Origin of the sequence: Desulfovibrio sp. SGI.102, from assembly GCF_050314315.1 — a bacterium.
GTDB lineage: Bacteria > Desulfobacterota > Desulfovibrionia > Desulfovibrionales > Desulfovibrionaceae > Desulfovibrio.
In genome coordinates this window covers 1-44,066 of record NZ_JBNPNC010000020.1, presented here as the reverse complement: position 1 = coordinate 44,066, position 44,066 = coordinate 1, and the positions used below count along the sequence as shown (strand labels likewise).

The 44,066-nt window shown below is 65.5% G+C and carries 31 protein-coding genes, 2 tRNA genes and 1 riboswitch; of the genes, 14 read left to right on the top strand and 19 right to left on the bottom strand.

Annotation, left to right across the window (positions count from 1 at the left end):
- The 11 genes from ACQRCJ_RS06240 to hypF form a co-directional block, all read right to left on the bottom strand.
- On the bottom strand, positions 1-414 hold a 414-nt coding region (locus tag ACQRCJ_RS06240), incomplete at its 3' end, for a very short patch repair endonuclease (protein ID WP_427799492.1).
- Between the two features lie 13 nt (positions 415-427).
- The gene (locus tag ACQRCJ_RS06235; RefSeq protein ID WP_427799491.1) at positions 428-868 is read right to left on the bottom strand and encodes a YqaA family protein; all 441 of its coding nucleotides are present in this window, start codon (positions 866-868) and stop codon (positions 428-430) included.
- A gap of 239 nt (positions 869-1,107) precedes the next feature.
- Entirely contained in the window at positions 1,108-3,060 is a 1,953-nt protein-coding gene (locus ACQRCJ_RS06230) for a molybdopterin biosynthesis protein (protein ID WP_304049281.1), read from the bottom strand.
- 250 nt (positions 3,061-3,310) lie between these two features.
- A complete protein-coding gene (locus tag ACQRCJ_RS06225) occupies positions 3,311-4,591 on the bottom strand; it encodes a molybdopterin molybdotransferase MoeA (RefSeq protein ID WP_427799490.1) in 1,281 nt (426 codons plus the stop codon).
- A 310-nt stretch (positions 4,592-4,901) separates the two neighbouring features.
- The gene (locus ACQRCJ_RS06220; RefSeq protein WP_427799489.1) at positions 4,902-6,326 is read right to left on the bottom strand and encodes an ATP-binding protein; all 1,425 of its coding nucleotides are present in this window, start codon (positions 6,324-6,326) and stop codon (positions 4,902-4,904) included.
- Between the two features lies 1 nt (position 6,327).
- Positions 6,328-7,092, bottom strand: coding sequence for a response regulator transcription factor (locus ACQRCJ_RS06215; protein WP_427799488.1), 765 nt, complete (start codon positions 7,090-7,092; stop codon positions 6,328-6,330).
- 163 nt (positions 7,093-7,255) lie between these two features.
- Positions 7,256-7,759 carry a methylated-DNA--[protein]-cysteine S-methyltransferase gene (locus tag ACQRCJ_RS06210; RefSeq protein ID WP_427799487.1) on the bottom strand — a complete coding sequence of 168 codons (504 nt, stop codon included), beginning with the start codon at positions 7,757-7,759 and terminating at the stop codon, positions 7,256-7,258.
- Positions 7,759-8,916, bottom strand: coding sequence for an MFS transporter (locus tag ACQRCJ_RS06205; RefSeq protein WP_168936051.1), 1,158 nt, complete (start codon positions 8,914-8,916; stop codon positions 7,759-7,761). Before ACQRCJ_RS06205 ends, ACQRCJ_RS06210 begins: the two co-directional genes overlap by 1 nt.
- A 122-nt stretch (positions 8,917-9,038) precedes the next feature.
- The gene (locus tag ACQRCJ_RS06200; protein WP_204675256.1) at positions 9,039-9,935 is read right to left on the bottom strand and encodes a hypothetical protein; all 897 of its coding nucleotides are present in this window, start codon (positions 9,933-9,935) and stop codon (positions 9,039-9,041) included.
- A gap of 207 nt (positions 9,936-10,142) precedes the next feature.
- A tRNA-Ala gene (locus tag ACQRCJ_RS06195) sits at positions 10,143-10,218 on the bottom strand.
- A 163-nt stretch (positions 10,219-10,381) separates the two neighbouring features.
- Positions 10,382-12,919: a carbamoyltransferase HypF gene (gene hypF / locus ACQRCJ_RS06190; RefSeq protein WP_427799486.1), complete on the bottom strand. Its 2,538-nt coding sequence runs from the start codon at positions 12,917-12,919 to the stop codon at positions 10,382-10,384.
- A 135-nt stretch (positions 12,920-13,054) separates the two neighbouring features.
- Between hypF and ACQRCJ_RS06185 the strand changes: the two genes are divergently transcribed.
- Together ACQRCJ_RS06185 and ACQRCJ_RS06180 are read left to right on the top strand one after the other, a co-directional pair.
- Positions 13,055-13,627, top strand: coding sequence for a cupin domain-containing protein (locus tag ACQRCJ_RS06185; protein WP_320861411.1), 573 nt, complete (start codon positions 13,055-13,057; stop codon positions 13,625-13,627).
- A gap of 68 nt (positions 13,628-13,695) precedes the next feature.
- Positions 13,696-15,396 carry an AMP-binding protein gene (locus ACQRCJ_RS06180; protein WP_427799485.1) on the top strand — a complete coding sequence of 567 codons (1,701 nt, stop codon included), beginning with the start codon at positions 13,696-13,698 and terminating at the stop codon, positions 15,394-15,396.
- 78 nt (positions 15,397-15,474) lie between these two features.
- On the opposite strand, the gene thrC is transcribed toward ACQRCJ_RS06180, so the two are convergent.
- Positions 15,475-16,884: a threonine synthase gene (gene thrC / locus ACQRCJ_RS06175; protein ID WP_204626585.1), complete on the bottom strand. Its 1,410-nt coding sequence runs from the start codon at positions 16,882-16,884 to the stop codon at positions 15,475-15,477.
- A 575-nt stretch (positions 16,885-17,459) separates the two neighbouring features.
- The gene (locus ACQRCJ_RS06170) at positions 17,460-18,638 is read right to left on the bottom strand and encodes a pyridoxal phosphate-dependent aminotransferase (RefSeq protein WP_168935023.1); all 1,179 of its coding nucleotides are present in this window, start codon (positions 18,636-18,638) and stop codon (positions 17,460-17,462) included.
- Between the two features lie 140 nt (positions 18,639-18,778).
- Here ACQRCJ_RS06170 and sfsA point away from each other — a divergent pair, with 140 nt between their 5' ends.
- A complete protein-coding gene (gene sfsA / locus ACQRCJ_RS06165) occupies positions 18,779-19,567 on the top strand; it encodes a DNA/RNA nuclease SfsA (protein WP_427799484.1) in 789 nt (262 codons plus the stop codon).
- A gap of 293 nt (positions 19,568-19,860) precedes the next feature.
- A complete protein-coding gene (locus tag ACQRCJ_RS06160) occupies positions 19,861-21,141 on the top strand; it encodes a phenylacetate--CoA ligase (protein ID WP_006006795.1) in 1,281 nt (426 codons plus the stop codon).
- 522 nt (positions 21,142-21,663) lie between these two features.
- Here the strand turns inward: ACQRCJ_RS06160 and ACQRCJ_RS06155 are convergent.
- A complete protein-coding gene (locus ACQRCJ_RS06155; protein ID WP_204674919.1) occupies positions 21,664-22,551 on the bottom strand; it encodes a sirohydrochlorin cobaltochelatase in 888 nt (295 codons plus the stop codon).
- Positions 22,552-22,572: 21 nt separating this feature from the next.
- Positions 22,573-22,770, bottom strand: a riboswitch (cobalamin riboswitch).
- 642 nt (positions 22,771-23,412) lie between these two features.
- On the opposite strand from ACQRCJ_RS06155, the gene ACQRCJ_RS06150 reads away from it, so the two are divergent.
- The 3 genes from ACQRCJ_RS06150 (at position 23,413) to ACQRCJ_RS06140 (ending at position 28,566) form a co-directional block, all read left to right on the top strand.
- Positions 23,413-24,285, top strand: a complete 873-nt coding sequence (locus tag ACQRCJ_RS06150; protein ID WP_303930503.1) for an SAM-dependent methyltransferase — start codon at positions 23,413-23,415, stop codon at positions 24,283-24,285.
- A gap of 355 nt (positions 24,286-24,640) precedes the next feature.
- Positions 24,641-26,344, top strand: a complete 1,704-nt coding sequence (locus ACQRCJ_RS06145; protein ID WP_303933512.1) for a 30S ribosomal protein S1 — start codon at positions 24,641-24,643, stop codon at positions 26,342-26,344.
- 221 nt (positions 26,345-26,565) lie between these two features.
- On the top strand, positions 26,566-28,566 hold the full coding sequence (locus tag ACQRCJ_RS06140) for an AsmA family protein (RefSeq protein WP_427799483.1): 2,001 nt from the start codon (positions 26,566-26,568) through the stop codon (positions 28,564-28,566).
- A gap of 395 nt (positions 28,567-28,961) precedes the next feature.
- Here the strand turns inward: ACQRCJ_RS06140 and plsY are convergent, their stop codons facing one another.
- Together plsY and ACQRCJ_RS06130 are read right to left on the bottom strand one after the other, a co-directional pair.
- Positions 28,962-29,555, bottom strand: coding sequence for a glycerol-3-phosphate 1-O-acyltransferase PlsY (gene plsY, locus ACQRCJ_RS06135; protein WP_006006779.1), 594 nt, complete (start codon positions 29,553-29,555; stop codon positions 28,962-28,964).
- Positions 29,556-29,766: 211 nt separating this feature from the next.
- Positions 29,767-31,896 carry a ribonuclease catalytic domain-containing protein gene (locus tag ACQRCJ_RS06130; protein ID WP_427799482.1) on the bottom strand — a complete coding sequence of 710 codons (2,130 nt, stop codon included), beginning with the start codon at positions 31,894-31,896 and terminating at the stop codon, positions 29,767-29,769.
- 196 nt (positions 31,897-32,092) lie between these two features.
- Between ACQRCJ_RS06130 and ACQRCJ_RS06125 the strand changes: the two genes are divergently transcribed.
- The 6 genes from ACQRCJ_RS06125 to ACQRCJ_RS06100 all read left to right on the top strand — a co-directional run bounded on the left by ACQRCJ_RS06125 (position 32,093) and on the right by ACQRCJ_RS06100 (position 39,322).
- On the top strand, positions 32,093-33,919 hold the full coding sequence (locus ACQRCJ_RS06125) for a triose-phosphate isomerase (protein ID WP_168935031.1): 1,827 nt from the start codon (positions 32,093-32,095) through the stop codon (positions 33,917-33,919).
- Positions 33,920-34,015: 96 nt separating this feature from the next.
- Complete coding sequence (gene icd, locus ACQRCJ_RS06120) at positions 34,016-35,158, top strand: NADP-dependent isocitrate dehydrogenase (protein WP_304015178.1); 1,143 nt, start codon at positions 34,016-34,018, stop codon at positions 35,156-35,158.
- Between the two features lie 119 nt (positions 35,159-35,277).
- Positions 35,278-35,928 (top strand): LysE family translocator, encoded by a 651-nt coding sequence (locus ACQRCJ_RS06115; protein ID WP_204626282.1) that lies wholly within the window; start codon positions 35,278-35,280, stop codon positions 35,926-35,928.
- Positions 35,929-36,336: 408 nt separating this feature from the next.
- Entirely contained in the window at positions 36,337-37,209 is an 873-nt protein-coding gene (locus ACQRCJ_RS06110; RefSeq protein ID WP_204626283.1) for a pyridoxamine kinase, read from the top strand.
- Between the two features lie 265 nt (positions 37,210-37,474).
- Entirely contained in the window at positions 37,475-37,891 is a 417-nt protein-coding gene (locus ACQRCJ_RS06105; RefSeq protein WP_303931665.1) for a DUF6981 domain-containing protein, read from the top strand.
- 477 nt (positions 37,892-38,368) lie between these two features.
- Positions 38,369-39,322, top strand: a complete 954-nt coding sequence (locus ACQRCJ_RS06100) for a DUF6630 family protein (protein ID WP_427799481.1) — start codon at positions 38,369-38,371, stop codon at positions 39,320-39,322.
- 355 nt (positions 39,323-39,677) lie between these two features.
- On the opposite strand, the gene ACQRCJ_RS06095 is transcribed toward ACQRCJ_RS06100, so the two are convergent.
- The 3 genes from ACQRCJ_RS06095 to ACQRCJ_RS06085 form a co-directional block, all read right to left on the bottom strand.
- A tRNA-Met gene (locus ACQRCJ_RS06095) sits at positions 39,678-39,754 on the bottom strand.
- A 162-nt stretch (positions 39,755-39,916) separates the two neighbouring features.
- Positions 39,917-41,158: an MFS transporter gene (locus ACQRCJ_RS06090; protein ID WP_427799480.1), complete on the bottom strand. Its 1,242-nt coding sequence runs from the start codon at positions 41,156-41,158 to the stop codon at positions 39,917-39,919.
- A gap of 22 nt (positions 41,159-41,180) precedes the next feature.
- The gene (locus ACQRCJ_RS06085) at positions 41,181-42,539 is read right to left on the bottom strand and encodes an amidohydrolase (protein WP_427799479.1); all 1,359 of its coding nucleotides are present in this window, start codon (positions 42,537-42,539) and stop codon (positions 41,181-41,183) included.
- A gap of 121 nt (positions 42,540-42,660) precedes the next feature.
- Between ACQRCJ_RS06085 and ACQRCJ_RS06080 the strand changes: the two genes are divergently transcribed.
- Positions 42,661-43,740 (top strand): CNNM domain-containing protein, encoded by a 1,080-nt coding sequence (locus tag ACQRCJ_RS06080; RefSeq protein WP_006006750.1) that lies wholly within the window; start codon positions 42,661-42,663, stop codon positions 43,738-43,740.
- Positions 43,741-44,066 lie beyond the last annotated feature (326 nt).

Sequence of the window (44,066 nt, the reverse complement as noted above, 5' to 3'; positions counted from 1 at the left end):
CTCTAAGATTAAAAATATTTTATCGACACACTGTTGTATATTTTTTTTGACTTCATTTTCCCAAAAGTGGATGGGTATCCACCCCTTATCTACGAGTAAAATATCATTTTTTATATCACGATCCATATTTCGTTCAATTTTTCTAATCCAATATTCTTTATGTCGTCCTAAATTTTTTTTCTTTTGTTCCCAGTTATAACCATGCCAAAATTCCCCATCAATAAATATTGCAATTTTATATCTTGTTATAGCAATATCTGGAGATCCTGGAAGCTTCTTATAATTATATTTATAGCGCAATCCACTGTGCCATAGTGCTTTGGCAAGGATAACTTCATATTTGCCACGGCGACGTTTAACTTTTGACATCCGTTTAGAGACTTCTGGTAATGTATCAGAAAAGTCATATTTCATAACAGACTCTACCTCATAAAAGAGCCAGGGCCACACCGGCTACCACCAGATAGCGGCCCAGTTTGGCCAGCACCACCAGAAGCAGGAAGGAGGGCAGGGGCTCGCGCAAGGTACCGGCCACCAGGGTCAGGGGATCGCCGATGACGGGCATCCAGCTGCACAGCAGGGTCCAGCGGCCGTAACGGTGGTACCAGCCTTCGGCCTTGCGCAGGGACTCCGGCGAGAAGGGGAACCAGCGGCGATTCTGAAAGCGGGTGAGATAACGGCCCAGCCACCAGTTGACGGCCGAACCCGCGCTGTTGCCCAGGGCGGCCACGGTGATGAGGGCCCAGGCCGGTTCCCCGCTCTGCACCAGCAGGGTGCCCAGCAGCAGCTCCGACTGCGCGGGCAGCAGGGTGGCCGCCACCAGCGCGGTGAGGAACAGCCCGCCGTACAGGGCCAGCAAGGTCAGCATCCACGGGCCTCCTGCGGGACATATCTTTACGGTGAGCCCCTCAGGAGCCTACCGCTTGCCGTAAGGCCTCTGCGTCACCAAGGGGACGGACTGCGGCGCCATCGGCCAGTGTCGTACGGACTTTTCCTCGCGCTTCTTTTTCCAATGAGCGTCATGAGGAAGGAAGCAACGGGGAAAGGCGCTTGTTCCGGCTGTGGCCATAGCCCCCTCCCCCGAAGAGCTCCCAACACTATCCCGGCCTAGCGGCCGTCGTATTCCCAGATGACCTGACCGGTCTTTTCCACACCGTAGCCGCCCAGGGCGGCCACTTCCTTGCGGAAGGCCTCGGAGCGGATGACATCCAGCAGGGCGAGGATGCGTTCGTCCTCGGCATAGCGCTGCGGGATGACCAGATCGTATTCCTCCACGCCCACGGGCACGAAGTCCAGGCCCAGAGCGCAGGCGGCGGCGCGCACGGCCAGACCGGTATGGGCGCGGCCGGAAAGCACGGCGGCGGCCACGTTCATGTGCGTATATTCCTCGTCCTCATACCCGGCCAGCTGCTGCGGGCGGATGCCCAGCTGCTTCAGGCGGTAGTCCAGCAGCACGCGGGTGCCGCTGCCGCGCTGGCGGTTGATGAAGCGCACGTCCTCGCGGGCAAGGTCGGCGATGTCATGGATGCCCAGCGGGTTGCCGGGGGCCACGATAAGGCCCTGTTCGCGGTCCACCAGACGCACCAGCAGCATGGGCTCGCCCTTGAGGTTGTCGCGCAGGGCCTGACGGTTGTAGACGCCGTCGGCATCATTGAGCAGATGGCTGCCCGCCAGATGGCACTGGTGACGCTTGAGGGCCATGAGGCCGCCCAGCGAGCCCACATGGGCCGAGGCCAGACGGAAGCGCGGATGCTCGCGGCGCAGGAAGCTGTCGATGAGGTCCAGGGTGTTGTCGTGGCTGCCGATGGCCAGCAGGGTGCCTTCCACCTGCTGGCGGGGGCGCAGCAGCTGCACCTGCACGGGCTCGTCACGGCTGATGCCTTCACAGTCGCGGGCCACGCTGATGATGCCGTCGGCCCGGCTCAGGCTGGTGACGGTGCCCGCGCCGCGTGGCAGGGGCACGGCAAAGAAGGTGTCGTCCACCCGGCCCAGCTTGACGCGGATGCGTTCTTCCATGCCGGGGCGGGAGGGCAGCGGATTGACGGGCAGGGCCGTGACCGTTTCGCGGTGGGCCAGGCAGCGCTTCTGGAGCAGGGCCAGCAGGGGCTGGACGAACTCTTCCAGGGCCACGATGGCCGAGACGGGATAGCCCGGCGAGCCGATGATGGGCACGCCGCGCACCATGCCGAGGGCCGTGGGCTTGCCGGGCATGACGGCCACACCGTGGGTCAGCAGCTCGCCCTTGTGGGCGATGACGTCGGCGGAATAGTCATGGCTGCCCGCCGAGGAGCCGGCGTTGAGCAGCACCAGATCCGCGCCCTGGTCGATGGCCGCGTCGATGGCCGCGCTGATGGCTTCGGGATCGTCAGGCACGATGGGCAGAGTGAAGGCCTCGCCTCCGGCCTCCTGCACGATGGCCGAAAAGATGTAGGAGTTGAACTCCGGCAGGCAGCGGCCCGCGCACAGGTCTTCTTCGCGGGCCTCGGTGAGGGGCACGATCTCGGTGCCGCTGGGGATGATGCCCACGCGGGGCTTTTTGAACACCAGCGGTTCCAGCACGCCGCCCGCGGCCAGCGCGCCCAGCTCGTAGGGGCCGATGCAGACGCCGGGCGGCAGGATGATCTCGGACGCCACCATGTCCTCGCCCAGCTTGCGCACATGCTGCCAGGGGAAGGCGGCCTTTTCGATGACCACATGCTGCCCGTCGGGCTCGGTGTTGACGTTCTCCACCATGACCACGGCATTGGTGCCTGCGGGCAGGGGATGGCCGGTATTGATCCAGAACGCGTCGGTGCCGATGGTCAGGCGCAGGGGCCGCCGGGTGGAGGCGGTGAAGGTGGATTCGGCGTTGACGGCGATGCCGTCCATGGCCGCGCCGTGGAAGGCCGGGGAAGAGCGGCGCGCGGCCACGGGCTCGGCCAGCACGCGGTGCAGGGCCGCCGACAGGGGCACGCGCTCCGTGGCCAGCTCGCGGCCCTCGGCGCTGATGCGGTCCAGCCAGCCCTGGCGGGCGGCCTCCACGGTCTGCAAAGTCAGATAGGTATGACGTTCGCGTTTCATAAATATCTCCCAATATCTCGAATGGAGGCCGGAAGGGCTTCCCGCCGCATGACCGGAAGGTATTACATCCTCTCCGGTGTCGGCATGACATCTTTTCCCGTTCCTGCCTTGGAACGGGGCCGTCATTTCAAAAACGACAGGCGGTCAGTCCCTTTTATAAAGCGCATTGGGGGGAAGATGGGGGCACGGGGGAAGGAACCCCCTTTTTGCGCTAGTAAAAGGGGGTTCCTTCCCCCGAAAAGATCTGGATCTACGCCAGCAGCTCCACGCGTACGCGTTCCCCGGCGGTGAGGCCTTCGCGGTTCTCGGCGCAGATGACGAGGCCGTCGGCCTCCACCAGGCCGGAGACCACGCCGGAAGGCTTCATGAGCGGCTGGGCCAGCCAGTCCACATCGGAGCAGTCCAGTCCCTGGGGCAGCCAGGCAGCCTCGAGGGCCGCGGCGCTGGCGGGCACCAGTTTGACGCGGATGTAGTCGCGACGGCCCTGGGCCGAAGCCACGGCGCGGGTCAGGCGGGCGGTGAGGGAGGGGACGAGCCCGTCCCCGGCGCTGCCTTGCAGGTGTTCCAGCAGGGGCACGAGGAAGGCGCGGGCGCAGACCAGGGCGCTGCTCACATGGCCGGGCAGGCCCATGAGGCATTTGCCGCCGCTGCGGGCCAGGATGAAGGGCTTGCCGGGGCTGATGGCCACGCCGTGGGTCAGCAGCTCGCTGCCGGGCACGGAGGTGAAGACGTCCACGGTATGGTCGCGCATACCGGCGGAGGAACCGCCGGAGACCACCACCACGTCGGCCTCGTCCAGCGCGGCCAGCACCGTGCGGCGCAGGGCCTCGGCGTCGTCGCGCACCAGACCGGCCAGCGTCGGCTCGGCACCGGCACTGCGGCAAAGGGCGGCAAGGCTGTAGGAGTTGACGTCCCGCACCTGGCCGGGGCGGGGCTCGCTCCCGATGGGCACCACCTCGTCACCGGTGGAGATGATGGCCACCCGGGGCGCACGGCGTACGGCCACGTCCTTTTGTCCGAAGGAGGCCAGCAGACCGATCTCCTGCGGGCGCAGTTTGCGGCCCGCGGGGATGATGCAGTCACCGGCGGCGGCGTCCTCGTCACGCATGACCACGTGGTCACCGGGGGCCTGGGTGCGGGTGAGCTCCACCATGTTGCCGCCGGCCGGGCGGGAATATTCCACCATGACCACGCAATCCGCGCCCTCGGGCAGCATGCCGCCCGTGAGGATGCGCGCGCACTGGCCGGGCTGGAGGCTGATGTCCGGCACGGCGCCCATGGGGCAGTCGCCCACGCATTCCAGCAGGGCGGGGGAACCTTCCTGCGCGCCGAAGACATCACGGGCGCGCACGGCGAATCCGTCCACGGTGGAACGGTCGAAACCGGGCAGGTCGGCAGGGGCGTGCAGGGCTTCCGCCAGGCGGCGGCCCAGGGCATCCGTCAGGGGGACGGTCTCCGCGGGCAGGACGGGCAGGGCGCGCAGATGCCCCAGCACGGTCTCCACGGATTGCAGGGTCAAAAAGTTCTTCATGGCTTCTCCTTGTGCACCGGCGTGACGGGCCGGACGGCAGAAAAGCATACCGCAATGCCTGCCGGGTGCAAAGCCTTTGCTTCCTGCGGCACAGTGGAGAGAAAAGGGCGGCTGCGGGCCGTGCGGCCATCCCTGTGGGGAGAAGGAACGATGCAGGGGCATCGCCACGGCGGCAGGAGGCGGCATCCCGGGAGCGGCGGGGGAAAGCGGCCTGACGCAAGACACCGGGAACGCGGAGGCGAAGACTCCCTGAAGGGAGACCCGGCTGTGGCCGCATGGCGCTCTCCCCGTCATCCCTGCGGGGCGCTGGCTACAGTGTTTCCGTCTCCATGGCCGACCGGTACAGGCACAAGCGGGCGCACAGGCCGCCTTCCGGCCGGTTGTGCAGGCTCAGTTCCCCGCCGTTGCGGCAGGCCATGCTGCGGGCGATGCTCAGACCCAGGCCGCTGCCGCCGGTGTGGGGGCTGCGTGCCTCGTCCAGGCGGAAGAAGGGCTCGAAGACCTGTTCCAGCATGTCGGGGGGGATGCCCGGGCCGTCGTCCAGCACGTCGATCTGCAGGATATCGTCTTTTTCCCGGAGCTGGATGCGGACACTGCCGGAATAGCGCAGGGCGTTGTCCAGCAGGTTGGAGAGGCAGCGGCGGAAGCTGTTGGGGCGCACCGTCCAGGGGCGGGCGCAGCTGCCTTCGAGGCTGACGTCCTGTCCCATGTCCTGCCGGTCAGAGACCAGGCTGTCCAGCAGGGCGTTCATGTCCATGCGCGCGGCGACCTCGTCGCGGGCGCTGCCGCGGGTGAGCTCGGCACTATTGGCCATGATACCGGCCAGGATGTCGATGTCTCCCAGCAGCTTGGCCCGCAGGGGGGAGGCGGGGTCCATGCTCTCCACGCGCAGGCGGATGCGGGTCAGGGGGGTACGCAGGTCGTGGGCCACGGCGGCCAGGATGCGTTCGTGCTGGCCCACACCGGCGCGGATGCGCTCCTGCATCTTGTTGAAGGCCCGGGCGGCCTCGCGCACTTCGGTGGGCCCGTCTTCGGGCAAGGGGGCGGTGTAGAGGTTGCGGCCGAAACTCTCGGCCTTGCCGGAGAGCACCCGCAAGGGCCGCACCACGCGATGCACCACCACCAGGATGAGCAGGATCAGCAGGCCCGCTTCCAGCAGGAGCATGGTCAGGGAGGCCTGGCTGGGGGAGAAATCATAGGCATCGCTGCTGATGACCACGCACAGCCACTTGCCGTCGTCCAGGCGCACGCTCACCCGGCTTTCGTACACATGCGTCCAGGGCACATGGCGGCGCAGGGTGGGGTTCATGCTGTCGGCCACATGCACGCGCTGGACCTCGGTCAGCATCTCGCGGGTGTCCAGATCGGTCTCGATGCTGTTCAGGTTCTTGCGCAGGCGGTCGCGCAGGTACAGGGCGCGTTCGTCCTGGGCCTGGCGGACCGGATTGGGGGCATCGCTCAGGCTCAGGTGGACCACGTCCAGCCGCTCCAGCCGTTCCAGCAGGGAGCGCTTGTATTCGAACGGCTCGGAATGCAGGAGCTGGAGGGAGAGGGCCAGGCTGTTGGCCTGTTCCAGCAGGGCGGAGCGGGCCGTCTGCCGTTCTTCCACCAGCTGGACCGTGAACGTGGCCACGCCATGCAGGCAGAGGATGCCGCCGATGAGCATGCCCGCCAGCTGTGCGGAAAGCGTGGTGGATGTCAGGCTGCGCAGCAGACGGGCAAGGAGGGCGCGCATGCTACTTCCCGGGCATGATGGGGGCATCCACGGGCAGGGCCGGACGCACGAACTGCGGGCGCACGTCCGTGGCCAGCACATAGCCGTCGCCGCGGACGGTCTTGATGAGCTGGGGCTCGCGGCCGTTGTCGTGCAGGCGGGTGCGCAAGCGGCTGATCTGCACGTCGATGCTGCGGTCATAGGGCACGGCGTTGCGGCCCTGGGTGCGTTCCAGCAGCTCGTCGCGGCTGAGCACACGCTGGGGGTTTTGCAAAAAGATCTCCAGCAGGCGGTATTCCGTGCCGCTCAGGGAGACCACCACCCCGTCGGGCGCCACCAGATGGCGGGCGCTGCGGTCCAGCAGCCAGCCTGCGAACTGCAGGGGCGTGGTCTCGGGCTGGTCGCGGCGGGCGCTGCCTTCGGTGCGGCGCAGCACGGTACGGATGCGGGCCAGCAGCTCGCGGGGCTCGAAAGGCTTGCTCAGGTAGTCATCGGCGCCCAGCTCTAGGCCCACGATGCGGTCGGTGATGTCGCCCAGCGCGGTGAGGAAGATGACGGGCACCGTGGATTCGGCGCGCAGGGTACGGAACAGCTCCAGCCCGTTCATGCCGGGAAGCATGATGTCCATGACGATCAGGCTGCAGGGCACGCGGCGCTGGATCTCGAGGAACTCCGCCGCGTTCCCCGCCGTGCAGGTGGAAAAGCCGTTGCGACGCAGATAGTCGGAAAGCAAGGAGCGGATTTCCTCGTCGTCATCGACGATACAGATGGTATGGATCGTGTTCATGGTCCGCACTCTGGGGCTGAAGGGCAGGGTATTATGACAAAGTATGTCATACTTTTACTGTCATTTTGCAGTTCTGTATCAAAAACGACAGTAAAGATACGAACTTATCCATAATACCTGTACTCGCGCCAGGAGGCAACCGCCGGGGAGGGAGCAGGGGGCGTCAGCGGTCTGCCGGCAGGGGCAGCCCCGCCTCCAGACGCAGCAGGAAACGCTTGATGTCCAGACCGCCGCTGTAGCCGCCCAGGCCGCCACCGGCGGCGATGACCCTGTGGCAGGGGATGACGATCATCAGCGGGTTGCGGCCGTTGGCCTGGCCCACGGCACGGCAGGCACGCGGGCTGCCCACGGCCGCGGCCAGTTCGGCGTAGGAGCAGGTCCGTCCGTAGGGGATGTCCTGCAGGGCCCGCCAGACGCGCTGCTGGAAGGGCGTCCCCTGCGGGGCCAGCGGCAGGTCGAAGCGGCGCAGGCGGCCCGCAAAGTAGGCCGCCAGCTGTTCCCGGGCCTCGTGCAGCAGGGGGCTCGCCATGGGCTGTCCCGGCAGGGAGATGGCCTCGGGCGGGCAGTGGGCCGGGGAGGGGCATGTCCTGTCCAGGGCCACCAGATGCCCGTCCTTTTCCGTGAGCCAGAGCGGCCCCACGGGGCTTGCAAGACCGGCGACCGGCATCAGGCACGCTCCCCGGCGGCGTCGTCCCGCAGGCGCAGGGAGGCCAGCGCCCCCAGGGCCGCCACGGGCACCAGGCAGGCCATGGCCGTGCCCAGCCCGCCGAAATTGTCCGCGATCCAGCCCAGCAGGGGCATGGCCATGCCGCCCAGGGTCATGGGCAGGCCCAGGGTCACGCCCGAGGCGAAGCCCATGTTGCGGGCCAGCAGCTTCTGGCCCAGCACCACCATGGAGCTGAAGGGCGCGAACAGGCCCACGGCCAGCGGGGCCAGCAGCAGGGCCGCCAGCCACATGCTGTCCACCCAGGCGAAGGCCAGGGCCGCGGGCAGGGCCAGCCACCACGAAAGGCGGATGATGCGGGCATAGCCGATCCTGTCGGCCAGAAAGCCGCCCAGCACGTTGCTGCTGACGCCGCAGACGCAGAAGAAGGCCAGCATCATGGCGCCGAATTCCTTGCTCTGGCCGAAGACGTCATGCCAGTACATGGGGATGTAGGTATTGAAGCCCAGGAAAAGGATGGAGCGCGAGGCGATGACCAGGGTCAGCACGCCGAAGGCATGCCAGTCGTTGCGCGGTTCGGCCTGTCCTGCGGCGGCATTGCTCTGGGGGATCTGGCGCTGCCAGCCGCGCATCTGGAAAAAGAGGAACGAGGCCGTGCACAGGGCCAGCAGCAGGAACACGGCCGTGCCGTGCAGGCCCGCCACGAAGGTGGCCCCGGCCACCAGCAGCGGCCCCACCACGAAGCCGCTGTTGCCGCCCACGGAAAAGATGCTCATGCCCGCGCCCTTGCGGTTGCCGGAGACGAGGTTGGCATAGCGGGCCCCTTCGGGATGGAACAGGGCGCCGCCCACGCCGCAGAGCATGAGGGTGAGGAAGATGGCCCAGTAACTGTCCAGAAAACCCACCAGGCCCAGGCTGCCGCCCGCCAGCAGCACGGCCAGCGGTACGAACCAGGAACGGGCGTGTTTGTCGGCCAGATAGCCGAATACGGGCTGCACCAGGGAAGAGGTGGCCGAATAGGCGAACATCAGGGCGCCCGCAGCCTGATAGTTGAAGCCGTGGGCCGCGGCCAGATAGGGCATCAGCGAGGGCAGCGCGCCGCCGTTGAGGTCGCAGCTGAGGTGCCCCAGGGAAATGAGCAGTATTTTGCGAAGGTCCATGCCTGTCTCCTGCGGAAAGCTTGAGGCATGGGCATAGCGGGCAGGGCAGGCGGCGTCAAGGGAGGCGGACACGAAAAAGGGCCGCCCGAAGGCGGCCCGGAAAGACAGGTAGGACACGATGCCTAGCGGCGCGGGGGCTGCTTGGCTTCCATGCTGTAGCGGTAGATCTCGTGGACTTCCTCGGTGTAGCCGGGGTAGAAGCCCTTGCCCATGCCCAGCACGATGCGGGCGCCACGGTTCATGTGCACCAGCAGGTCGCCGGTGGAGGGATCCACGCACAGACCTTCGATCTCGCCCTGCTTGATGGCTTCGTCGAAGACCTTTTCCATGTACACATGGGCGTTGCTGTCCGAGGTGATGTCGATGCGGTACAGGTGGTCGGGCTCGTTGTCGTCGGCGGTGCCGTCGTCAGCGGTCATGAACAGGGAGCCGTTGTAGTAGAACACGCCCTGCACCCACTGCGGCACGGGCTGCAGATGCACCTTGCGCAGGTAGTTGCCCTTGAGGTCGTATTCATACAGATGACGGCCGCTTTCTTCGCCCACCCAGGAGCACATCCACACGGTCTTCTTGACCGGGTCCACGGTGATGCCGGACACTTCTTCCTGGCCGGACTTGGGCTCGAACTTGAACGTGCGCTTGAATTTCAGGGTGTTGGCGTCATGGATGGCGATCTGGATGTCCTTGCCCACGCCGTCCATGAAATTTTCGGCGCCCACATAGATCTCGCCGTTGTAGACGTCGATGTCACCGATGTGGTTGGAGGGGATGGAGTAGCCTTCGAAGGGATTTTTGTTCTCGGCCACCAGTTTGCCGTTCATGTCGTACTTGTACAGGGCCTTGCTGCAGCTCACATAGATGAATTTGCCGTCGCAGGCCACGCCCTGGCGACCGGCCACGGGCATGACGCTTTTCAGGGTGTAGGTGTACTTGGCACCGGGAAGGGGCTTGGCCTGGGCGGCGGGCAGGGCCACGCACAGAGCGCAAAGCATTGCCAGGGAAGCGAACAAACCTTTCATCTCATCTTCCTCCTTCTTTGGACCGGGTCATTGACGGTCCTTTTTCCCCTAGTAGCGCGCTAAGAGAAAAAGGGCAACGGGGGAAGACGGGCTCCGTGAAAATGTCACAGAATGACACAATGGCGTCATGTGGCGGGGGGGGAGAAAAACGGCGGGAGCCGAAAACGAAAAAAGGGTCTGCGTTTCCGCAAACCCTGATTTCCTTTTTGGTGGAGCTGAGGAGAATTGAACTCCTGACCTCTTGAATGCCATTCAAGCGCTCTCCCAACTGAGCTACAGCCCCTCGGCAGAAATGCATACTGCCCAAAAAGCCCTTGGCTGTCAACGAAAAAATCAAAAAAAGTGATTTTTCTTTTTTATCCTTTTATCTCAATAAATTACATAAGAAGCGCACAGCGTTTGCCCCGGCAACAGGGGTGTCCGGGCCACCATGGGCCGTCAGCGGACTATACCAGTTCCGTGGGCAGACCGGCCCGCAAACAGGCCTGTGCCCAGGCTGCCTGCCCCAGAGAGATGCCGCCGTCACCGGGCGGCACTTCCTGCTGGCACAAGGGGGTGAGGCCGTGCGCCGCGAGCAGCAGCGGCAGCAGGCGGGCCAGCAGGGCGTTCTGCATGACGCCGCCGGAAAGGCCCACCACGCGCACGCCCGTGGCCCCGGCGGCCCTGGCGGCCAGGGCCGTGAAGCCCTGCGCCAGCTGCCAGTGGAAACGGGCGGCCAGGTCTTCCACGGGCAGGCGGTCGCGCCGGGCCAGCACGGCGGCGAACAGGGCCGTGCCGTCCAGTTGTAAAAGGCCGTCCTCTTCCGTCAGGGGCAGGGCGGGCAGCAGCTCGTGCTCCGGCTGCGGGGCCCGCAGCTCTTCCGCCCGCATGCGCCACCATTGTCCCGGCAGGGCGCTGCGGGCGGCGGCGTCTTCCAGACGGATGGCGGCCTGTCCTTCATAGGTGATGTGCGTACACAGGCCCAGCGCGGCGGATACGGCGTCGAACAGGCGTCCGGCGCTGGACGTGGGCGGGCAGTTGAGGCCCCGGCGCCACATCTCGCTGACCGCCGTGACGGCCATGGCCTGCGGCGCACGGCGGACATCGTCCCCGTCGTCAGCGCAGTCCGCCCAGATCCCGGTCAGGGCTTCGGGGGCCAGACCGCTCTGCAGGGCCAGGCCCAGGGCGATGCGCCAAGGCTCGCGGATGGCGGCCTCCCCGCCGGGCAGACGGAAGGGCGCCAGACGGCCCAGACGCTGCCAGCGGGGCGCATCCAGTTCCATGAACAGCAGCTCTCCGCCCCAGATGCTCTTGTCCGTGCCCAGGCCGGTGCCGTCCAGCGTCAGGGCCAGGGCCGGGCCGGTGTGGCCGTGCTCGGTGAGCACGGAGGCCGCGTGCGCGGCATGGTGCTGCAGATGCCAGAGGGGCAGGCCCTCGCGCCGGGCCAGTTCCGTGGCATGGCGGGTGGAGAGGAAATCCGGGTGCAGGTCGCAGACCACGGCGGCGGGCCGCACCTCCAGCAGATCCTGCAGGTGGCGGGCCACTTCCTCATAAAAACCGAAGGTGGGGGCGTTCTCCAGATCGCCCACATGCTGGCTGACGAAGGCCTCGTTGCCGCGCGTCAGGCAGAGCGTGGCCTTGAGCTCGCCGCCCGTGCCCAGCACGCAGGGCAGATCCGTGCCCCAGGCTTCGGGCAGCATCACCGGGCGGGGCACATAGCCGCGTGCCCGGCGGTAGAAAAAGGGCGCCGCGGCGGGTTTTTCCCCGTCGGCGGGCAGGGGACGCACACCGGCCACGCTGTCGTCCACGCGCACCAGGATGTCACGGTCGTGCAGCAGCCAGGCATCGGCCAGATGCGCCAGACGGCGCAGGGCCTCGCGGTTGCCCAGGCAGATGGGCTCGCCGCTGGCATTGGCCGAGGTCATGACCAGCACGGGCGCGGGCTCTCCGGCCGTAGCGGTCAGGCGGACAAGCTCGTCGAAAAGGACGGCATGCAGGGGCGTGTAAGGCAGCATGAGGCCGATACCGGCGGTATCCGGCGCGATGGCGGGGGGCAGGCAGCCCTTGCGGGCCGGGCAGAGCACGATGGGCTTTTCCGGGCAAAGCAGCAGGGCCTCGTGTTCCGGGGCAAGGTCGCACAGCTCCCGTGCCGTGGCCAGATCCGGCACCATCAGGGCCAGCGGCTTGTGCGGGCGCCGCTTGCGCAGGCGCAGCAGGGCCACGCTGCGGGCGGAGCGGGCGTCACAGGCCAGCTGGAAGCCGCCCAGGCCCTTGAGGGCCAGCAGGTGGCCCTCCCGCAGCAGGGCGGCCGCCCGTGCCACGGCATCCCGCATGGATGCTTCCGACGGCAGGGTCTCCGGGCCGGGCCAGTTTGCCGGGGCGCTGTCCGGGGGCAGGGTGCCGCCGGGCGGGAGCAGCGGGTTGTCCACCAGCCACAGGCGCGGCCCGCATTGCGGGCAGGCCACGGGCTGGGCATGGAAACGGCGGTCCAGAGGGTCGCGGTATTCGGCCTCGCAGCGGGGGCAGAAGGGGAAGCAGGCCATGCTGGTGGTGGCGCGGTCGTAGGGGATGGACCGGGTGATGGTGTAGCGCGGCCCGCAGTTGGTGCAATTGGTGAAGGCATAGCCGAAGCGCGGATTGCCGGGCGTGTGCATGTCGCGCAGGCAGTCCTCGCAGATGCCCACATCGGGGCTGACCAGCACGCTGTGGCCGGCATGGCCGTGGCTGGCCACGATGACGAATTCCGTCTCGCCGTCCACGGGGGGCAGCTCCGTGATCTCCAGCCGGGTGAGCCGGGCCAGGGGCGGCAGCTCCCGGCGCAGACGCACGGCAAAGGTATCCACCTGTTCCGGGGGCCCCTGCACCTCGATGCGCACCCCGTCCGAAGTGTTGCCCACGCTGCCGGAAAGGCCGCCTTCCACGGCCAGCCTGTAGATGAAGGGGCGGAAGCCCACGCCCTGGACCTGTCCTGCGGCCAGCAAGGCCGTACGTTTGTGCTGTATCATGGGACGAGCCTAGCGTTTTTTCGACGTTTGCGCTACGCACGGACTGCCGCCTTGCGGGGCCATAAGACTTTATGATATTTTTCAGAACACTTTTTACCCTTGGTTTTTCTGCACAGACTGCAACAGGAGACAGACATGGCCGGAAAAAGCAGTGTCGGAAAGCGCATCCGCACGTTCCGCGAGGAAAGGAACGTGGATCTTGAGACCCTCTCACAGAATACGGGACTGACCGTCAATTTTCTGGAACGCATGGAAAATGACGAGATATATCCCACCATCGGCCCCCTGCAGAAGGTGGCCCGCTCGCTGGGCGTCCGTCTGGGCACCTTCCTGGATGACCAGTTCACCCGCGATCCCATCATTTCCCGCATAGCCCAGCTGGGCAGCGTGGACCCCGCCATGCACACCGGCCGCACCCCCCGTTCCAGCTACATCTATCAGGCGCTGGGCAAGGGCAAGAGCGACCGCAACATGGAGCCTTTTTTCATCGAGATCTATCCCGACAAGGACGAAGAGCGGAAGACCATCTCGCACCAGGGCGAGGAATTCATCCTGGTACTCAAGGGCGAGCTGATGGTGGTCTACGGCCGCGAGACCTATTACCTGAAGGCCGGCGAGACCATCTATTACAACTCCATCGTGCCCCATTACGTGGGCGCGCACGGCGACGACCCGGCCCAGCTGCTGGCTGTGACCTACACGCCGTAGTCTCCCGTCGTTCCCCGGCCCTTTTGCGTACACAGCCCGCGCTCCCGCGCGGTATATGAGGATGATCCATGGACGAGAAAGTGCGCCAGCGCCAGGCGCTGTTCGAACTGCGTGAAAAGACCCTTGGCCAGATCCTGGACGAGACGGTGGCCCGCATCCCCGACAAGGAAGCCATCGTCTATGCCGACCGCAACTACCGCCAGACCTGGCGCGAGTTTGCCGATACCGTCGATCTGTTCGCCAAAGGACTCATGGCGCTAGGCGTGCAGAAAGGGGAAAAGGTGGCCGTCTGGGCCAGCAACGTGCCCTACTGGGTGACCTTGCAGTTCGCCACGGCCAAGATCGGGGCCATCCTGATCACGGTCAACACCAACTATCGCGAACACGAGCTCGAATACCTGCTCAACCAGTCGGAGTGCGAGAACATCTTCATCATGGACAGCCTGCGCGACCATGATTACATCGACACGCTCTACACTCTGGCCCCCGAGCTGCGCTACCAGAGCCGCGACCGGCTCAGCTTCGCGCGCCTGCCGCATCTGCGGCGCGTCTGTTTCCTGGGCGCGGAGAAGCATCGCGGCATGTATTCCGTGCCCGAGATCCTGTCCATGTCCATCATGACCGATGATGCCGAGTACCAGGCCCGGCAGGACAGCCTGGACCCCTGGGACGCCATCAACATGCAGTATACCTCCGGCACCACGGGCTTCCCCAAGGGCGTCATGCTGACCCATGTGGGCGTGGGCCTCAACGGCTACTGGATCGGCCGCAACCAGCGCTTCACCGACGAGGACCGCGTCTGCCTGCCCGTGCCGCTTTTCCACTGCTTCGGCTGCGTGCTGGGGGTCTCGGCCTGCGTCAACCACGGGGCCTGCATGGTCATCCTCGAAGCCTACAACCCCCTGCATGTGCTGGCCGCCGTGGACAGCGAGCGCTGCACGGCCCTGTACGGCGTGCCCACCATGTTCCTGGCCGAACTGGAACACAAGATGTTCAAGCGCTTCGACGTCTCCAGCCTGCGCACGGGCATCATGGCCGGTTCCGTCTGCCCCGAGCCGCTCATGCGGCGCGTGGTGGAAGACATGTACATGAAGGACATCACCATCTGTTACGGCCTGACCGAGGGCTCGCCGGTGATGACCCAGTCCGACCCCGACGACCCCCTGCACCTGCGCTGCGAGACCGTGGGCTGCGCCATGCCCGGCATCGAGGTGCGCATCGGCGACCCCGAGACCTGCGAGGAACTGCCGCGCGGCGAAGTGGGCGAGATCCTGTGCCGCGGCTACAACGTCATGAAGGGCTACTACAATATGCCCGAAGAGACGGCCCGCACCATCAGCCCTGACGGCTGGCTGCATTCCGGCGACCTGGGCACCATGGACGAGGACGGCTACGTGCGCGTCACCGGCCGCATCAAGGACATGATCATCCGCGGCGGCGAGAACGTCTACCCGCGCGAGATCGAGGAATTCCTCATGGGCATGCCCGGCGTGCTGGACATCCAGGTGGTGGCCGTGCCCAGCCGCAAATATGGCGAGGAAGTGGGCGCCTTCATCATCGCCCGGCCCGACGTGCCCGTGGCACCCGAAGACGTGCGCGCCTTCTGCCGCGGCAAGATCGCCTGGTACAAGATCCCGCGCTACATCGCCGTGGTGGACGGCTTCCCCCTGACCGCCAGCGGCAAGATCCAGAAATTCAAGCTGCGCGAGATGGCCGCCGAGCGCTGGCCCGAAGCCATGGCCGAGCCGGACTCCAAGACCGCCAAATAGCGCACATCTGTCTGCCATGAAAAAAGCCCCTTTCCCGTCGGGAAAGGGGCTTTTGACGTTTTGCGGAGGAGCCGGAGGCTACTTGCGGCTCAGGCCCAGGCGGGCCACCACGGCATCGGCGCCCATGCGGGCGAAGGTGGCCACGTCCTTGCCTTCGCGGGCGCTTTCGGGCAGCAGCAGTTCGGGCTTGTTGGAAAGCTCGGCCTGGGGCTTGACGCCGTAGGCTTCGGGGAAGCTGTCGTTGAAGTACATGTCCTGGAAGCCGGAGAACTTGAGGGCGTGGGCCGTGGCGTCCAGCACGGCGTGCTCGTCATCGCCCACCAGGCCCAGCGCACGGGCGTTGACCAGACCGGCCAGGCATTCGCCGCCCTGGGTGCAGGCGATGTGGCCGTGACGGTTGGCCACGATCATGGCGTCCATGATCTGCTGTTCGGTCACCTGCACCACCTGGAAGGCCTTTTCGCCGCCCTTTTCGATGAACTTCTCGGCCAGGCGCTGCACGCGCGGGAAGGAGACCGGGTTGCCGATCATGGCGGCCTGGGCCACGCTGGGGGTGACGGTCACGGGCTGCCACACGCGGGCGTCCTTGGGCGCGGCATAGTAGCGGTACACGGGGTCGGCGTGTTCGCTCTGCACGCCGAAGACGCGCGGCAGGCTGGTGATGATGCCCAGTTCCAGCATCTTGAGGAAGCCGGACATGACGGCCGTGATGTTGCCCGCGTTGCCGATGGGCACGAAGATGCACAGGCCGGACACGTCCCAGCCGTACCACTGGGCCACTTCATAGGCGTAGGATTCCTGGCCCAGGATGCGCCAGCTGTTCTTGGAGTTGAGCAGGGCCACGCGGTAATTCTCGGCCAGATGCTCCACCACCTTCATGCAGTCGTCGAACACGCCGGGCAGTTCCAGCACCGTGGCGCCGCTGCCCAGGGGCTGGGAGAGCTGCTGCGGGGTCACCTTGCCGTGGGGCAGCAGCACCACGCTCTTGAGGGGCGCGCCCACATAGGAGGCGTACAGGGCCGCGGCGGCGGAGGTATCACCGGTGGAGGCGCAGACGGTCAGCACCTCGTCCCACTGGTGGCGGCGGCAGAGCCATTTCAGATAGCTGAACGCACAGGCCATGCCGCGGTCCTTGAAGGAGGCGCTGGGGTTCTGGCCGTCGTTCTTGTAGGCAAAGGGCACGCCCACACGGTCGCGCAGGGCCGGAGCGGCTTCCACGATGGGGGTCAGGCCTTCGCCCAGGTAGACGATGTCTTCCTCGTCCAGCAGGGGCGCCAGCAGTTCATAATAACGGAAGATGCCGCGCAGGGCCGTGCTGCGGGTGGAGGCACGGCGGTCGAAGATCTCGCGCCATTCCGCGCCGCTGCGCTGTTTCAGTTCGTCGAACTTGGTGTTTTCCAGCAGGAACACGCCGCCGCAGGACGGGCAGGTGTAGAGCAGGCTGTCACCGGGGTAACGCTGGCCGCAGTGCAGGCACACATATTCCATCTGACCGCGATAGGCGGGAAAATCACTCTGGCACACGGGATAATCTCCTTGCAGGGACAGGATGAGGAAAGGAGTTTTTTACCATCCTCTCCCGTGACTTGTCGAGAGGGCAGGCAGGGAAGGGGGAGGCGCGGGCGGCGTTTTTCCGGGGGAGGGGAGGCCCTTTTGCCCATGCGAAAAGGGCCTCCCCTCCCCCGGGCCCCCACCCCTCCCCAAACGCATTTTATCCGGGTGGATGGCGTCCGGCGTGGCATGATGGCCGTGCCCCGCTGCCGGTCCCCCGGCAGGAAGGGCAAAAGAGTCTGGCCGGTATGAAAAATGAAAACGGAGGAGCTCCTGCTGGAGCCCCTCCGTTGAGGGATGGCTGCTCCCGCTTGGCGGGTCAGCTGGGCATTCATCGGAGCGCTTTTTGCCGGGAGGGCAGACCTCCTTCAAATAAAGCGCGCTGGGGAAAGGGGCCTCTCGCGCTAGGCGTGACCGTATGGCGGCCTGAAGGGCCGTGCCCGTTGCGACGAAGGAAGCTACGGGCATCGACAGCAACGCGAGGGGTTCCCCCTCCCCTCAAGAAACATCCTCTACCGCAGCTGGGACAGGGCGTCGCCGATGCGCTGCAGGGCGTCGCGCAGGGTGTCGTCGCTGACGGCGTAGGAGAAGCGGATGCAGTTGTCGTCACCGAAGGCGGCGCCGGGCACCACGGCCACGCGGGCCTTGTCCAGCAGCCAGGTGCAGAGCTCGGTGGAGTTCTTGACCGTGCCGCCGAAGCACTTGCGCACATCCACGAACAGGTAGAAGGCACCGTCCGGGCAGGGGCAGGAGGCGAAATCCCAGCCGTTGATGATGTCCATGGCCAGGTCGCGGCGACGCTGGAAGGCGTTGCGCATCTCGCCCAGGAAATCCAGGGGACCGGTAAGGCCGGCCAGGGCGGCCTTTTGCGAGATGGAGCAGATGTTGGACGTGCAGTGGCCCTGCATGCTGGACATCTTTTTGATGATCTCGGGGTGGGCCACCACATAGCCCACGCGCCAGCCGGTCATGGCAAAGCTCTTGGAAACGCCGTTGAGGATGGCCACTTTTTCGGGATTCTTGGCAAAGTGGTGCACGGCGCTGGCCATCTTGGCCGGAGCGAAGACCAGCTGGTCATAGATCTCGTCGGTCAGCACGTAGACGTCGCGGCTGTCGGCCCAGTCCAGGATGGCGGCCAGTTCTTCGGCATTGTAGACGGCACCAGTGGGGTTGCTGGGCGTGTTGAGCACCAGCAGCTTGGTCTTGTCGGTGCACTTGGCATCCAGCATCTCGGGCGTGACCTTGAAGCCCTGTTCCAGCGAGGCCTGCACAATGACGGGCACGCCGCCGGCCAGCTGGATGGTGTAGGGATAGCTGACCCAGTAGGGGGCGGGCAGCAGCACTTCGTCACCGGGGTTGATGGAGGCCTGCATGAAGTTGTACAGGGCATGCTTGCCGCCGGCGGAAACGATGGTGCATTCGGGGGCGATGTCCTCGCCGTAGAATTTTTTGAAGTAACCGCCCACCGCGGCCCGCAGCTCGGGGATGCCGGGCACGGCCGTGTAGCGGCAGAAATTGGCGTCGATGGCGGCCTTGGCGGCCTCACAGATATGCTTGGGGGTGGGGAAGTCCGGCTCGCCCACGGCCAGGCTGGTGACTTGTATGCCCTGGGCCCGCAACTCCATGGCGCGGGTGTTGACGCTGAGGGTCAGCGAGGGCTTCATGGTGCGCACACGTTCGGAAATCTGCATAGGGTGCTCCTTGCCTGGAATAGGAGTGGCCGGACTGCGGCGCGCCCGCTCCGGTCACGGCGCAATAGCGTATCAGGTTCATATCTGACTGTAAACGAGGGCCCCTCCCCGCGGCCCTGTGTCCCTTTTAAGGATGATCCATGGAAAAAACACCGTTGCTGCCCCTTCCCCAAGGCTGTGTGGTGGGGCGTTTCATCAGGCGTTACAAGCGCTTCAGTGTGGAGATGCTGCTGGACGGGCAGAACGTCTGGGTCCACAGCAACAATTCCGGCAGCATGCTGGGCCTGACCCTGGCCGGGGCCCCGCTGCTGGCCTCGCCCGCGGCCAATCCGGCGCGCAAGCTGCCCTACACGCAGGAGGCCGTCTGGCTGGCCGAGCGGGCCGTACCGCCCCTGCCCGGCGGGGAGGAAGGCGCGGATGGCTCCGCCCTGGGCCGTGGCTTTTGGGTGGGCGTCAACACCAGCGTGCCCAACCGTATGATAGAGGTTGCCTTCCATGCCGGGCGGCTGGCCTTTGCCGCCGGATACACGCAATGCCGCCGGGAGGCCAAACGCGGCGAGAGCCGCCTGGATGCCTGCCTCACCGGGCCGGATCTGCCGCCGCTGTGGGTGGAATGCAAGAACGTGACCATGGTGGAAGACGGCGTGGCCTGCTTCCCCGATGCGGCCACGGAGCGCGGTCAGAAGCATCTGCGCGAGCTCATGGACATCGTGCGCTGCGGCGAACGCGCGGCCATGTTCTATCTGGTGCAGCGCCCGGACGGCCATTGCTTCGGCCCGGCGGACGTGGTGGACCCCGCCTATGCGGCCCTGTTCTATGAGGCGATGGATGCCGGGGTGGAGATCTATCCCTACCGCGCCTCGGTGAGCCCTGCCGGTATCGAGCTGGAAGGCCTGCTGCCCGTGGCGCCCCGTCCCGCCGGACTGTGATGTCCTCCTGTTGGAGAATGTGATGCGGAGGGGCGCGGGGCCATTTTCATAGGGGCACCCCACAGCGCGTGAGCGCCCCTTCCCCACGCCTGTTCTCTCCCTGTTGCCCATTGGGACAAAAACGCGCACAATGACGGGCGGCAAACTGTGGCGGGCGCATCGGCCGTTCCCGGCCGGAAAGGGATTCGCCGTTTGCCGCTCCGGCACAGGCGGATACCGCCTTGCGGCGATGTGTCCCGGCGGCCCCCTGTGGCCCCTGTTGCCACGGTCCATGATCTCAAGGAGACAGTTCCATGACTCACCGTTTCATCCCCCGGCTTTCTCCCGAAGAGATCGCCCGCCAGCAGCTGGAAGGCCTGCGCTTCACCGTGCGCCAGGCTTTCAAGTCCCCCCAGTACCGCAAACGTCTGGAAGCCTGTGGCGTCACGCCTGACGACATCACCTCGCTGGACGATCTGCGCCGTCTGCCCACCGTGGACGTGGAAGACCTGCGCGAAGGCTATCCCCTGCCCCTGCTCTGCGTGCCCGAAGAGGAAGTGGTGCGCATCCATGCCTCCAGCGGCACCACGGGCAAGCGCAAGATCCTGGCCTACACGGCCAATGACGTGAATAATTTTACCTTGCAGATGGCCCGTTGCTACGAGATGGCTGGCCTGACCCCCATGGACCGCATGCAGGTGGCCGTGGGCTATGGCCTGTGGACGGCCGGTGCGGGCTTCCAGCTGGGCAGCGAGCGCTTCGGCATGCTCACCATCCCCGTGGGCCCCGGCAACCTGGAGATGCATCTGCAGCTCCTGCGCGACATGGGCTCCACCTGTTTCGGCGCCACGGCCTCCATGGCCCTGCTGCTGGCCGAAGAAGTGGAGCGCGCCGGTATCCGCGACAAGCTCAAGCTGCGCAAGGTCATCTGCGGCTCGGAGATCCGCAGCGAAAAGATGCGTCTGGCCATCGAGAGCAAGCTTGGTCTGGAAAGCAGCTATGACATCGCGGGCATGACCGAGATGTACGGCCCCGGTACGGCCATCGACTGCGACGAGCACAACGGCCTGCACTACTGGGCCGACATGTTCATCATCGAGATCCTCGATCCCGAGACTCTGCAGCCCGTGCCCGAAGGCGAAGTGGGCGAGATGGTGGTTACCAGCCTGCGCAAGGAGGCCGTGCCCCTGCTGCGCTACCGCACCCACGACCTGTCCCGCCTGCTGCCCGGCGACTGCCCCTGCGGCCTCAGCATGCCCCGCCATGACCGCATCCTCGGCCGCTCCGACGACATGATCATCTACCGCGGCGTCAACATCTACCCCGGCCAGATCATGGACGTCATCGGCGCCTTCCCCGAACTGGGCGGCGAATATCATGTGGAACTGACCCGCGACGACCGCTCGCTGGACCACATGACCCTGACCGTGGAACGCGCCCAGGGCGCCACCTCCGGCGGCGATGCCCAGCTGGTGGCCGCGCTGGAACAGCGTCTGCACAAGTCCCTGCTGGCCCGCGTGGCCGTGAAGCTCGCCGACCACGCCAGCCTGCCCCGTACCTTCAGCAAGTCCAAGCGCGTCACCGACCTGCGCTAGGGCGGTGGTTGTTTTTTGAGGGGGGAAGGGGGCCCTTTTTGAAAAAAGGTCGCCCCTTCCCCCCTCAAGCTCCCCCCATCCCTCCCAAAAACTTTTGTCCTGATCAGTGACGGTCCGCCTGACCACGGCGGGCTTTCTTCGTGCGTCCGTCCCCAGGGCGCGCGGAAGAAGGGGACAGTAAGCGGGCCGGGGAGATATGATTGTTTTTTCATGGGAAGGGAACGGCCAGGAACTTCGATAAACGGTCGCCCAGTGTGGGGCACCTAAAAAAGCCAATAGAAAAGGACGCCATGCGTGGCGTCCTTTTCTATTGGCTGAATCTATGATCCTCGCGTCTGCGACCGTCTGGCTGGCGGGGCTGCGGGCTGCCTGTCCTGTGCCGGATGCCTTGCCCTCTCAGACAGCGACGGGGACCATCCGACCGGACCGGAGAAAAAGTTTTAGGGGGGAAGAGGGGTTCCAAGGGGAGAAGGGGGACCCTTTTCCAAAAGAGGCCCCGTCTCCCCTTGGCAGCATCTTGTCTTACTGCTTCAGCAGATCGTCCTGGCTGTCGCGGGCATGGCGCACGAAGACGGCGCGCACGCCGGGCAGCTCGCCCAGACCGGTGAGTACGGGGCGGGGGGTGAGGCCCAGGGCGCGGATCTGCGAGGCCCAGGAATCGGACTCGTCACCGGCCAGGTCGTTGCGGGCATGGTCCCCGGCTACCACCATGAAGGGCTGGAGCCAGATGACGGACGCGCGGCTGGTCTTGATGGCGGCAAGCACCTGGTCGAAACCGCGCGAGCCTTCCACCGTGGCCAGCACGGCCAGGTTGTCGGCATCGGCCAGGGTGGCGCGCATGCCTTCGATGATCATGTCGCCCCGGCCGTGGCTCTGGCCATGGCCCATGAGGGCCAGCAACTCGCCGGACTTGCGCTTGCCTTCGGTGGCGCCGAGGACGGCGCGGCAGACATCTTCGGCATCCTGCCGGGATTCCAGCAGCGGGCGGCCCAGATAGACGGCCTTGAAACTGTCGGGATGGCGGACCAGCCAGCTGACGAGCAGGCGCTCCATCTCGCTGAATTCCTCCCCGGCCACCACATGCAGGGACTGGACGCGCACCACGTCCACCTTTTGCCGGGCCAGCTCTTCCAGACCGGCGGCCACGTCACCGATGTGCACGCCCTTCTTTTCCAGCTTGGCCCGGATGATGCTGGAGGTATAGGCCCAGATCACGGGGCTGTGGGGGAAGGCGGCCTTGAATTCCTTGTCGATGGCGGTCAGGGCGGGCTGGGCCTCGGGCACGCTGGTGCCGAAGGCCACCAGCAGCAGCCCTTCCTTCTGGGCCGCCAGGGCAGGCAGGGCCAGGCAGAGGGTGAGCAGCAGGGCCAGCAGCGTGGAGCGCAGGGATGTTGTGGGGATGCGACGCATGGAACCTCCTCAATGACGCGTTGAAAGGTTAGGGATGGAGCGGGTATTCGGACTTGAGGGAATGGGGAGGCATGCCTCCGGGCCTTTGCTTCGCCTTCACCGTGACGGCTGGCTGTCGTGGCGTGTCGCCAAAGAAGCTCCGTACCCTCTTACCGCAGCGCGACTGTTTCCGATTTGCACGGAATTCCCCGCATGGATGCGCCATCAGAAACGGTTTGGAGCACAAAAGTCAAGCCGGGCGGAAAAGTAAAAGCCTGCGCTGTCCGGGAGATGCGGGGGGAAGGCTCCTTTTGTCCGGCCGTTGCGTCACGGGCGGCGCTGGTCCGCGAGGGGAGGACGGCCCTGCTTTTTTTCGCCGCTCGGGCCATCCCCGTCGCCGAAGGAGGCTGGCGGACGCTTGGCCTTGTCCGGGCTTTGGGCTATGCTGATCACATGAGTACGCACAGTCGATCATTTCCCGCGCCCCGTCGTGGCGCCCTCCATGAGGAGCAGGCCCCGCAGGAAGCCGACAGGGAAGAGAAAAAACGTTCAGCGCCCCGCCGTCGCAGCGGGGGCAAGGCCAGCCCGGAGCAGGGCGCGGACAGGCAAGGCCCGTCCCGCCGTTCCGGGCGTCGTGTTTCCGGGGAGCCGGCAGCGCAGGCTCCCGCCCGGGCCAAAACGGGCCGGGGCAAGAAGGCGGAACAGCCGGAACATGCCGCCGGGGAGGCCCATGCCCTGCCCCGCTGGCGGCAGGAGCGCCGGGAACAGCGGCGCGAGGCCCGGCAGCAGGAGCAGGTGCTCCTGGCCCGTCGCTGGCCCGACCTGCCCCGTTCGGCCCTGCCCAAAGAAGATTTCAGCGTGCAGGTGGCGGCGCGTGACTACATGCAGCCCCTGCTGGAAGAGCTGGGGGACCGCGTCATCACCGTGCGTGGCCGTCTGGTGCTGGCCAGGGGCACGGAGCCCGCGGCCTGGGCCCAGAACGTCTGGACGGAACCGCGCTGGATCCCCATCACCTCCATCGGCAGCGGGGCACGGCAGCTCTCGGCCCTGCAGCGCAACTGGCGGGCGCACATCCCCACCCTTGGCGGACATGTGCGGCGTCTGCGCCTTATGCAGGAGCAGCTGCCCTACGTGGCGGCACGGCCCCTGCACTTCGGCACGCCCGCCCCGTCCGCACCGCTGGGGGCCTTCACCCTGTGGGAAAAAGACTTGATGCTGGCCTCGCCGTGCACCACCTCGCCCTTTGCCGACGGGGAAGTGCAGTTCGTGGAGAACCGCGAGGACCCGCCGGGCCGCGCCTACCTCAAGCTGTGGGAAGTCTTCACCCTGACCGGGCGCACGCCCGCGCCGGGGGAACTGTGCATCGACCTGGGCGCCGCACCGGGCGGCTGGACCTGGGTGCTGGGGCGGCTGGGCTGCCGCGTGTTCAGCGTGGACAAGGCCGAGCTGGCGCCCCAGGTGGCGGCCATGCCCGGCGTCAACCACTGTCTGGGCAGCGGCTTCGGCCTTGAGCCGCGCCATGTGGGCCAGGTGGACTGGCTGTTCTCGGACATGATCTGCTACCCCGACCGCCTGCTGGAGACCGTGCAGGAATGGCTGGCGGCCGATGCCTGCCGCAACGTGGTCTGCACGCTCAAGTTCCAGGCCCAGACCGACCACGAGACGGCGCGGGCCTTCGCGGCCATCCCGGGCGGCCGTCTGCTGCATCTTTCCTGCAACAAGCACGAGCTGACCTTCGTGAAGCTGGCCGACTAGACCATCCTTTCCATCGCCATGATGCGGGCATGCCGTCGCCGGACGGTGTGCCCGCTTTGCGTTTTTCCGGTCATCGCAAGGGCGGGAGGCGGGGCCCTTGCCGTCCAGGCTCTGCAGGACGGCAGCCTTGCGGTGCCGCGCCTTCCTTTTTCTTTTCAGGAACCATTGTCAGGAATGGGGAGCTCTTTTCCCTGTCCTTTCACGACGTTCCGTTCGCCGCCCATGGCGTGGAAAGGGCCGTTCCGCGTGCCCTGACACGTGTCCGGGCCATTTTCGCCTTGTGCTTTGCCTTTCCTTTTGCTATTTTCTTTCACCCCCGTACAGGGGACAAATTATGTTTGGAGGCATGTCAAGCATGGCAGACAAGGAAACCGGGCACGAAAACGAAATGAGTTTCGAAAGCGCCCTTGAAAACTATCTCAATCCCGACTTCGGCGACCTCGAAGAAGGCTCTATCACCAAGGGCGAGATCGTTCGCGTGGATGACGACAATGTTCTGGTGGACGTGAACTTCAAGTCCGAAGGCCAGATCCCGGCCAGCGAGTTCCGTGACGCCGCCGGCAACATGACCGTCAGCGTGGGCGACCGTGTGGATGTCTACGTCGTTCGCAAGAACGAAATGGAAGGCACCATCACGCTGTCCTTTGAGAAGGCCAAGCGCATGCAGGTCTTTGACCAGCTCGAAGACGTGCAGGAAAACAACCGGGTCATCAAGGGCCACATCGTGCGTCGCATCAAGGGCGGCTACACCGTGGACATCGGCGGGGTTGAAGCTTTTCTGCCTGGCTCGCATGTGGACCTGCGTCCCGTGCCCGACATGGACGCTCTGGTCAACCAGGAATTCGAATTCCGCGTGCTGAAGATCAACCGCCGCCGCAGCAACGTGATCGTTTCCCGCCGCGTGCTGCTGGAAGAAGAGCGTGATTCCAAGCGTCAGGATCTGCTGCGCACCCTGGAAGAAGGCCAGATCGTGCACGGCAAGGCCAAGAACATCACCGAATACGGCGTGTTCGTGGACTTGGGCGGTCTGGACGGCCTGCTGCACATCACCGACATGAGCTGGAAGCGCATCCGCCATCCCAAGGAAATGATCACCATGGGTCAGGACCTGACCCTGAAGGTGCTCTCCTTCGACCGCGAGAACAACAAGGTCTCCCTGGGCCTCAAGCAGCTGGTGCCCGATCCGTGGCAGGACATCTCCGCCCGCTTCCCCGAAGGTGTCAAGTGCACCGGCAAGGTCACCAACCTGGTGGACTACGGTGCGTTCGTGGAACTGGAACCCGGCGTGGAAGGCCTGGTGCACATCTCCGAAATGTCCTGGACCCGCAAGCTGCGTCATCCTTCCCAGATGGTGCACACCGGTGACGAAGTCGAAGTCGTCATCCTGGGTGTGGACGGCGAGAAGAAGCGCATCAGCCTGGGCATGAAGCAGGTTCGTCCCAATCCCTGGGAACTGGTGGCCGAAAAGTATCCTGAAGGCACCATCCTCGAAGGCGTCATCAAGAACATCACCGAATTCGGTATGTTCATCGGTATCGAAGACGGCATCGACGGCCTCATCCACGTGTCCGATATCAGCTGGACCAAGAAGGTGCGTCATCCCAACGAGATCTACAAGGTGGGCGACACCGTGCAGGCCAAGGTGCTGACCGTTGACCAGGAAAACGAAAAGTTCACCCTGGGCATCAAGCAGCTGGTCGATGATCCGTGGGGCCACGTGCCCAGCACCTACCCCGTGGGCTGCACCGTGAAGGGCGTGGTGACCAACATCACCGACTTCGGTCTGTTCGTGGAAGTGGAAGAAGGCATCGAAGGTCTGGTGCACGTTTCCGAACTTTCCAGCAAGAAGATCAAGAGCCCTGCCGAGCTCTACAAGGAAGGTCAGGAAATCCAGGCCAAGGTCATCCACGTGAGCGCCGAAGAACGCCGCCTGGGTCTGTCCATCAAGCAGATCAAGGACGACGAAGACCGCCGCAAGCCCAAAGAATTCCACGCTGGTCCCCAGGAAGCCGGTCAGAGCCTCGGCGACCTGCTGAAGGCCGCTCAGGAAAACAACTAGTCCTCACGGACCGGTTTGCGAATATGAAGGGGGAGCCGCAAGGCTCCCCCTTTTTGCGTCCGCAAGGCAGGTCGGAGGAACGGCAGGCCATCCTTGCGGCCCATCCTTTTTCCCGGGCAGGGAGCCCGCGGCAGCGGCGGCCCGGCTTGCCTCGGGACTGGCGATGCCCTACACTTGTCCTGTAGCCCGACCACAGGACAGACAGGCCATCGGAGGCGGATATGACGCGCGTACTTTGCTGGATCGGAGGTATCGTTCTGGTACTGGCGGCGGTACTGGCCATAGTGATCAGTCAGCTGGATACCGAGTTCATCAGCGGCCAGATCTCGGCCGCGGTGGAAAAAGCCACGGGCACGCCCGTGCGCTTCGCCAGCCCGCCCGAGCTTTCCCTGCTGCCCCCCGGGGCCAAATTCACCGCCGTCAGCTGGGACGGCGTGCAGGACGGGCAGGGCATGCGCTTCACGGCCAAGGGCGGCGAGGCCCATCTGGAGCTGGAACCGCTGCTGCACGGGGAGCTGGTCATCGGCGAAGTCCGTCTGGACAGCCCCTCGCTGAGCCTGCTGCTGCCGGAAGGCAAGGCCGCCGCGCCTGCGGATGCGGCCTCCGGCAATGCCGCCGGCAACAAGCCCGGCAGCGAGGTGCTCCTGCCGCTGGAGCTGGGCCGCCTGACCCTGAGCAAGGGCAGCCTGCATGTGGAGAAGGGCAGCGAGCGCTACGACCTGCGCGACATCAACCTTTCTGTAGAGAACCTGCGCAACGGTCAGGACGCCGTCCTGCGCTGCGATTTCACCTATGATCTGCTCACCGCCGGGCGCACGCTGGCCGGGACCCTGGCCCTGGATGCCCAGGCCGGGCTCTTCGGCATGGCCCCGCGTGTGCAGAACCTTTCCCTGACCATCACACCTTCCCGCCGGGGCCTCCTGCCCGCGGGCCTCGGGCCTGTACAGCTGCAGGGCGATGCCTCGCTGGATACGGCGGCCCGGCAGCTGCATCTGTCCCGCCTGAGCCTTTCCGTGCCGCACGGCCGCGTGGGCCTCACCGGTACGCTGGGTCTGGACGGCCCGGCCTTCACGGGCTCCGTCCTGCTGGAAGGCGCGCCGCGCAAGCTGGCCTCGGCCCTGGGCGTGCAGCTCAAGCCCCATGCGCAGGACGCCCTGCTGTTCAAGGGCTCCGTGACCTGGGAAGGCGACACGCTGGCGCTTTCCCAGTGCAAGGGCAAGCTGGATGCCACGCCCCTGCGGGCGGAACTGCGCCTGCACTTCCGGGACGTGCTCGCCATGGAAGGCTCCCTGAGCCTGGGCAAGCTGCAACTGGACGAATATCTGCCCCTGCCCGAAAGCGGCAAGGACGCGGGAACGGCCAAGGGCAAGGAAGGCAAGGCCGTGGCGGCCGCGGACAAGGAAAGCGCCACCAACTGGCCCACCATCAACATGCGCCTGGCCATGTCGTCCCTGGGCTGGAAGAAGATGCATCTGCGTGACATCTCCCTGGCCCTGAGCGGCAGCAAGGGCGATTACCGCCTGACCTCCTTCCAGGGTGTGCTGGAAAGCGGCGGCCGCCTGTCCGCCGGCGGCCGTGCCGACCTCCGGAACCGCAAATATGCGCTGGATCTGGATGCGGCCGAAGTGGCCCTGGGCCCCCTGCAGGAATCCCTGGAAAAGCCCCGCTCCGTGGAAGGTCTGGCGGCCCTCAAGGCCTCCTGCACCACGAGCGGCACAGGCGCCGACGCCATGATGGCCGCCCTTTCCGGTTCGGGCGACCTGCGGCTGCGCAACATGCATATCCCGGCCCTGACCTCCCTGCTGCATTCGGTGCCCGGCCTCAAGGGCGCTGTTTCCGATACCTTCGAGCAGGTGCATGTGCCCTTCGTGCTGCGCAAGGGCGAAGCCGACCTGGCGCCCATGACGGCCACCTCGCCCAAGCTCCAGGCCAGGGGCCAGGCCCACGCCAGCCTGCCGCGCCAGCACCTCAAGGGCACGGCCACCATCACCACGCTGGGCCTGAACATCCCCGTGAACTACGAAGGGCCCTTCGACAACCTTTCGTTCTCGCTGGATTCCAAGTTCGCGCTGGACGCGGTCAAGGGCCTCGGCAGCAATCTGCTGGAAGGCGGCAAGAAGGCGGGCAGCGCGGCCGGTGATACGGCCCGCGGCGCGGGCAACAGCATCGGCGGTGCCGTGCGCGACGCCGGCAGCGCCATCCGGGGGCTGTTGGGCCGTTAGGAAGGAAAGCGTTTTGCGGGAAGGGCTCCTTGCGTTGCTGTTGATCCCGCAAGTTTTTTATTGTTGAGGGGGGACCCCCTCATCTCTGCTGTCGATGCCCGTAGCTTCCTGCGTCGCAACGGGCACGGCCCTGCGGGCCGCCATCCGGTCGCTACTTGCGCGAGAGGGGTTCCCCCTCAAACTCCCCCCTCCCCAGCGCGCTTTATTTTGGAGAAGCAGGGATGCACAGGCATTGCTGTCGTCTTTGGGGCAGGTGTACGGCAGGGGGAAGCCTCTTCTTTTCAGGGAGTGTCCTACCGGGCAGGCTGAAGGGGCAAGATCCTGTGCAATGAAATATGAAAAAAGGCCTCTTTCCCGCAGGGGAAAGAGGCCTTTTGCTGTCGTGTTGCGCCGTCTTACTTCTGGCGGCTCTTGAGCCAGCTCTTTTCGGTACCGGCACGCAGACGGGCGATGTTCTCCTTGTGCTTCCAGACCACCAGGGCCCAGATGCACAGCGACAGGGGCACCCAGGCGTACTTGGTGGCGGCCAGCAGGGCAAAGGGCAGCACCGTGACCAGGGTCAGGGAGCCCAGCGAGACGAAGCCGCTGCGCCAGATGACCAGCACGCAGGCCGCGCAGGAGAAGAGCAGGGGGAAGAAGGCCAGCGGCAGGAACACGCCGATGCTGGTGGCCACGGCCTTGCCGCCGCGGAAGCCCATGAAGCAGGAGAACACATGGCCCAGCACGCAGGCCAGGGCCACGCAGGTCACCAGCAGGGGCGAAAGGCCCAGCCACAGGGCCAGGGCCACGGGCAGGGCGCCCTTGCCCAGGTCACAGGCCAGGGTCAGCACGCCCCAGCGGAAACCGCACAGGCGGGCCACGTTGGTGGCGCCGGTATTGCGGCTGCCGTCGTTACGGGGATCGATGCCGCAGAAGGTGCGGGCGATGACCAGCCCCCACGGGGCGGAACCCAGCACATAACCCAGAACGATACACAAAAAGGCCGTCATATTCCTCCTCCTTGAACCGGGGCTGTCCTTGCCCCGCCACAGCGGCTGCCATGGCGTTGTTTATCCCTGTAGTGTCCCGTTCCCGTACGGCCCGTTTCCCCTGATGAAGCGCATTTGGGGGAGGATGGGGGGCCTGGGGGGAAGGGACCCCCTTTGGGCGCTGGTTAAAGGGGGTCCCTTCCCCCCGGAAACATATCCTCAGGATCCCGCATCAGCCGTCCATGCTGACGGCTTCGAGGATCTGGATCTCGTTGTACAGCGGGTGCACGCGGCCGATGCGCACCTGCACGGCCATGCCGGGGCAGGTACGTTCGTCGAACATGCGGCGTTTGCCGCGCACGTACATGCCCTGTGCGGGCAGGCTCACGTTGACGAACATGTCGTTTTCTTCGGTGACCACGCCGTCCCACCAGACCTTGTCGCCCTGCTGGCGGAAGTAGAGCAGCTTCCAGTAGCGCGGGCGGAAGCGCTGCACCTGCCCGGCGGCATCCAGCACGGCATTGAGGCTGACCAGCAGGGTGGACAGGGCCTCGCCATCCCAGCGGGGCGTGCCGTGGGTGAGCCAGTGCAGCAGCTGGGCCTCGTTGATGAGGTCGGGATAGCGGCGCAGGGGCGAGGTCATGGGCGTGTAGCGCGCCAGGCCCAGGGCGGCGTGCGGCCGGGCCTGCACTTCGAGGCTGGAGGGGATCAGGGCGCGCATGATGCGCGTCATGTCCTGGGGCTCCTTCCAGACGCCGGCGTATTCCCTGGGCAGGGCCACGTCCTGGGTGCGGTGCAGCATGGGGATCTCGCGTTCCGCGGCCCACTGGGCCACGGCGGCGCTGGCCAGGATCATCATCTCGGCCACCAGCGGCTGGGAGTCCGGGGTCTCGTGGCCGGGCTCGATGGACACGCGCGTCTGCGCGCCTTCGCCTTCCAGCACGATGGACGGTTCGGGCCGGTCCATGATGACGGCCCCGCGCGCGATGCGGGCCTTTTGCCAGACGCGGGCGAAGTCGTTGCCGCAGGCCAGCATGGTGGCCCAGGGCGCGGCGGGGTTGTCCGCCTGCGGGGCCTCACCGGCGGCCAGGGCGTCGAGGACGGCCTGGGTGTCGTCATAGGTCAGGTTGGCGGCCAGGCGCACCCGTGCGGCCCAGGGCTCGCAGGAAAGGATCTCGCCCGCGGCCGAGATGCGCGTCCGCACACAGAAGGCCGGGCGATCCTGACCGGCCAGCAGGGAAAAGGCGTCCGTGCCCAGGGCTTCGGGCATCATGTGGCTGTCGCCCTCGGGCAGGTAGATGCTGGTGCCGCGACGGAACACGGCCTTGTCCAGGGCCTCGCCGAAAGGCCAGCAGGCGGCCGGGCAGGCCAGGGCCAGGGTCAGGTCGAAGCCGCCGTCGTCCGTGGGCAGGATGTGGAACGCGTCGTCCACGTCGCGGGTGGTGGCGCTGTCGATACTGATGAAGGGCAGGTCGCAGACGGGCAGCTCCACCTCACGGGCAGCCCGCTGCAGGGCCTCCACGGCCGGGGCCAGAGGCTGCCACCAGTCGTCGCCGGGGGCGTAGCCCGCGCGGTCATACCAGAAATTGTAATGGGCGGGCACCTGTTCCCAGGCCATGAGCAGCTGTACGGGCAGGTGCGGCACGTCGGGCAGGCCCTTGGAGAGCATGCGCCACAGTTCGTCGCATTCCTGGCTCTCGGGGTCGGCCATGCGGGCGAACAGGATCTGCTTCAGACGTTCGGCCACTTCGGGGGCCGGCCATTCGGAGATGCCCCGGGTGTCCTCGCCGGTCTGGGGCGGCAGCGCGCGTTTTTTGCAGGCCACGTCCCAGAGCAGGCGGAAAAAGCTGTTGCCGCCCAGCACCAGGGCCTCGCGGGCGGCGCGTTCCTGCTGTTCCTTGAGGCGCTTTTCCACCATCTCGGCGGAAAAGATCTGAAAGACGGGAGGCTGGAAGCGGAAGTGGCTCTTGCAGGCCAGCAGGGCCCGCCCGCAGGCAGCGACGCTGTCGGCGTCCCCGGCCTGACCGGCCAGTTCGGCGAACCACTGGGCCGAGGCTTCCGGCACCTCTCCCTGGCTCATTTCCCACAGTTCCAGCACGGGCAGGGCCGCGGCCAGTTCTTCGCGGCGGGCGCGGTGCTGCTCCAGCACGCGGGCGGACTCGTCCTTGCCGGGCACGGAGCCCAGCGCGGGCCCGGCCCAGGGCAGCAGGCGCGACGTGGTGAGACGCGTCTCGCGCCGGTTGGGCAGCAAAAGGCGCAGTTTGCCGCCAGATTCTTCGGTGACCAGCGCGATCTGGATGGCATTGCCTTCAAGATATTCCACAATGCAGCCCGCCGAGGGGTACTGCACACAAACCGACATAAAAGCTCCTTCAACCGGAGGATGGGCTCCGATAGGCGGTACAATCCGTCATTTTGCCTGTTCTGGCAAGTCCCGGCGGCGCATCCTTCGACACGTCCGAAGGCCGGAGCGCCGTCCCGCCAGCCCTTTGACGCGCCGTCGCTAACAGGATATGTTCCTTACCTTGTACGTCACTTTTCAGGCCGGACGGAGTTCCATGAGCAGCATCATCCATCAGACGGGCAGCGTTCGCCCGCTTTCGCTTCAGGAACGGGAACAGCCCCAGCTGTACCGCGAGCTTTTTCCTTACACCAGCATCTGTCGCACGACTTTCGACGAGGTGCTCCTTGCCCCGCGTCCTGCCGAACAGATGCGCATCACGGACACCACCTTCCGTGACGGCCAGCAGGCCCGGCCGCCGTATACGGTCAAGCAGGTGGCCAAGATGTTCGACTTCCTGCACCGCATGGGCGGCAAGACGGGCCTCATCACGGCATCGGAGTTCTTCCTGTACTCGGCCAAGGACCGCAAGTGCATCGACGTCTGCCGGGCGCGCGGCTACCGCTTCCCGCGCGTGACCTCCTGGATCCGCGCCAACAAGGAAGACCTCAAGCTGGCCCGGGACATGGAGTTCGACGAGACCGGCATGCTGACCAGCGTGTCGGACTACCATATCTATCTCAAGCTGGGGAAGACCCGCCAGCAGGCCATGGACATGTATCTTGACCTGGCCCGGCAGGCCCTGGAATGGGGCATCATCCCGCGCTGCCATTTCGAGGACGTGACCCGCGCCGACATCTACGGCTTCTGCCTGCCCTTTGCCCAGAAGCTCATGGAGCTGAGCCAGCAGAGCGGCATGCCGGTCAAGATCCGCCTGTGCGACACCATGGGCTACGGCGTGCCCTATCCCGGCGCGGCCCTGCCCCGCTCGGTGCAGCGCATCGTGCGTGCCTTCACCGACGAGGCCGGTGTGCCCGGCGAATGGCTGGAATGGCACGGCCACAACGACTTCCACAAGGTGCTGGTCAACGGCGTCACGGCCTGGCTCAACGGCTGCGGCGCGGTCAACAGCACGCTGTTCGGCTTTGGCGAGCGCACGGGCAACACGCCGCTGGAAGCCCTGATCATCGAGTACATCTCGCTCACCGGTGACGATGCCGCCGCCGACACCACCATCCTGAGCGAGGTGGCCGAGTTCTTCGAAAAAGAACTGCACTACAACATCCCCTACAACTATCCCTTCGTGGGCCGCGACTTCAACGCCACCAGCGCCGGTGTGCATGCCGACGGCCTGGCCAAGAACGAAGAGATCTACAACATCTTCGACACCAAGCATCTGCTGGGCCGTCCCGTGCCCATCATCATCACCGACAAGACCGGCCGTGCCGGGGTGGCCTACTGGATCAACGTCAACCTCAAGCTGCCCGAAGGCAAGCAGATCTCCAAGAAGCACCCCGCCGTGGGCCAGATCTACGAGGCCATCGTGGCCATCTACGACACCGGCCGCACCACGCACCTTTCGCACGACGAGATGGCGGCCCTGGTGCAGCGCTACATGCCGGAACTGTTCGAGACCGAGTTCGACCACATGAAGGAACTGGCCGACGAGCTGGCCGCCCACCTCATCGCCCGTCTGGCGCAGAACGAGGACCTGCGGGACTTCGGCAAGCATGCCTGCGCCCGTCTGGACAGCTTCTCGCGCGAGTACCCCTTCATCCAGTACCTCTACCTCACGGATACCCAGGGCAGCCTCAAGTGCGCGGCCATCACCGACCCGGCTTACCGTGAAAAGTACGAGGCCCTGCCCATCGGCTTCGACTTCTCGCAGCGCGAATGGTTCAAGATGCCCATGCAGACCGGCGACATGCACATCATGGACGTGTACCAGTCCCAGTTCACGGGCAAGCTGGTCATCACCGTGTCCTGCCCGGTGACGGACGATGACGACAATATCGTGGGCGTCATCGGTGTGGACATCCAGCTTGAGCAGCTGCTCAAGCGCTCGCAGGCCCTGCAGCAGGAAGCCCGCGCAGCCGAAGACTAGACGCATGGCGGCGCGCCGGTTCCCCGGTGCGCCGTTTTTTGCCTACAGGCCCGCCCCCGGCGGCCGCAATCAGGAATACAGAAAAGGATGCAGACAATGAGCAGCAAACGAGTTTACTGGATCGAAGGCGACGGCATCGGCCCCGAAATCTGGCGCGCCGCCCGCCCTGTCATCGACGCCGCGCTGGCCAAGGAATCGGACATGCGCATCGAGTGGGTGGAACTGCTGGCCGGTGAAAAGGCCACGGCCGAGACCGGCTCTCCCCTGCCCGAGGAGACCATGAACGCCCTGCGCACCGCCGATTTCGCCATGAAGGGCCCCCTGGGCACCCCCGTGGGCACCGGCATCCGCAGCCTCAACGTGGCCCTGCGCCAGACGCTGGACCTGTACGCCTGCATCCGTCCCGTGCGTCACTTCGAAGGCCTGGAAACGCCGGTCAAGCATCCCGAGCGCGTGAACATGGTCATTTTCCGCGAGAACACCGAAGACGTGTACGCGGGCATCGAATACGCCGCCCAGACCCCGGAAGCCAAGAAGCTCATCGCCTTCCTGCGTGAAGAGTTCGGCGTGACCAAGATCCGCGAGGAAGCCGCCGTGGGCATCAAGCCCATGAGCGAGTTCGGCTCCAAACGCCTGGTGCGCCGCGCCCTGCGCTTTGCCCTGGATACCGGCAGCAAGAGCCTGACCCTGGTGCACAAGGGCAACATCATGAAGTTCACCGAAGGCGGCTTCCGCCAGTGGGGCTATGATGTGGCCGCCCAGGAATTCGGCGATCTGACCTGCACCGAGAAGGAACCCGTGGAAGGCCGTCTGGTGGTCAAGGACCGCATCGCCGACGCCATGTTCCAGGAAGCCCTGCTGCGTCCCGAAAAGTACCAGATCCTGGCCACCCCCAACCTCAACGGCGACTACATCTCCGATGCCCTGGCCGCGCAGGTGGGCGGTCTGGGCCTGGCCCCGGGCGTCAACATGTCCGACTCCCTGGCCTTCTATGAGGCCACCCACGGCACCGCTCCCACCATCGCCGGTCAGGACAAGGCCAACCCCGGCAGCGTGATCCTGTGCGGCGCCCTGATGCTGGAACAGATGGGCGTGCCCGCGGCTGCCGAGCGCATCCGCAACGCCATGAGCAAGGCCATTGCCGGCCGCGCCGTCACCGTGGATCTGGCCGCCCAGGTGGAAGGCGCCCGCGTGGTGGGCTGCCAGGAATTCGGCGAGATCATCGGCGCCTGCCTGTAGGCAGCCGCGTCATTGTACTATCTTCGTATGTCCGGGAGGAAGGGCGCATCCCTGCGGGAAGGGCCCTTCCTCCCTTTGTTTCCCGTCCCGTGATCGCGGGCGACCTACAGGAACGAAGCATGGTCTCATTGGAAAACCTGCTCCTCTACATCCCGCTGGCGGCCCTGCTGGTCATGCTGCCCGGCCCGGATTTTGCCCTCATCGTCCGCACGTCCCTGGCGGAGGGGCGCAGCTCCGGTCAGGCCGCGGCCTGCGGCGTGGCGCTGGGCATCATGGTCCACACCTCGGCCGCCATGCTGGGCATCAGTGCGGTCATCGCCCAGTCCGTCACCCTGTTCACGCTTTTGCGCTATGCCGGGGCCGCCTATCTGTTCTGGATGGGCATCCATGCCCTGCGGGCCGGGCGTGAGGTCACGGCCGCCGTGGTGCGTCACGGAGGGCAGGAAGAGGAAGTGCAGCCTGTCCGCGGCCTGCGTCGCCGGGCCTTCCGGCAGGGCTTTTTGACCAATGCCCTCAACCCCAAGGCCGTGGTCTTTTTCCTGACCATGCTGCCGCAGTTTTTGGACCCGCATGCCGCCCTCTGGCCGCAATTCCTGGAGCTGGGCGGCATCATGGCCTTTTTCTGCCTGGGCTGGTTCGTGCTGCTGGCCAGCCTGCTGCACCGCATCCGCCGCCTGTTCGCCCGGCCGTCCTTCCAGGCCTGGCTGCACCGGCTCACGGGCCTCATCTTCATCTGTTTCGCTTTCCGGCTGGCGCTGGAGAAGATTTAGGCGCCGGCCGCACGCCCGCCGTCATACCGGAAGAAAGGAGGGGCAGCCGTCTCTTGCCGATGCCCGTAACGCACTCCGGTATGACGGGCATGGCTCCAGTGCCGCCATCCGGCAGAGCCTTCCCCGCTCCCAAACCATCCCTGTCTTGATGCCTTTTGTGACCATTGCCCTCGCGGTCACTGCCGGTGGTCTGTTCCGTCCTCTTTCCAGTGCCGGGCCGGGCGGCTGGAACACAGACAAAAAATCTGTGCCGGATGCTGGGGGAAGTGGTAACACTTTGTAGAATAAGGCTATTTATTTTTTATTAAAACTGGGTGGTTACAGGTGTTGCCTGCTGTCCGGCTTGCAAGACGGCCCCTCCGGTGGCAGAGTTTGACTTCCTGTCCTCCCCTTCCCGCTGAGGTACCCATGCACGAGATCCCCCTGCAACGTGTGGCCGCCATCCATGACCTTTCCGGTTTCGGGCGTGCCTCGCTGACCGTGGTCATCCCCATCCTTGCCAGCATGGGCGTCCAGACCTGCCCCCTGCCCACGGCGGTCCTGTCTTCCCAGACCTCCGGCGTGGAGGGCTTCACCTTTCATGACCTGACCGCCGAGATGGGGCCCATGCTGGATCACTGGCAGCGGATGGGCCTGAGCTTCGACGCCGTCTATTCCGGCTTTCTGGGCAATCCGCTCCAGCTGGAGATAGCGGCCCGGTGCATCGGCCACTTCCTCAAGCCCGGCGGCTTCGCGCTGGTGGACCCCGTGCTGGGCGACAACGGCACCCTGGACCCCACCCAGACGCCGGAGATGGTGGAGGCCATGCGCCAGCTCATCGGCCACGCCCACGTCATCACGCCCAACCTCACCGAAGCGGCCTTTTTGCTGGACGAACCCTACCGGCCGGACATCTCGCCCGACGGCCTCAAGGAGCAGCTGCGACGCCTGGCGGCCATGGGGCCGGACAGGGTGGTCATCACCAGCGCCCCGGCGACCCGTCCCGGCCATTGTGCGGCCGTGGCCTATGACCGCGAGCAGGGGCGCTTCTGGAAGATGGAGTCGCCCTACATCCCGGCCTTCTATCCCGGCACGGGCGATACCTTCTCCAGCGTGCTGGTGGGGGCGTTCCTTCAGGGGGACAGCCTGCCCGTGGCCCTGGAGCGCGCGGTGCGCTTCGTGACCCTGGGCATCCGCGTCACCTACGGCTACGACACCCGCCACAGCGACGGCGTGCTGCTGGAGCGCACCCTGCCCGCGTTGCAGGACCGTTGCGCCATCGGGGAGTACGAGGCGTTTTAGGCCATTGCTCCGGTTCCGGGCGCACACAAGATGCCCCGGATGCCGGCACCGTCGCAGGATACGGCCTTGCCGCCCGGTGCGATATGAAGCGCCTCTTCTTGTCTTTGTAGCATCGTGACGATCCTTGTTGCGGACGGGGGACATGTTGCGCCGGTGGCCCGGTCGGGGCAGGCCAAAGAGGTCCGCAGTCCGCATCAAGGCCCTTGGTGCCGCGATTCGCGGCGATATCCTGTAGCCCCATTCCCCCAGTCTGGCCGGAGGTGCCATGAAGAAATTCTTTTTCCTGCTCTTGGTCGCGTGCGCCCTTTCCACTGCCTTGCCCGGCATCGCCCTGTCTGCGGAGTCGCAGGCGGATACCGCTACGGAGAACAGTGATTCCGAAGTGTTTGTGGACGACAGTGACCGTTTCACCGCTTTTGAGGAAGAGCTGCTGGCCCGGTATGCCGACAAGGGGATCACGTCCGTGGATGTCTCCGCCTATGCCAAGGGCATCGACATCGTCTTCGTCGCGGCTGACCGGAAGATGACGCGGGCGGCGTTCTCCGCCATCGCTTCCCGCAGCGTCAGGGAATTAAAGGAACGTTTCGGTTTCGAGAAGGATCTGCCCATCGGGGCCGTCCTTGACTATAAAAAGGACGCAGCGAGCGATACCCGGACGCGCTTCGTGCTGAAGCTGCGGTAGTGCTTGGGGCGGGAGCCTGAAGGCTGTGGCAGAGTACAGGGCTTTGCCGCAGGACGGAAAAGAGGAGAGTACAAAAAAAGCCCTTACGACATCCATCGTAAGGGCTTTTCCTTTCTGGCTGCGGGGCAGGATTTGAACCTGCGGCCTTCGGCCGTGAGCCTGGAGGGAGTGGGGCGAAACCCTTTTTTGACAGTATCCGGCAGGCACCGCAAAACAGGCTGGCCGTACATGCCGCCAGCCCACGGATGCCCCACATTTTTGATAGAACCGGCATTCTCGGCTAGGCTTTCCCTGAAGGGTGACGACAGGGAAGAAGTCGGCAGTATGGGCGCGTGACACTTCCATGAGCGCATCGTCCTGGCGGGGAGCATCCCGGAGGATGAAAGGCCGGTTTCCCGGATGCGGTAACAGTCTTTTGCTGTCTGTCTTTCAGGCTCGCCATTTTTCACGGATACAACGTTCATCAAGGAGGGAGTCATGCACATCTATTATGCCACCAGGGGACTGCGCGGCAGGCCCTATCACAGTGACATAATAAACACAGATCTGTTCGCATTTTTTCAGGGAAAAAGAATGCGCACCATCCCCTCCGCAGAAACGTTGCGCGCTGTCAACGCCTTTCCCAAATGCGATATTGATATGGGGGAAGACACGGATTCCGAATATGCGTGTGAGAAAGGGACGTTCTATATCCCCAAAAGCATCTGCATGGGGGAAGTCGTCAACGCCGGTTGGGCCGTCGATTATTACTTCGTGGTGCTTTGCGGTGATGCCGTGGAACTGCGCTATGTGCGCTGGGACTGTCCGTGGTATGAGACGGTGGGACGGGATACCGAAGTCACTGATCCTGCCGCCATAGCCAAAATGGAGCGCACGCTGGCGATGCTCCTGGATGCGAATAAGCCCAGGATACCGGCGCCTGTGCCCATATCGCGCCCGGCCCTGCTCACGTTACTTACCCTGCTCGGCGTTGCCGATGCCGAAGCGCTGGCGGGCAAGATCCACGCCGCCGCCACGACGCCGGAACAGTGCGCCGCGCTCTGTGAAGAATTCGATATGGAAGAAGCCTACACCGGCTGGCATGCTACGTTGATGCGATTGGCCCTGCGGGACCGGAAACGCCTGGATTGGGTAGACTGGAAGGAAGCGCCGGAAGAAGTTTTCGCCTCTCTGTGCTGCCTCTTGCCGCCGGGGGCAAAGGAACACCTGCCCCCCTGCGATGATGAAGACGCGTACCCCGAGGAGGTGCTCCGCGCTTGCAGCCCCGTCTTGCATGACCGCTATGGCCTGACGATCCTGCTGTGGGATACGGGCGGCGATGAATATGTCTTTATGGTCGTACCGAGCGACAAGGTATCGGAAGCGTTCGCGGCGGCCGCCGAGCTGGGCATTACCCTGCAACGTGTCGAGGACCTGTTCGACCAGGAGTAGAAGGCGGCAAAAGAGAAGGAGCGGCACGCCATGCGGGACGATCGTCCGGCTGTTCCTTCTTTTGCCGCCAGGGCATTTTCGTCAACGCTGTCGTTCGTGACGAGACCGTCCGGTCGTCCGGGCCGGTATCTTCCTGCAGGAACAAGGCTTGCCGGAGCGCGCCATCGGCAAAAAATGCGGGACAGCGGCGCAGGGCGAATGCCTTCCGCAGAGAGCGTACGGGGACCTCTGCGCAGCCTTGTAGAGGCGCGGAGTCCTGACAGGCAATGAGGATTGGGGACAGGAACAGTGGTGGGAAAAAGATCCCGCTAACGAAAAAAGGCTTCCGACGAAAATCGGAAGCCTTTGATCTTTCTGGTTGCGGGGGCAGGATTTGAACCTACGACCTTCGGGTTATGAGCCCGACGAGCTACCGAGCTGCTCCACCCCGCGACGCGGTAGCATTCACACGTCATCCGTGCGAGAAGTCCTTTCTAGCTAAAAGCCCCCTGCCTGTCAATAAAAAAATCATTTTTTGGCAAATTTTTTTATTGCCGTTCACCGGGACCTTGTTTGCAGGAAGCTCCATCTGTCTGAAATCGCTTGTGTTCCTGTTCAGGATCGGGCCTGTGCCGCTTCCCTGCGCATCCAGAACGGCAGCAGGCAGAGCAACAGGGCCGCTGCCGCGAGGTAGGCAGCATCCATGCCCCAGAGGTCCTGCACGCTGTAGGCCAGTACCGGGCCCGCAGCCGCGCCGCAATCCACGATGAAGGCATAGGAGGCCAGCGTATGCGTGGGATGGCCGTGCCGTTCGGCCGTATCCGAGGCGGCGGCATCGGAGAGGGTGGCCAGGCCCGTGGCGCAGAGCTGCGAGCAGAGCAGCAGCGGCAGCCACAAGGGCGCGGGCAGGTACAGGGCCACCAGGGCCAGCGCACAGGCGCCGCTGCCAAGGCAGGCGCACAGCACCGGGCCCCGGCCGCGCGGGCCGTCGGAAAGGCGGCCGAACCACGGCGCCAGCCACGGTTCCCAGAGCCAGCGCAGGGCCTGCAACGTGCCGGCCAGGGTGGCGCAACCGATGACGAGGCCGCCGGCAAGGGCCAGCTCGCCCACGTGCAGGGCCACCATGCGGCTGAGGGTGGCGGCGTAGATGCCCTGGAAGACCAGGGCCACCAGCAGCCCGGTGATGAAGGCACGCCGCATGTCGGGGTGGCGCAGGTGCAGGCCCGAAAGCAGGGACGTGGCGGCCTGGCTTGCCGCTCCGGTGGCGCGGCCGCTGCGGGGGATGCGGGTCAGGGCCAGCGGCAGGCCCGTCAGCGTCAGGGCGCCGAAGAGCAGGGCCACGGTGGAGAAGCCCAGCAGATCGGCCAGGAAGCCGCCGCCGATCATGCCCAGCAGGCTGCCCAGGCGCACGAGGCCGTTGTAGCTGCCCATGAGATAGCCGCGATTGTCCTTGCGGGAGGCCGCCATCAGGGCGAACAGGGAGCCGAGGCGCAGGAGCGTCCAGGCCAGGCCCCAGAGGCAGCGCAGCAGCAGCCAGAGTGCAAAGGACTGGGCCACGCCGTACAGCAGGGTGGTCGAGGCGGCCAGCACCACGGCCAGGGCCATGCCGGTGCGCTGGTCGATACGGGTATAGAGCAGGCGCACCAGCGGGTTGAGCGGCAGACGTACCAGCCGGTTGACGGCCAGCAGCACGCCCACCTGCCAGAGCGCGGTCAGGCCGCATTCCTGCCAGAACAGGGGCAGGGCGATGTAGAGCATGGTATCGCCAGTCAGGCAAAAGGCCGAGACCACGGCCATGCTGCGGGCCAGACGCCGGGCTGCGGCGTCATCGGGGCAGGATGGGGAAGGAGCGCTCATGGGCCTGTCCTGTGGCACGGGCTCAGTCCGGACGTCGGGCCAGTGCGGCCACGGCCAGCCGGGCCAGCAGTTCCAGGCCCCGGGGCAGGACGCTCTCGTCAAAGGTGAAATGGCTGGTGTGATGCCCGTCGGGCCTGTCGGCACCCAGCTGCAGATAGGCCGCCAGACCGCCGTCTTCCTGCACCTTGTTCATGAACCAGCCAAAGTCCTCCGATGCCCAGAAGTCGGCCTTGCGGCGCACTTCGCGGAAGCTGCCCATGTCCCTGGCCGTGCGTTCCACCAGATCCACCAGCTCGGGGCTGGACATGGCGCCCGGGCAGTGGCTCTGGCAAAGGAAGCGGCTGCGGCAGCCGTGCATGCGCGCCGCGCCGTCCACCACGCGCCGGGCCTCGGCCAGCATGTAGCCGTTGATGTCCCCGTTCTCGCCGCGTGTCTCGCCGCGCAGCCAGGCCTTGGCCGGGATGATGTTGGGGGTCTCGTTGACGTGCATCTCGCCCACGTTGATGCGCGAGGCGCCCTGACCGTGGCGGGCGATGGCCAGCAGGTTGGTCACGGCCGTACAGGCGGCCAGCAGGGCGTTGCGGCCTTCGTGCGGGGCCAGCCCGGCATGGGCGCTCTGGCCGGTGAAGAAGACTTCGAAATTGGTGGTGGCCAGGAATTTGTCCGTACCGCAGACCAGATCGCCGCTGCGGCTGGCCTGCATGCTCAGGTGCAGGCCGAACAGGGCCCGGACGCCGTCCACGGCCCCGGCGGCCACCATGCCGGGCGCGCCTTCGCCCTCTTCCTCGGCGGGCTGGAAGATCAGGCGGATGCGGCCGCTCAGGTGACGTGACAGCTCGTCCCGCAGGCCGCCCAGCAAGCGGGCCAGTTCCACGCCCAGGGCCACATGCCCGTCATGCCCGCAGGCATGCATGCAGCCCGCATGGCAGGAGGCGAAGCCCTGCGCCGCAGGAAAGTGATCCTTGTCCGTGGCTTCGGTGATGCCGGCGTTGGCGTCCATGTCGAAACGGAAGGCCACCAGCGGGCCGCGCTCGTCTTCAGGGGTGCCGGGGGAGTCCAGATCAAGGTCGCCCCACAATCCCGTGAGGCCGCCGGCCATGCAGGCCACCAGGGTGGGGGCGGCGCCCTCGTTGAGGGCCCGGCCGCTCTGGGCCGTACAGAAAGCCGCCTCGGGCTGGCGGGGACGGGCCGAAGGCCGCAGGGCATTGGCCCCCAGGGTGAGCCGGAAACCGGCATCCTGCAGGGCACGGGCCACCAGCGAAGCGGTCAGGTATTCGCCCCAGGCCGGTTCCGGGTGGCGGTGCAGGTGACGGCGCAGGGCCGTCAGTCGCGGGCCGGCCTCCCCGGCCCTTCGTCGGATCTCCTCCGCAAGACGTTCCATATGGGCATCTCCTTTGACGCGGCACATTGCCAAGGCCGCCTGCACAGGATATATGCCGGAGACACGTTCATGCAAGTCGCCGGATGCCTTGCGGCGGCTTTCCATTTTTCACGAGGGATCTATGCTCACCCTGATTCTCGCTGTCAGTGTCGCGGTCGTCATCTCCTTTACCTGTTCCCTGACGGAGGCGGCCCTGTACGCCGTGCCCTGGTCAGCCATCGAGAAGATCCGCAACGACGGCAGGCCCGTGGGGGAAGTGCTCTTCCGCCTGCGCAGCAATGTGGAAAAACCCATCGCCGCCATCCTCACCCTGAACACCGTGGCCAATACCGCGGGCTCCGCCGTGGCGGGCGCGGCCTTCATGGCGGCTTTCGGCGCCGAATACATGGCCCTGTTCGCCGCCGGTTTCACGGTGCTCATCCTGGCCTTCGGCGAGATCGTGCCCAAGACCCTGGGCGTGGCCTATGCCACCTCCATCGCCGTGGTGCTGGCCCGGCCGCTGGAAGTGGCGGTCAAGCTGCTGACCCCGGTCATCTGGCTGACGGGCCTGCTGACCCGTTTGCTGACGCCGCCGTCCAACGGCCCGGACATCTCCGAGGACGACATCCGCGCCGTGACCAGCCTGTCGCGTCAGGCCGGGCAGATCAAGGCCTATGAGGAGGCCTACATCCGCAACATCCTGGCCCTGGACCAGAAGCGGGTCTATGACATCATGACCCCGCGCACCGTGGTCTTCTCCCTGCCCGAAGACATGACCGCCGCCGAGGCCTACAAGAACCCGCGCCTGTGGCATGTGAGCCGCATCCCCGTCTACGGCGAGGACAACGAGGATCTGGTGGGCCTGGTGGACCGCCGCACCATCCTCCACTGCCTGCTGGAAGAAAAGGGCGAGACGCCGCTCTCCGAGATCATGAAGCCCCTGCACTTCGTGCTGGAGAGCCAGACCCTGGACAAGCTGCTCAAGGAGCTGCTGCACTCGCGTTCACATTTGTTCGCCGTGCTCGACGAATACGGCGGCCTTGCCGGTGTGGTGACGCTGGAGGACGTGTTCGAGGAGATGCTCGGCAGCGAGATCATGGACGAGAGCGACAGCGTGGCCGACCTGCGCCAGATGGCCCGGCAGCGGCGCCAGGCCCTGCGGGCGGCCGGTCTGCTGGAACAGCAGAAAAAGGAAGAACAGGCGGAACAGTCCCGGTCATGACCGGGCGGCAGATGCCCTGATATGGACTGATATGATGACGAAGCCCCGGCGGAACTGCCGGGGTTTCTGCGTTTTGGAGGCAAAAAGGCTTGAGGGGAGGGAGGACCCCTCTGCTGGCGCGAGAGCGGTCCTCCCTCCCCTCAAACTCCCCTCCCTCTCCCCAGCGCGCTTTGTCAGGGGATGGGGATGAAGACGCTCGTTGCATGAGGAAAGGGGGATGTCCCGCGTGACCGTGCGGGATGGAAACAGGAAACGCGTGTCGTTACGGGCATCGACAGCAACGCGCGACCGAAAGGCGGCCGAAGGCCGTGCCCGTTGGCGACGGA

Coding starts and splice junctions, on each gene's coding strand:
- ACQRCJ_RS06235 (WP_427799491.1), bottom strand. CDS start 868: ATGCTGACCTTGCTGGCCCTGTACGGCGGGCTGTTCCTCACCGCGCTG.
- ACQRCJ_RS06230 (WP_304049281.1), bottom strand. CDS start 3,060: ATGAAACGCGAACGTCATACCTATCTGACTTTGCAGACCGTGGAGGCC.
- ACQRCJ_RS06225 (WP_427799490.1), bottom strand. CDS start 4,591: ATGAAGAACTTTTTGACCCTGCAATCCGTGGAGACCGTGCTGGGGCAT.
- ACQRCJ_RS06220 (WP_427799489.1), bottom strand. CDS start 6,326: ATGCGCGCCCTCCTTGCCCGTCTGCTGCGCAGCCTGACATCCACCACG.
- ACQRCJ_RS06215 (WP_427799488.1), bottom strand. CDS start 7,092: ATGAACACGATCCATACCATCTGTATCGTCGATGACGACGAGGAAATC.
- ACQRCJ_RS06210 (WP_427799487.1), bottom strand. CDS start 7,759: ATGCCGGTCGCCGGTCTTGCAAGCCCCGTGGGGCCGCTCTGGCTCACG.
- ACQRCJ_RS06205 (WP_168936051.1), bottom strand. CDS start 8,916: ATGGACCTTCGCAAAATACTGCTCATTTCCCTGGGGCACCTCAGCTGC.
- ACQRCJ_RS06200 (WP_204675256.1), bottom strand. CDS start 9,935: ATGAAAGGTTTGTTCGCTTCCCTGGCAATGCTTTGCGCTCTGTGCGTG.
- hypF (WP_427799486.1), bottom strand. CDS start 12,919: ATGATACAGCACAAACGTACGGCCTTGCTGGCCGCAGGACAGGTCCAG.
- ACQRCJ_RS06185 (WP_320861411.1), top strand. CDS start 13,055: ATGGCCGGAAAAAGCAGTGTCGGAAAGCGCATCCGCACGTTCCGCGAG.
- ACQRCJ_RS06180 (WP_427799485.1), top strand. CDS start 13,696: ATGGACGAGAAAGTGCGCCAGCGCCAGGCGCTGTTCGAACTGCGTGAA.
- thrC (WP_204626585.1), bottom strand. CDS start 16,884: ATGGAATATGTGTGCCTGCACTGCGGCCAGCGTTACCCCGGTGACAGC.
- ACQRCJ_RS06170 (WP_168935023.1), bottom strand. CDS start 18,638: ATGCAGATTTCCGAACGTGTGCGCACCATGAAGCCCTCGCTGACCCTC.
- sfsA (WP_427799484.1), top strand. CDS start 18,779: ATGGAAAAAACACCGTTGCTGCCCCTTCCCCAAGGCTGTGTGGTGGGG.
- ACQRCJ_RS06160 (WP_006006795.1), top strand. CDS start 19,861: ATGACTCACCGTTTCATCCCCCGGCTTTCTCCCGAAGAGATCGCCCGC.
- ACQRCJ_RS06155 (WP_204674919.1), bottom strand. CDS start 22,551: ATGCGTCGCATCCCCACAACATCCCTGCGCTCCACGCTGCTGGCCCTG.
- ACQRCJ_RS06150 (WP_303930503.1), top strand. CDS start 23,413: ATGCAGCCCCTGCTGGAAGAGCTGGGGGACCGCGTCATCACCGTGCGT.
- ACQRCJ_RS06145 (WP_303933512.1), top strand. CDS start 24,641: ATGGCAGACAAGGAAACCGGGCACGAAAACGAAATGAGTTTCGAAAGC.
- ACQRCJ_RS06140 (WP_427799483.1), top strand. CDS start 26,566: ATGACGCGCGTACTTTGCTGGATCGGAGGTATCGTTCTGGTACTGGCG.
- plsY (WP_006006779.1), bottom strand. CDS start 29,555: ATGACGGCCTTTTTGTGTATCGTTCTGGGTTATGTGCTGGGTTCCGCC.
- ACQRCJ_RS06130 (WP_427799482.1), bottom strand. CDS start 31,896: ATGTCGGTTTGTGTGCAGTACCCCTCGGCGGGCTGCATTGTGGAATAT.
- ACQRCJ_RS06125 (WP_168935031.1), top strand. CDS start 32,093: ATGAGCAGCATCATCCATCAGACGGGCAGCGTTCGCCCGCTTTCGCTT.
- icd (WP_304015178.1), top strand. CDS start 34,016: ATGAGCAGCAAACGAGTTTACTGGATCGAAGGCGACGGCATCGGCCCC.
- ACQRCJ_RS06115 (WP_204626282.1), top strand. CDS start 35,278: ATGGTCTCATTGGAAAACCTGCTCCTCTACATCCCGCTGGCGGCCCTG.
- ACQRCJ_RS06110 (WP_204626283.1), top strand. CDS start 36,337: ATGCACGAGATCCCCCTGCAACGTGTGGCCGCCATCCATGACCTTTCC.
- ACQRCJ_RS06105 (WP_303931665.1), top strand. CDS start 37,475: ATGAAGAAATTCTTTTTCCTGCTCTTGGTCGCGTGCGCCCTTTCCACT.
- ACQRCJ_RS06100 (WP_427799481.1), top strand. CDS start 38,369: ATGCACATCTATTATGCCACCAGGGGACTGCGCGGCAGGCCCTATCAC.
- ACQRCJ_RS06090 (WP_427799480.1), bottom strand. CDS start 41,158: ATGAGCGCTCCTTCCCCATCCTGCCCCGATGACGCCGCAGCCCGGCGT.
- ACQRCJ_RS06085 (WP_427799479.1), bottom strand. CDS start 42,539: ATGGAACGTCTTGCGGAGGAGATCCGACGAAGGGCCGGGGAGGCCGGC.
- ACQRCJ_RS06080 (WP_006006750.1), top strand. CDS start 42,661: ATGCTCACCCTGATTCTCGCTGTCAGTGTCGCGGTCGTCATCTCCTTT.